This window comes from Rhodococcus sp. 27YEA6 (genome assembly GCF_044908235.1).
GTDB lineage: Bacteria > Actinomycetota > Actinomycetes > Mycobacteriales > Mycobacteriaceae > Rhodococcus_F > Rhodococcus_F qingshengii.
Genome location: NZ_JBIYCY010000008.1, coordinates 113,009 through 170,679, shown reverse-complemented (window position 1 = coordinate 170,679; position 57,671 = coordinate 113,009). Strand labels below are relative to the sequence as shown.

At 62.9% G+C, this 57,671-nt stretch carries 45 protein-coding genes, 1 tRNA gene and 1 pseudogene (2 of these 47 running past the window's edge); 26 read left to right on the top strand and 21 right to left on the bottom strand.

The genetic code is table 11. The features are described 5' to 3' along the window. From ABH939_RS21140 to ABH939_RS21130, 3 genes are all read right to left on the bottom strand, one after another. Positions 1-1,406: the 5' portion of a protein phosphatase 2C domain-containing protein gene (locus ABH939_RS21140; protein ID WP_404650082.1), read on the bottom strand. 19 nt of this gene lie to the left of the window's left edge; the window shows 1,406 of its 1,425 coding nt (coding positions 1-1,406); its start codon is at positions 1,404-1,406; its stop codon lies off the left edge, out of view. Beyond that, the gene (locus ABH939_RS21135; RefSeq protein ID WP_003943418.1) at positions 1,403-1,867 is read right to left on the bottom strand and encodes an FHA domain-containing protein; all 465 of its coding nucleotides are present in this window, start codon (positions 1,865-1,867) and stop codon (positions 1,403-1,405) included. The genes ABH939_RS21140 and ABH939_RS21135 overlap by 4 nt, the downstream gene beginning before the upstream one ends. A gap of 186 nt (positions 1,868-2,053) precedes the next feature. Beyond that, positions 2,054-3,472: a DUF3662 and FHA domain-containing protein gene (locus tag ABH939_RS21130; protein ID WP_020905627.1), complete on the bottom strand. Its 1,419-nt coding sequence runs from the start codon at positions 3,470-3,472 to the stop codon at positions 2,054-2,056. Between the two features lie 254 nt (positions 3,473-3,726). On the opposite strand from ABH939_RS21130, the gene ABH939_RS21125 reads away from it, so the two are divergent. Next, positions 3,727-3,812 (top strand) — tRNA-Leu (locus tag ABH939_RS21125). Between the two features lie 53 nt (positions 3,813-3,865). Here the strand turns inward: ABH939_RS21125 and ABH939_RS21120 are convergent. After that, the gene (locus ABH939_RS21120; protein ID WP_205907178.1) at positions 3,866-4,207 is read right to left on the bottom strand and encodes a hypothetical protein; all 342 of its coding nucleotides are present in this window, start codon (positions 4,205-4,207) and stop codon (positions 3,866-3,868) included. 362 nt (positions 4,208-4,569) lie between these two features. After that, the gene (locus ABH939_RS21115) at positions 4,570-5,046 is read right to left on the bottom strand and encodes a hypothetical protein (RefSeq protein WP_290283649.1); all 477 of its coding nucleotides are present in this window, start codon (positions 5,044-5,046) and stop codon (positions 4,570-4,572) included. Positions 5,047-5,985: 939 nt separating this feature from the next. Between ABH939_RS21115 and hsdR the strand changes: the two genes are divergently transcribed. The 5 genes and pseudogenes from hsdR to ABH939_RS21090 all read left to right on the top strand — a co-directional run bounded on the left by hsdR (position 5,986) and on the right by ABH939_RS21090 (position 13,105). After that, on the top strand, positions 5,986-8,349 hold the full coding sequence (gene hsdR, locus ABH939_RS21110) for an EcoAI/FtnUII family type I restriction enzme subunit R (protein WP_404650081.1): 2,364 nt from the start codon (positions 5,986-5,988) through the stop codon (positions 8,347-8,349). Positions 8,350-8,361: 12 nt separating this feature from the next. Then, the gene (locus ABH939_RS21105) at positions 8,362-9,810 is read left to right on the top strand and encodes an N-6 DNA methylase (RefSeq protein WP_404650080.1); all 1,449 of its coding nucleotides are present in this window, start codon (positions 8,362-8,364) and stop codon (positions 9,808-9,810) included. Continuing rightward, positions 9,807-11,570 (top strand): restriction endonuclease subunit S, encoded by a 1,764-nt coding sequence (locus ABH939_RS21100; RefSeq protein WP_404650078.1) that lies wholly within the window; start codon positions 9,807-9,809, stop codon positions 11,568-11,570. Before ABH939_RS21105 ends, ABH939_RS21100 begins: the two co-directional genes overlap by 4 nt. Before the next feature lie 600 nt (positions 11,571-12,170). After that, positions 12,171-12,779: pseudogene (locus ABH939_RS21095) on the top strand (DUF4192 family protein); the annotation flags it as partial. Positions 12,780-12,844: 65 nt separating this feature from the next. Then, positions 12,845-13,105: a hypothetical protein gene (locus ABH939_RS21090; protein ID WP_404650116.1), complete on the top strand. Its 261-nt coding sequence runs from the start codon at positions 12,845-12,847 to the stop codon at positions 13,103-13,105. Positions 13,106-13,353: 248 nt separating this feature from the next. On the opposite strand, the gene ABH939_RS21085 is transcribed toward ABH939_RS21090, so the two are convergent. Next, complete coding sequence (locus tag ABH939_RS21085; protein ID WP_404650077.1) at positions 13,354-14,793, bottom strand: phytoene desaturase family protein; 1,440 nt, start codon at positions 14,791-14,793, stop codon at positions 13,354-13,356. A gap of 556 nt (positions 14,794-15,349) precedes the next feature. Between ABH939_RS21085 and gltB the strand changes: the two genes are divergently transcribed. The 3 genes from gltB to ABH939_RS21070 all read left to right on the top strand — a co-directional run bounded on the left by gltB (position 15,350) and on the right by ABH939_RS21070 (position 22,473). Next, positions 15,350-19,948 carry a glutamate synthase large subunit gene (gltB, locus tag ABH939_RS21080; RefSeq protein ID WP_042453347.1) on the top strand — a complete coding sequence of 1,533 codons (4,599 nt, stop codon included), beginning with the start codon at positions 15,350-15,352 and terminating at the stop codon, positions 19,946-19,948. Then, positions 19,941-21,392: a glutamate synthase subunit beta gene (locus ABH939_RS21075; RefSeq protein ID WP_003943594.1), complete on the top strand. Its 1,452-nt coding sequence runs from the start codon at positions 19,941-19,943 to the stop codon at positions 21,390-21,392. Before gltB ends, ABH939_RS21075 begins: the two co-directional genes overlap by 8 nt. Positions 21,393-21,576: 184 nt before the next feature. After that, positions 21,577-22,473, top strand: coding sequence for a cutinase family protein (locus ABH939_RS21070; RefSeq protein WP_007735797.1), 897 nt, complete (start codon positions 21,577-21,579; stop codon positions 22,471-22,473). Here the strand turns inward: ABH939_RS21070 and ABH939_RS21065 are convergent, their stop codons facing one another. Next, positions 22,474-23,025 (bottom strand): DUF732 domain-containing protein, encoded by a 552-nt coding sequence (locus ABH939_RS21065; RefSeq protein WP_058227389.1) that lies wholly within the window; start codon positions 23,023-23,025, stop codon positions 22,474-22,476. Between the two features lie 213 nt (positions 23,026-23,238). Here ABH939_RS21065 and ABH939_RS21060 point away from each other — a divergent pair, with 213 nt between their 5' ends. Together ABH939_RS21060 and ABH939_RS21055 are read left to right on the top strand one after the other, a co-directional pair. Beyond that, positions 23,239-24,111 (top strand): hypothetical protein, encoded by an 873-nt coding sequence (locus tag ABH939_RS21060; RefSeq protein ID WP_003943530.1) that lies wholly within the window; start codon positions 23,239-23,241, stop codon positions 24,109-24,111. Between the two features lie 149 nt (positions 24,112-24,260). Continuing rightward, positions 24,261-24,986 carry a hypothetical protein gene (locus tag ABH939_RS21055; protein WP_404650076.1) on the top strand — a complete coding sequence of 242 codons (726 nt, stop codon included), beginning with the start codon at positions 24,261-24,263 and terminating at the stop codon, positions 24,984-24,986. A gap of 1 nt (position 24,987) precedes the next feature. Here the strand turns inward: ABH939_RS21055 and ABH939_RS21050 are convergent, their stop codons facing one another. Next, entirely contained in the window at positions 24,988-25,890 is a 903-nt protein-coding gene (locus tag ABH939_RS21050; protein WP_003943614.1) for an SDR family NAD(P)-dependent oxidoreductase, read from the bottom strand. A 71-nt stretch (positions 25,891-25,961) separates the two neighbouring features. Here ABH939_RS21050 and ABH939_RS21045 point away from each other — a divergent pair, with 71 nt between their 5' ends. Both ABH939_RS21045 and ABH939_RS21040 read left to right on the top strand, forming a co-directional pair. After that, positions 25,962-26,252, top strand: coding sequence for a putative quinol monooxygenase (locus ABH939_RS21045; protein WP_404650075.1), 291 nt, complete (start codon positions 25,962-25,964; stop codon positions 26,250-26,252). Positions 26,253-26,426: 174 nt separating this feature from the next. Then, complete coding sequence (locus ABH939_RS21040) at positions 26,427-28,046, top strand: ABC transporter substrate-binding protein (RefSeq protein ID WP_042453342.1); 1,620 nt, start codon at positions 26,427-26,429, stop codon at positions 28,044-28,046. Between the two features lie 73 nt (positions 28,047-28,119). On the opposite strand, the gene ABH939_RS21035 is transcribed toward ABH939_RS21040, so the two are convergent. Next, positions 28,120-30,432, bottom strand: coding sequence for a transketolase-like TK C-terminal-containing protein (locus tag ABH939_RS21035; RefSeq protein WP_404650074.1), 2,313 nt, complete (start codon positions 30,430-30,432; stop codon positions 28,120-28,122). 292 nt (positions 30,433-30,724) lie between these two features. Beyond that, positions 30,725-31,045: a UBP-type zinc finger domain-containing protein gene (locus ABH939_RS21030; protein ID WP_003943615.1), complete on the bottom strand. Its 321-nt coding sequence runs from the start codon at positions 31,043-31,045 to the stop codon at positions 30,725-30,727. Positions 31,046-31,071: 26 nt separating this feature from the next. On the opposite strand from ABH939_RS21030, the gene ABH939_RS21025 reads away from it, so the two are divergent. The 6 genes from ABH939_RS21025 to ABH939_RS21000 all read left to right on the top strand — a co-directional run bounded on the left by ABH939_RS21025 (position 31,072) and on the right by ABH939_RS21000 (position 38,723). After that, positions 31,072-32,667, top strand: a complete 1,596-nt coding sequence (locus ABH939_RS21025; RefSeq protein ID WP_030536674.1) for a Na+/H+ antiporter — start codon at positions 31,072-31,074, stop codon at positions 32,665-32,667. 182 nt (positions 32,668-32,849) lie between these two features. Beyond that, entirely contained in the window at positions 32,850-34,469 is a 1,620-nt protein-coding gene (locus ABH939_RS21020) for an ABC transporter substrate-binding protein (RefSeq protein WP_221742474.1), read from the top strand. A gap of 127 nt (positions 34,470-34,596) precedes the next feature. Beyond that, complete coding sequence (locus ABH939_RS21015) at positions 34,597-35,553, top strand: ABC transporter permease (RefSeq protein WP_003943571.1); 957 nt, start codon at positions 34,597-34,599, stop codon at positions 35,551-35,553. Further along, positions 35,546-36,640 (top strand): ABC transporter permease, encoded by a 1,095-nt coding sequence (locus ABH939_RS21010; protein WP_007735813.1) that lies wholly within the window; start codon positions 35,546-35,548, stop codon positions 36,638-36,640. Before ABH939_RS21015 ends, ABH939_RS21010 begins: the two co-directional genes overlap by 8 nt. Next, entirely contained in the window at positions 36,637-37,734 is a 1,098-nt protein-coding gene (locus ABH939_RS21005; RefSeq protein ID WP_003943600.1) for an ABC transporter ATP-binding protein, read from the top strand. Before ABH939_RS21010 ends, ABH939_RS21005 begins: the two co-directional genes overlap by 4 nt. Continuing rightward, positions 37,734-38,723, top strand: coding sequence for an ABC transporter ATP-binding protein (locus tag ABH939_RS21000; RefSeq protein WP_404650073.1), 990 nt, complete (start codon positions 37,734-37,736; stop codon positions 38,721-38,723). Before ABH939_RS21005 ends, ABH939_RS21000 begins: the two co-directional genes overlap by 1 nt. On the opposite strand, the gene ABH939_RS20995 is transcribed toward ABH939_RS21000, so the two are convergent. The 4 genes from ABH939_RS20995 to lysX all read right to left on the bottom strand — a co-directional run bounded on the left by ABH939_RS20995 (position 38,724) and on the right by lysX (position 45,077). Next, positions 38,724-39,323 carry a histidine phosphatase family protein gene (locus ABH939_RS20995; protein WP_003943544.1) on the bottom strand — a complete coding sequence of 200 codons (600 nt, stop codon included), beginning with the start codon at positions 39,321-39,323 and terminating at the stop codon, positions 38,724-38,726. It abuts the gene before it with no gap. A 5-nt stretch (positions 39,324-39,328) separates the two neighbouring features. Continuing rightward, positions 39,329-40,738 carry a diguanylate cyclase gene (locus tag ABH939_RS20990; RefSeq protein WP_003943555.1) on the bottom strand — a complete coding sequence of 470 codons (1,410 nt, stop codon included), beginning with the start codon at positions 40,736-40,738 and terminating at the stop codon, positions 39,329-39,331. Positions 40,739-40,816: 78 nt separating this feature from the next. Beyond that, positions 40,817-41,707 carry an alpha/beta fold hydrolase gene (locus tag ABH939_RS20985; RefSeq protein ID WP_007735816.1) on the bottom strand — a complete coding sequence of 297 codons (891 nt, stop codon included), beginning with the start codon at positions 41,705-41,707 and terminating at the stop codon, positions 40,817-40,819. A 13-nt stretch (positions 41,708-41,720) separates the two neighbouring features. Further along, complete coding sequence (gene lysX, locus ABH939_RS20980) at positions 41,721-45,077, bottom strand: bifunctional lysylphosphatidylglycerol synthetase/lysine--tRNA ligase LysX (protein ID WP_338926932.1); 3,357 nt, start codon at positions 45,075-45,077, stop codon at positions 41,721-41,723. 88 nt (positions 45,078-45,165) lie between these two features. Between lysX and ABH939_RS20975 the strand changes: the two genes are divergently transcribed. After that, the gene (locus ABH939_RS20975) at positions 45,166-45,393 is read left to right on the top strand and encodes an RNA-binding S4 domain-containing protein (protein WP_003943569.1); all 228 of its coding nucleotides are present in this window, start codon (positions 45,166-45,168) and stop codon (positions 45,391-45,393) included. 15 nt (positions 45,394-45,408) lie between these two features. On the opposite strand, the gene rraA is transcribed toward ABH939_RS20975, so the two are convergent. Both rraA and ABH939_RS20965 read right to left on the bottom strand, forming a co-directional pair. Beyond that, positions 45,409-45,885 (bottom strand): ribonuclease E activity regulator RraA, encoded by a 477-nt coding sequence (gene rraA, locus ABH939_RS20970; protein ID WP_003943552.1) that lies wholly within the window; start codon positions 45,883-45,885, stop codon positions 45,409-45,411. 30 nt (positions 45,886-45,915) lie between these two features. Continuing rightward, positions 45,916-46,539 carry a TetR/AcrR family transcriptional regulator gene (locus ABH939_RS20965; RefSeq protein WP_404650072.1) on the bottom strand — a complete coding sequence of 208 codons (624 nt, stop codon included), beginning with the start codon at positions 46,537-46,539 and terminating at the stop codon, positions 45,916-45,918. Between the two features lie 124 nt (positions 46,540-46,663). Here ABH939_RS20965 and ABH939_RS20960 point away from each other — a divergent pair, with 124 nt between their 5' ends. Genes ABH939_RS20960 through ABH939_RS20950 form a run of 3 tightly spaced genes read left to right on the top strand, consistent with a single transcriptional unit; the run spans position 46,664 to position 50,028 of the window. Further along, on the top strand, positions 46,664-47,872 hold the full coding sequence (locus ABH939_RS20960) for a phosphotransferase family protein (RefSeq protein WP_404650070.1): 1,209 nt from the start codon (positions 46,664-46,666) through the stop codon (positions 47,870-47,872). Then, positions 47,869-49,032: a hypothetical protein gene (locus tag ABH939_RS20955; RefSeq protein ID WP_404650068.1), complete on the top strand. Its 1,164-nt coding sequence runs from the start codon at positions 47,869-47,871 to the stop codon at positions 49,030-49,032. The genes ABH939_RS20960 and ABH939_RS20955 overlap by 4 nt, the downstream gene beginning before the upstream one ends. 51 nt (positions 49,033-49,083) lie before the next feature. After that, positions 49,084-50,028 (top strand): tyrosine-protein phosphatase, encoded by a 945-nt coding sequence (locus tag ABH939_RS20950; protein WP_054780978.1) that lies wholly within the window; start codon positions 49,084-49,086, stop codon positions 50,026-50,028. A 10-nt stretch (positions 50,029-50,038) separates the two neighbouring features. Here the strand turns inward: ABH939_RS20950 and ABH939_RS20945 are convergent, their stop codons facing one another. Further along, positions 50,039-50,614, bottom strand: coding sequence for a hypothetical protein (locus tag ABH939_RS20945; RefSeq protein WP_404650067.1), 576 nt, complete (start codon positions 50,612-50,614; stop codon positions 50,039-50,041). Between the two features lie 150 nt (positions 50,615-50,764). On the opposite strand from ABH939_RS20945, the gene ABH939_RS20940 reads away from it, so the two are divergent. Continuing rightward, entirely contained in the window at positions 50,765-51,223 is a 459-nt protein-coding gene (locus ABH939_RS20940; protein WP_042920782.1) for a GNAT family N-acetyltransferase, read from the top strand. A gap of 62 nt (positions 51,224-51,285) precedes the next feature. Here ABH939_RS20940 and ABH939_RS20935 read toward each other — a convergent pair whose 3' ends face one another. Beyond that, positions 51,286-52,182: an oxygenase MpaB family protein gene (locus ABH939_RS20935; protein ID WP_054780980.1), complete on the bottom strand. Its 897-nt coding sequence runs from the start codon at positions 52,180-52,182 to the stop codon at positions 51,286-51,288. 171 nt (positions 52,183-52,353) lie between these two features. Between ABH939_RS20935 and ABH939_RS20930 the strand changes: the two genes are divergently transcribed. After that, complete coding sequence (locus tag ABH939_RS20930) at positions 52,354-52,812, top strand: hypothetical protein (RefSeq protein ID WP_003943607.1); 459 nt, start codon at positions 52,354-52,356, stop codon at positions 52,810-52,812. Between the two features lie 152 nt (positions 52,813-52,964). Next, on the top strand, positions 52,965-53,348 hold the full coding sequence (locus ABH939_RS20925; protein ID WP_058227381.1) for a helix-turn-helix domain-containing protein: 384 nt from the start codon (positions 52,965-52,967) through the stop codon (positions 53,346-53,348). Here ABH939_RS20925 and ABH939_RS20920 read toward each other — a convergent pair. The 3 genes from ABH939_RS20920 to ABH939_RS20910 form a co-directional block, all read right to left on the bottom strand. Next, positions 53,294-54,742, bottom strand: a complete 1,449-nt coding sequence (locus tag ABH939_RS20920; protein WP_283568849.1) for a histidine-type phosphatase — start codon at positions 54,740-54,742, stop codon at positions 53,294-53,296. The two genes, ABH939_RS20925 and ABH939_RS20920, sit on opposite strands and share 55 nt — an antisense overlap. A 378-nt stretch (positions 54,743-55,120) precedes the next feature. Then, positions 55,121-56,770: a class I adenylate-forming enzyme family protein gene (locus tag ABH939_RS20915; protein ID WP_054780982.1), complete on the bottom strand. Its 1,650-nt coding sequence runs from the start codon at positions 56,768-56,770 to the stop codon at positions 55,121-55,123. Beyond that, positions 56,767-57,671, bottom strand: the 3' portion of a protein-coding gene (locus ABH939_RS20910; RefSeq protein ID WP_007735859.1) for a cyclase family protein. The gene runs 49 nt beyond the window's last position; only the last 905 of its 954 coding nucleotides appear in the window; the start codon falls outside the window, past its right edge; the stop codon is at positions 56,767-56,769. Before ABH939_RS20910 ends, ABH939_RS20915 begins: the two co-directional genes overlap by 4 nt.

Genomic DNA, 57,671 nt, shown 5'->3' with positions numbered 1-57,671 from the left:
GTCTGACCGGGAATGTCGGTCGGCGTCGGCGTAGTCGTGGGTGCCGCCGTCGTCGGCGCAGCAGGCTCCCCGGGCGGTGTGGGGGGCGGCGTGGTCTCCGGTGCCGGCGGGGGAGTGGGCGTGGCCGTCGTCGTCGGAATCGGCTCACAACGAGGCAGCAGATCGCCGCCGATGAGACGGATCATCTGGCTCTGCGCATCCTCACGCTTGCCGGACGGCAACCCGGCGCGCACCTGCTCCTGCGCCGACGGCTGCAGATCGGTGACCTCGAGGATGTTGCAGTTGCTGGGAATCGCGTCAGGGGAGACGAGAGTGAGGACGTCGTCGTCGCCGACGCAACCCACCAGATCCGCGTCTTGCAGCGAGTAACCGAGCACCGAACCGGGGATTCCGCGCAGCACCGTCACGCGGCCGTTGTCTTCGCCGACGTAGTAGTTGTTGCGGATGACGGCGCGGCCGATCACGGCGCCGACGCCGACCAGTGCGATCAGCACCACGGCGAGGACCACCCACCACAACCGGTTCCGCTTCTTCTTCGGTTCCGGTTCGGGTTGGGAGACAACTCGCTTGGGCGTCGCGCGCGGCGGACGCATGGCAGCGGCGCGGCCGGCAGCGGTGTTGGGGGGAGGGGCGTCCTCTTCCTCTTCCGTCGACGCGGCGCCCGCGACGATGGGATGCGACTGGCCGTAGTCGAGGTCGATGACATCGGCGACGACGACAGTGACATTGTCGGGACCGCCGCTGCGCAGCGCCAATTCGATGAGGCGATCGGCGCACTGCTCCTGCGAGCCCTCGCGCATCGTGTTCTCGATGGTCTCGTCGCTGACCACGTCGGAGAGGCCGTCGGAGCAGAGCAGGTAACGATCGCCGGCGCGGGCTTCGCGCACGGTGAGCGTCGGCTCGATCTCGTTGCCGGTCAACGCCCGCATGATCAGGGATCGCTGCGGGTGAGTGTGTGCCTGTTCGGCGGTGATCCGACCCTCGTCGACCAACGACTGCACGAAAGTGTCGTCGCGGGTGATCTGCGTCAGGTGGTCGTCACGCAGCAGGTAGGCGCGTGAGTCGCCGATGTGGACCAGGCCGAGCTTGCTGCCGGAGAAGAGGATCGCGGTGAGCGTGGTGCCCATGCCGTCGAGTTCGGGTTCTTCCTCGACATGATCGGCGATGGAATCGTTGCCCTCGCGGGTGGCTGCCTCGAGCTTGCCGAGCAGATCCTCGCCGGGCTCGTCGTCGTCGAGATGCGCCAGGGCGGCAATCATCAACTGCGACGCGACCTCACCGGCCGCGTGTCCGCCCATACCGTCGGCCAAGGCCAGCAGACGGGCACCGGCGTACACGGAATCTTCGTTGTTGGAGCGCACGAGACCGCGGTCGCTGCGCGCCGCGTAGCGGAGAACAAGGGTCACGGGCGTAGCTCGATTACCGTCTTGCCGACGCGAACCGGGGTGCCCAGCGGGACGCGCACCGCAGTCGTGACCTTGGCGCGGTCCAGATAGGTGCCATTGGTCGAACCGAGATCCTCGACGTACCAATCAGCGCCGCGCTGCGAGAGCCGTGCATGGCGCGTCGACGCGTAATCGTCGGTGAGAACGAGCGTCGAATCGTCGGCGCGGCCGATCATGACGGGCTGAGAACCGAGGGTGATGCGGGTGCCGGCGAGGGCGCCCTGCGTGACCACCAGGTACCGAGGCACCTTGGCCTTGCCCAGCGAGGGCAGGACCTTTCCGGCGCGGGTGTACCGCGGCGGAACCCTGACCCCGGAGCCGGCGTAGATGTCGGAGCGGAGAGTGCGGAGGACTGCCCAGACGAACAGCCACAGTAGGAGCAGGAAGCCCGCCCGTGTGAGTTGCAGAATCAGGCCCTGCACGGCTGTCCACCTCCTTCTATGGCTCGAGCCCCGCCGCAGCGGGGTTCGAGCATTGTCGACTGGCAGCATCATAGGGGGCTCTGGGCCCCGAAGATCACGATACTGACAGCCGCGTGACGGCGGCGCGCCGACGGACCGCCGAATGTTCGATTGTTATCGGAAAAATCCTGGCGTCCGTTTCTCAGCTCAGAGAATGCGAACCAGAATCTCCGAGTGACCTGCGCGAATGATGTCGCCGTCTGCCAGCTGCCAGTCCTGGACCGGTGCTCCGTTGACGGTGGTGCCGTTCGTGGATCCCAGATCGGACAGCATCGCGGTGCGGCCGTCCCAACGGATGTCGATGTGGCGACGTGAGACGCCGGTGTCCGGGAGGCGGAACTGAGCTTCCTGGCCGCGGCCGATGACATTGCTGCCGTCGCGAAGCTGGAAGTGGCGTCCGCTGCCGTCTTCGAGCTGCAGGGTTGCCGTCAGGCTCTGGGCCGTCGGTGCGTAACCGCCCTGCGGCTGGGCATAGCCCTGCTGCGGGTAGGCCTGCGTCTGCTCGAAGTTGCCGCCCTGCTCGTAGCCGGCCTGCTCGTACGGCTGCTGTGTGTACGCCTGCTGGTCGTAGCCGCCCTGCTGGTAGCTCTGCTGGTCGTAGCCCGGCTGATCGTAGGACTGGCCGTTGTAGGGCTGCTGGTAACCCTGCTGGTCGTAGCCGCCTTGCTGGTAGCCCTGCTGGTCGTACCCACCCTGGTACGCCTGCTGGCCGTAGCCCTGCTGGTCGTACGGCTGCTGCTGGTAACCCTGCTGGTCGTAACCGCCGCCCTGCTGGTCATAGCCCTGCTGGTCGTAACCGGCCTGCTCGTACGGCTGCTGCTGGTTCGGGTACGCCTGCTGGTCGTAGCCACCCTGCTGCTGGTTGTAGCCCTGCTGGTCGTCGCCCGTGCGGTAACCGTCGCCGCGGTCGTAACCGTTCTGGTAAGGCGCTTCCTGGCCCTGCGGAGCGGCGTAACCGCCGTCGTCGTGGGAGTACCCGTTCCGTGCCGGCTGCTGCGGTTCGGGCTGGCGACCCGCCGGTTCGCGGCTTGGTTCGTAGCCTGAGTTCTGCGTCATGGGGCCGGCTCCTGGTTGTGACGGGACTGGATTGGAAACAGGGGGAACAATCGGTGCGGGTCGCTGAGGCGGCCGTTGTGGAGGCCGCGACGAAACCTGCGGAACATGCGACGGCGGTGATGCCTGCTCGGCGTCACCATCCGGGTCGACGGTTCCGCGGGTGCGGAACTGACCGGTGTGGAGCGTAGGCGAAGGCTCGAAGGTGACCGAGATGTCGCCGTACGTCTGCCAACCCTGATCGCGGATGAAATCCTGCAGGTGTCGGCTGAAAGCTTTTGTCGTCAGTTCGCGATCTGCTGCCAGCTCTTCGTGATCGGAGTTGTTGATGGTGATCACGTAGTTGTTGGGGGCGAGAAGGATTCCGCCGCCGAGGTGCTCGACGCGGTCACGTGCCTCCTGCTGGAGCGCCGCCTCTACTTCCTGCGGCACAACACCACCACCGAAGACCCGCGCGAATGCGTCGCCGACAGCTCCTTGGAGCTTTCGTTCGAAACGCTGCACGATGCCCATCGGGCCCTCCTCTCGCCTCGCATCTACGACAGCAAAATGCTCGGCAAGTAGCGCCGGCACCGCCTTGTCGCGTGTCGTCCAAACTGCTGTACAGGTTCCACGGTACTGTCAAATGACGCTTCGGCAGTACCTGGCCGCTGTTTCAGCATGGTATCGGTTCTGGGCTTTCGGGTGCTCGGTGTTCATCGATTCGTGCCCTGAGCTGCACGAATAGAACTTTCAAAGTTTGTCGTGATAATGTTTCGGCGTTGCTCGGGCGAGTGGCGGAATGGCAGACGCGCTGGCTTCAGGTGCCAGTGTCCTTCGGGACGTGGGGGTTCAAGTCCCCCTTCGCCCACCACAAGACGAGGCTACAAACTCTAGCGAGTTTGTAGCCTCGTTTTTTGTTGTCGGCTATCTGGCCGCAGCCTCAATGAAGCTCAGAACGAAGTCCAGTGCGGTGCCCGCAAACGAGTCGTTGACGGGTTGAGTGGCCGCGGCGGGCGCAGTGATCTGCGGGTTCATCATCCCTGGCGGCAGTGTGCCGGGTGGGAGATTGATGATGGCGTTGATGTCGTAGATGGTGTTGTCGGGACCGTTGGTCACCGCGAAAGAGATACTGCCGAAGTCGGCGACCGGAGTGTCGGCCGATGCAGTACCAACTGCGCTGCCGAAGGTGATCGCGGCAGCGAGCGCGCCGACACCGAGGGCGGCGGTGGTCCGGGACAAGCGAGTAGGCGTTGCGGGTCCATTCACAGATGTGCTCCCTTTCGTGGTGACAGCATCCGTGCGCGGGATGCCAAGCAGCCAGGAGATTGCAACCACTATCGAGGAAGATAACGGACAATCACGTCATGGCGGGGCGGTTCGGCACCGGTTGCTTGGACAACGGATCTGAGTCGATTCTCAAGTCGAGCGAGGACTGCGCGCGAGTTTTCGCGTGAACGAAGGCCCTTTAATAGGTAGCCTAGATTTTTCGTGAATGAACCATCAGTTTTGGACACGGGGCCAGGAATATCTTCGTTCTGGTGGCCAGAATCTTCTCCCGTGTTTCAAATATGGTCGTTTATGAACCATCCGATAGAGAGTTCGGAAATGATTGCTGCGTCAAAATCGAGCTACAGGGAGTCAACGATGTCCTTGACTTTTTCTCCATCACTCGATGAGAGTCCTTCGTTGATCTGCACGAAGATCAACGCATTTTCCGAACCGTAGCGGTGTGGTCCGGCCAGAAAAGCGGCATCGGCATAGCTTTTTACTGTTTTGTGGTACAAGTCGGCATTGTCGAAGATCATGACGGTTCCGCCTTCGCCCGGCACCGAGGGGAGATCGAAATCGTAGGCACCGGTTGCTGCCACTGCGAGCCCCGTGGTGCTTCCTGGTACGCAGTTCTTGCCGATGCCGGCGTCTTCGATTTGTGAACACACACTTGCTGGCGTCGTAGCTCCAGAGGAGGCGGATGTAGCTTCAGCGGAGGTAGTCGTAATTTCATCGGAGGAAGCCGCAGCACCATCGGAGGAATCGGACGAACAACCCGATACGACGAGAAGCGCGGCAGTAGCAGAGACAGCGGCAAAGATCTTCAACGAGTTCATAGGTCTCTTCTTCAGATCGCCAATTATGGCGGTGTTAATGAGAACTTCACTTAAGCAGATAAGTCCGACAGGTTTCAGCCGACGCACCGAACAACGGGTGCGATCGAACGTTCGCGCGCAGATTTGAAAGACTCATCCCATCCGACGCCGAGTTCGGTGCATTTCTCTGGATCCTCCACAGCTGATACTCGAACGGGTCGACCTTCCCGTGAATCGGACCTTCGACAACATCCAAATAGTTCACCCGCACTTGCACATGGCAAGTGCGGCGTGCCCCGTAGGTCAGGGCCTTCCTCAGTCTGTGGACCGGCGGCCGATAACCGTCCCTTATGTCAGGTCGAAGGCCGTCCGGCCACCGGTCCGACACAATACGATCGATGATCGGCGAGAAATCCTCGAATTCAGCGACATCTACCACCAGTTCGCTGTCCGAACAGTTCGTGGTGATCGCGGGCGGTCACCTCGGACGGCCCGGATGCCGATCTGCGGAAATGATTGCGAGACTGGGCCGAAGCCAACCAGCAAAAGGGTTCCGACGGGCGTGGGCGGACCTGCGGGCGCTGGCTAGGTGATCAACAAGAAGAAGGTTCAGCGCCTCTGGCGTGAGGAGTCGGTGCCAGGGTCACCTCGATCACTGAGGCTCATGCGCCGAAAGTGTTGTGGGCTATTGACTTTCAGCTCGACTCCACGGCGGATGGGCGGAAGTTCAAGATTGTATCGATGGTCGGCGAACACACCCGACAATCGGAACGGTATCCGGGGCCGCCGACAACCTTTCGACGCAGCAGGCCAGGCTTCGCACCGGTTCATGCACTCTCGCCGCGGGCGAATCGCCCGGTGAATCCGACAATCAGGATCGGGTATCGAAAATTCCGGGCAGTCGCCCCGAATGTCGTCTGGTCCGCCTAATAGGATCACGACCATGATGGTGATGACGGCGTGAGCGAACTCGGCAAGAAGGCATTGAAGGAGACCGAGATCCGTACTCGGTACATCACGCCTGCCATCATGCGCGCGGGCTGGGACCCCGAGAAGAGTCAGATGCGCGAGGAATACACAATCGCGCCCGGCAAGATCGTGGTACGCGGCAAACTCCACGCGCGCGAGACCTCTAAGTCTGCCGACTACGTGCTGTTCCTCAAGCCGGGCTTGCCACTGGCTGTCGTCGAGGCCAAGGACAACAAACACAGCCTTGGTGCCGGCATGCAGCAGGCACACGGCTACGCAGAACGCCTGGACGTGCCATTCGTGTTCAGCTCGAACGGTGACGGCTTCCTGTTCCACGACCGAACCGTCACCTCCGGTGATATCGAGCGCGAGTTAACCCTCGACGAGTTTCCCTCGCCAGAGGAGTTGCATCGCAAGTGGCTCGCGTGGAAGGGCATCGAGCCTGACACCGCCGAGTCCCAGGTCATCGAGCAGGACTACTATTTCCAGGGCAAGGAGCTGCGCTACTACCAGCTCCAAGCGGTGAACCGGACGGTCGAGGCAGTAGCACATGGGCAGAAGCGAGCACTGCTCGTCATGGCCACCGGCACCGGCAAGACATTTACCGCCTTCCAGATCATCTGGCGACTTTGGAAGTCCAAGCGCGCTAAACGGGTGCTGTTTCTCGCGGATCGCAACATCCTGATCGACCAGACTCGGGTCAATGACTTCAAGCCGTTCGGCAACGCGATGACCAAGATCACCAACCGCACGGCCGACCCCGCCTTCGAGATCTTTCTCGCCATCTATCAGGCAATCACCGGCACTGAGGACACACAGAACATCTACAAACAGTTCTCGCCCGACTTCTTCGACCTCATCGTGGTCGATGAGTGTCACCGGGGAAGTGCCCGGGAAGACGCCCAGTGGCGCGAGGTGCTCGACTACTTCAACGGCGCCGTCCAGATCGGTCTCACTGCGACCCCGAAGGAGACCTCCGACACCTCGAACATCACCTACTTCGGCGAGCCGGTTTTCACCTACTCGCTCAAACAGGGCATCGACGACGGATACCTCGCGCCATACAAGGTCGTGCGCATCGACATCGACAAGGATGTCGCCGGCTGGCGCCCAGAGGATGGAAAGACGGACAAACACGGCCAGGTTATCGAAGACCGGATCTACAACCAGCGTGACTTCGACCGCCGCCTGGTCCTTGAGCAGCGCACCAATTTAATTGCGAAAAAGGTAACGCAGTACCTCGCGGAGTCTGGCGACCGGTACGCCAAGACCATCGTGTTTTGCCAGGACATCGACCACGCCGAGCGGATGCGCTCGGCGTTGGCGAATGAAAACAGTGACTTGGTAGCTAAGAACCGCAAGTACGTCATGCGCATCACGGGTGACGACACCGAAGGTAAGGCCGAGCTCGACAACTTTATCGACCCCGAATCGCGCTACCCGGTAATCGCGACGACCAGCGAGCTGATGTCTACAGGCATCGACGCTCAGACCTGCAAGGTCATTGTCCTGGATCAGTCGATCAGCTCGATGACCAAGTTCAAGCAGATCATCGGCCGCGGGACTCGCATCAACGAAGAGCACGGCAAGTTCTACTTCACGATTATGGACTTCCGCCGAGTTACGGAGTTGTTCGCTGACCCAGACTTCGATGGAGCGCCGGTAGTCATCTATACGCCGGGTCCGGACGATCCGGTCGACCCGCCGGATGGCCCCGACACTTTCGGCCCTGATAATCCCAATCCACCTGTGATCGACCCTCCGGTCGATCCGTCGGACCTCCCCGGACCGCGCACGAAGTACGTGGTCGGTGACGTGCCCGTCGTACTCGTGGCCGAGCGCGTTCAGTACATGGGTCCGGATGGAAAGCTCATCACCGAGAGACTCACCGACTACACCCGCAAACGGGTTCACGATGCCTACCCGACTCTCGACGCCTTTCTGACACGCTGGAGTCAGACCGAGAGCAAGCAGGCGGTTGTCGATGAGCTACGAAATCAGGGTGTGTTCTTCGAGGCACTCGCCGAGGAGGTCGGCAAGGACTTCAGCCTCTTCGACCTTGTCTGCCACGTCGCCTTCGACCAACCGCCACTGACCCGCCGCCAGCGTGCCGACAACGTACGCGCCACCGGCTACTGGGCCAAGTACTCCTCCAAGGCCCAAGCGACGCTCCAGGCGTTGCTCGATAAGTACGCTGACGAGGGCGTCGAGCCGGACCACAATGCGCGAATCCTCCAGATCCATCCGTTCATCGACATCGGCACCCCGATCGAGATCGTCGGCCAGTTCGGGGGCAAGCTTGAGTACGACTCCGCCGTCGAAGAGCTGGAGCAGCACCTCTATACGGCAGGGTAGTAAGGAATATTTGTGAGCAATATAAGCGGGATCGTGAAGTCGATCCAGGACATCATGCGCCAGGACGCCGGTGTCGACGGCGACGCACAGCGGATCGGTCAGCTCGCCTGGATGTTCTTCCTCAAGATCTTCGACGACCGCGAAGCCGAGACCGAACTCCTCAACCCCGACTACATGTCGCCCATCCCGACAAACCTTCGCTGGCGCACATGGGCGGCACCGAAGGAAGGCATCACCGGTGACACCCTGCTCACCTTCGTCAACAACGACCTGTTCCCGACGCTCAAGCAGTTCGCTGAGACGTCGACAACAGGCCGCGCGAGCATGGTCGGCAATGTCTTCCAGGATGCCTTCAACTACATGAAGAACGGCACCCTGATCCGGCAGGTTGTCAACAAGATCAACGAGATCGACTTCAACAGCTCCGAAGACCGGCACATGTTCGGCGACATCTACGAGCAGATCCTCAAGGACCTCCAGAACGCGGGAAACAGCGGCGAATACTATACGCCCCGTGCTGTCACCCAGTTCATGATCGACATCCTCGGACCGAAACTTGGTGAGACGGTACTCGACCCTGCCTGCGGCACCGGAGGCTTCCTCACCGGAGCGATCGAGCACGTCCGTGCGAACCACGTGAAGACACCCGACGACGAAGCGCGGCTTCAGCATTCGATCCGTGGAGTGGAGAAGAAGCAGCTGCCGCACCTGCTGTGCACGACGAACATGCTCCTGCATGGTATCGACGTGCCGACCAACATCGCCCACGACAACACGTTGAGCCGGCCGCTGCGTGACTACGGCAACGCAGACCGCGTCGATGTCATCCTGACCAACCCGCCGTTCGGCGGTACCGAGGAACCGGGCATCGAGAACAACTTCCCGCAGGCCTACCGCACCCGAGAGACAGCGGACCTGTTCCTCGTGCTCATCGAGCATCTACTCAAGGATGGTGGCCGCGCTGCCGTCGTCCTGCCTGACGGCACTCTGTTCGGTGACGGCGTTAAGGCACGTATCAAGGAGAAGCTGCTGACGGACTGCAACCTGCACACCGTGGTCCGGCTCCCGAAGGGGGTGTTCAACCCGTACACGAGCATCGCGACAAATCTCTTGTTCTTCACCAAGGGTCAGCCCACGACCGAGATTTGGTACTACGAGCACCAGTACCCGGCGGGCTACAAGAACTACTCCAAGACAAAGCCGATTCGCATCGAAGAGTTCGAAGCAGAGAAGGCGTGGTGGGGCAACCGTGTCGAGTCCGAGGTCGCGTGGAAAGTCTCGATCGACGAGATCAGGGGCAACTGGAACCTCGACATCGCCAACCCCAACAAAGTGGACGCCGAGCACCGTGACCCCGATGAATTGCTCAAGGAGTACGAGGAGCTCCTGGGCGAGATCGACGCAACCCGGACCAGTCTTCGCGACGCGTTGGTTGCCGCGATCGAAGATGGGCTGAAGTGAATAAGCAGACCTTCGTCGATTCGTTCGGTCACCTCGCCGATGCGCCGGGCGGTGTCGACAAGCTCCGACGGCTGATTCTCGACCTCGCGGTCCGGGGGAGTCTCACAGACCAAGAACCAGCCGATGAACCTGCTGCCGCACTGCTCAAGCGAATTACGGACGAGCGCGCGCGACTGGTTTCTGAGAAGCAAATCCGAGCCTCCAAGCGACCGGGTCCGGTCCCGGAAAACGAAGTACCCCACCAGCTTCCCTCGGGGTGGCTTTGGGTTTGGCTGACGGATGCGCTGATCAAGCTGACCGACGGTACGCACCATTCGCCACCGAATGGTCCGAGCGGTGATTTCGCGTACGTATCCGCTAAGAATGTCAAGGACGGCTACATGCGCCTTGACGCTCTCACGTACGTATCTACGAGTGACCATGCCGAGATCTGGGCGAGGTGCGACCCAATGCCGGGTGACGTCCTATTCGTAAAGGACGGAGCGACCACTGGAAACGCCGCGCTCGTCGAGTTGGAAGCGCCCTTCAGCATGCTGTCGAGCGTCGCCCAGTTACGCCCAGGATCCGGCTTATCGGACCGATATCTGCTGATTGCAATGAGGTCCCCTACCGTTCGGGACGAGCTCCGTCTCGGGATGAAGGGCTCTGCTATCACCAGAACGACACTTACGAAGCTCGGCAAGGTCCTACTTCCACTGCCGCCTGCGGCTGAGCAGCAGCGCATCGTCGACCGTGTCGACGAGCTCATGCGCCTGTGCGACGAGTTGGAAGAGCAGCAAGGCACTCGGGTCGTGGCTCGCTCGACGCTGACCGCCGCGTCCCTACACCGGGCCGCGGTAGCGGACTTCGCTGACGACCTGCGAGCGGCAACAGGGGCTTTCGCCGACAATATCGGCCTCCACCTTGCTCCGGGTGAAGGCGACCTCGCTGCTCTGAAGCGTGTACGCACGGCAATACTCGATCTTGCCGTTCGCGGACGGTTGACTCACCGAGACCCCGGCGATATGCCCGCTACGGAACTCCTCAAACGGATCGCAGTCGAACGAGACCAACTCGTCAAGGCAAAGGAGATCCGCAAGCCGAAGAAGTTCTCCCCAGCGGTGCCGAGTGAGGACATGGTCGCGCTTCCTGAGGGATGGACGTGGGCGCGGGCCAATGAGTTCTTCATCGCCAGTGACTCGGGCTGGAGTCCCCGGTGCCTCGTCGAACAGGCGGGTCCCGGTGAGTGGGGAGTACTCAAAACGAGCGCCGTTTCACGAGGGGTGTTCGACAACGTTGCAAATAAGAAGCTTCCACGGGCCCTTGAGCCTCGGCCGCAACTGGAGGTTCAACCGGGCGAGTTCGTGATGATTCGAGCGAGCGGTTCTAAGGGCCTAGTCGGTCGAGGGGCCATCGTGACCGAAACCGAGTCACACTTGATGCTCTCGGACAAGCATATTCGGTTGTCCTTCCTCTCTGAGGCATCGACCCGCTACTGGGCGATCTTGAACGACAGCACCGAGGTACAGCGCTACTACTCGGCCGAGTCCTCCGGAACCAGCACGATGAGCAACGTGACCCGGGATCGAATCGGAGCCTTGGCAGTTCCGGTTCCTCCACTAGGTGAGCAAGTGCGGATTGCGGAAACCGTGGATGCGCTCTTTGCTCTCTGCGACGAGATTGAGCAGCAGCTCTTGGTTGCAAAAACACTCAGCCGAGACCTAGGGTCTTCGGTCGTCGCCCACGCAACCTCCGCCGATGGGGGGAACTCAGCGGCGTGAAGTGACGGGGCAGCCTCTCCTCGCCAGAGCTTGCCAAGCCCAGGGGTGTGGTGTAACGAGGTCTGACGGGCTGTCTCATTTCCTTCTTATTTCCTTGGAATTGAAAGCTCAGCGCCGGCCAAGTCCGTGACCTGCTCGGCGATGCAGACCAGCGCCCGATACTGCGTCTTGTCGGCAGCGAGGACTGACGGCCGGGGCATCGCCTGCCCGGCGGCCGGCCACCTTCGGTGTCCCCCGAAATGAACTCCGCTGCGCTCCGTTCTGCGAAAAGCATTGATTTGTTTTCACTTCTGGCCTTCCGATTCTCGTCGGTGACCTGCGCGCAACCCCTGGCGGCGCAAGCGCCGGCCGATGGCTCCGAGAAATTTTCGCCCCTCGCACGCTCCCGTCAAAATTTTCTCGGCCCAGGGGTGGCGCTCCGGCCCCCTCATGCCGACGCGATTCTCCTTTGCCAGAAGGCGAAAAAATTGGCGGGGCACGAGGCCCGGTCACTGTCACAGCAAGGGGAGCGACATGCAGAACATCCGTTTGAGGACCGCCACCGACGTCTTGGCCGCAATCCCGGCGTTGCTCGGATTCGTCCCCGTCAATTCCGTCGTGATGATCGCTCTCACCGGATCACCGGCCACCCTCGCGTTCGTTGCGCGCACCGATGTCGTCGGTGCCGATGCGGCAGCCGACTACAGCACCGCACTCGCGCAAGCTGCAGCCGCGTCCGTTATCTGGGTTGTCGTCGGCGCCGGTCCGGTGGCCGCCGCCGGACTCGATCAGATCGAGGCGGCTCAGCGCGAGCTCGACAGCAGGGGAATCCGCAGCGTCCGCACCCTTGTCGCCGAGTCTCTCGAGGTCGGAGCGGAGTGGTTCGACACCAACGGCGAGGAGAGTGGCCGCACCGCCGACCCGATCCTGTCGGAGGTCAGCATGAACCGAATCATGAGCGGACGTCAGACGTCGAGCAGCCGCGCCGAGATCGAAGCCCGTTACCGCGAGGACACGGCCGCCGACATGGACGCCGCCCGCGCCGCCGCAGCCGAGCAGGGTGAGGACTTCGCACGAAACATGATCACGGAAATCGCCGCAGTCGTGCGCAATTTCGAGGTTCCCAGTCTCGATCTCGCCGCCCGCGCCGGATTGTGCGCGGCAGCGGACCCGCACCACCGCGACGCCATGATCGGAATCGTCACGATCAGCCCGCAAGCCGCAGCGGACGCCTTCGCCACCATCGCCGCGCACCTACGCGGAAACTACCGAGTCCAATCCTCACCCTTGCCGGGTTGGCCGCATACGTCGACGGCGACGGAGCCGCCGCCGGAATTGCGCTCGATGCCGCGAGCGCCTTCGGCGGCGACCCCAGCCTCACGACGTTGCTCAAGCTGCTCGACTCGTCCCGCACGGCCGGAATCAAGCCGGAGGCGATCGCCGAACTTGCCACCATCGGCGTCGAGGTGGCGAGGTCGATGGGAATCGACCTCCGCGCCGGGCTTCCCATGGTTGTCTTCAATCCCGATAACGAACGCGCCGCCGTCTACGCTTAGTGACGCAAGGTCTCTTGCTAGTCCTGTATTTGCGCCAGCGCTCTTGGGAGGAAGCAGCTTCTTCAGCTCAACCCAATGGGTTTCATCAAGGATCCCGTCCGCAGTCGCGCTGACAATGTCGTCCCAACCAGACGGGGTGAACCTAGGCTTTTGCGGACCGAGGTAGAAAGAGTAAGTCATCGAACAATGATGACGCACAGTTCAGATAACACCTACGTGTCCGAAATGTCGTCCCCATCGGGGACGCCTCAACGCCGAGACTTCAGTGCTGCCTGCGCAGCATTGAACCCACCCATCCCGTGGACCCCGCCGCCCGGCGGAGTTGCGGACGAGCAGAGGTAGACGCCCGGGTCGCCGGTGGCATAGGGGTCCAGTCCGAACCGGGGGCGCGCGATGATCTGCCGCGCAGTGTTCGCCCCCGCGGAGATGTCGCCGCCCACATAGTTGGGGTTGTACGCCTGCATCTGCGGCACATTGCGCACGTGGACGCCCACGACCCGGTCCCGGAACCCCGGCGCAAAGCGCTCGATCTGACGCGTGACCGCATCGGTGGCGTCACCCGGATAGCCATGCGGTACATGCGCATACGCCCACACGGGATGGATGTCTCCGACGGAACGGGAAGGGTCGGCCAAGAACTGCTGGCCCAACAGAATGAAGGGCTTGTCCGGCATCTGACCCCGAACGGTCTGGCGTTCGACAGCAGCAGTTTGCGAAATCGTCCCGGACAGATGCAGGGTGCCGGCCTTGCGGGCATGCGGATTCGTCCACGGCACGACGCTTCCGTCGGAGTCACCACGCACGGCGTAGTCGACCTTGTATGCGGCGGTGCCGTAGCGGAATTTGCGGTAGGCCCGGGCAATGCGGTCGGGCTGCCGACCGTCGAGCAGACGACCGGCAGCGTCGGGTGCGATGTCGAGCATGACGATGTCGTAACCGGCGATCTGGGAGTAGTTGGTGACCCAGTTCCCGGTTTCGATGGTGCCACCGAGGCTGCGCAGGATCGACGCGAGGGCGGCTGCAATTGAGCCCGAACCACCTTGCGCGACAGGCCAACCGTGAGCATGAGCGGCCGCAGTGAGCATCGAGCCGACAGCACTGGAGAGTGGAAGGGTCAGCGTCCCGAACATGTGCGCCGCGACGCCACCGAACAATGCCCGCGCCTGTGGGGTCTTGAACATCCGCGCGAAACCCGTCGCGGGAAGCAGAGCGCCCGTCCCGAAACGGGCGAGCATCAGCGGGTGCTTCGGGACGTGGACGATCGGCTGGAAGACGTCCTGCACCAACTCGTCGAAGTTCTCGGAGAGGTATCCGAAGACGTCGAGCCACCTCTTACCGTCGACACCCAGTCCCTCAGCGGTCCGGTTGATGTCGCGCCACAGAACCCCGGCGGTGCCGTCGTCGAGTGGATGGACCAGATCGATCTCGGGCCACAGCCACGTCAGGCCATGCTTGGCGAGCCCGAATTCGCGGTCGAGTTCCTTGAAGTAGGGAGAAGCCAAAGCGGTGGGATGGAAGGCGGAGCAATCGTCGTGGACGAGCCCGTCGACTATGTATTCGCTACTGCGGGTGCCACCGCCGATCTTGTCCGCACCCTCGATGACATGGACGTCGATTCCGGCGCGGGCGAGTTCGATCGCCGCCGCGAGACCGTTGGGGCCACTGCCCACCACTACTGCTGTTGTCATTTGCGCTTCGCCACCCGTCTTCTCAAGGGTGAGCCTACGGAAATTACAGCGATGGCATTCTGCGAGCAAATAATTCAGGCCTAGACCTTGGTTGATCGATCAACTTTTGTTACAGTTCGAGGCGCACTGGCCGCAGCTGATTCTTATCGCTGCGGCCAGTTGTTGCATTCATCGCCCATCGCGCCTGTTTCCTGCGGATTCGGTATCCTGTGAATCGGAACTTCTCTGCACAGACGCAGCTCCGAAATCTGTCGAGGGGCCTTCTGGCTCCCTGCATCGCCGCAGTTCAGAGCAATTATAGGGCTACCTTAGTTGCGCCCGTGCCGGGGTTCTGAATTATCGTTTTCGTTACACGGTTGACTCACAAAAGTTTCAACCGACCGAAGACTCACGTCGCCGGGTGCCAGAACGCACACCATCGCGTCTGCGCAGGGCGGCTACTTCGGTGGTACCGAACACATCGTCGTGTCGGTGCTTTGAAGGACTTGCATTGCAAGTTGATGGCCATCAGCGCTGCTGGTCGTCGGTGCATCTTTATGGCATACGAAGGCTGGGTATGAAGCAACTTCCAGGCCCCCAGGGCCTCTATCACCCGTCCAATGAGCACGACTCCTGTGGAGTCGCATTTGTTGTCGACATGCATGGTCGCCGCAGCAGGGACATCGTCGAAAAGGCGATCACCGCTCTGGTCAACCTCGAGCATCGCGGCGCTGCCGGATCAGAACCCAACACGGGTGACGGTGCGGGCATTCTGCTGCAGGTTCCCGACAAGTTCTTCCGAGCTGTCGTGGACTTCGCGCTGCCCGCCGAAGGCGCGTACGCAACCGGTATCGCATTCCTCCCGCAGGGCGATGCCGATGCACACGAGGCTGCTGCTGCAGTCGAGAAGATCGTCGTCGAAGAGGGCCTGAAGGTTCTCGGCTGGCGCGAGGTCGGAACCGACGACTCCTCGCTGGGCGCACTGGCGCGCGACGCGATGCCGACGTTCCGTCAGATCTTCATCGGCTCTGAAGGTGACAAGTACACCGGCATGGATCTCGAGCGTCGTGCATACGTGGTGCGTAAGCGCACCGAGCACGAACTCGGCTCCGAAGGTGCCGGCAAGGGTGGCCCGGGTAGCGAGACCGTGTACTTCCCCAGCCTGTCCGGCCAGACGTTCGTCTACAAGGGCATGCTCACCACCCCGCAGCTCAAGGGTTTCTACCTCGATCTGCAGGACGATCGTGTCGAGAGCGCACTGGGCCTGGTCCACTCGCGCTTCTCCACCAACACGTTCCCGTCGTGGCCGCTGGCGCACCCGTTCCGACGGGTCGCTCACAACGGTGAGATCAACACCGTCACCGGCAACGAGAACTGGATGCGCGCTCGCGAGTCCCTCATCGACAGCGACGTCTTCGGTGGCCGCGAGAACCTGGACAAGATCTTCCCGATCTGCACCCAGGGCGCCAGTGACACCGCTCGTTTCGACGAGGTGCTCGAGATGCTGCACCTCGCCGGCCGCAGCCTGCCGCACGCAGTTCTCATGATGATCCCGGAAGCCTGGGAGAAGCACGAGAGCATGGACCCCGCTCGTCGGGCGTTCTACGAGTACCACTCGGCTCTCATGGAGCCCTGGGACGGACCGGCGTCGGTGTGCTTCACCGACGGCACCGTCATCGGCGCCGTGCTGGACCGCAACGGTCTGCGTCCGTCGCGTCTGTGGATCACCGAAGACGGCCTCGTCGTCATGGCGTCGGAGGTCGGCGTTCTGCCGATCGATCCGTCCACCGTGGTCCGCAAGGTCCGCCTCCAGCCCGGCCGCATGTTCCTCGTGGACACCGCGCAGGGCCGGGTCATCAGCGACGAGGAACTGAAGAACGAACTCGCTGCCGAGCACCCGTACCAGCAGTGGATCGACGAAGGTCTGATCCACATGGACGACCTGCCGGACCGTCCGTACACGTACATGTCGCACGAGCGCGTCGTCCTGCGTCAGCAGCTCTTCGGTTTCACCAACGAAGAGGTCAACCTGCTGGTCAAGCCGATGGCTCTCTCCGGTGCCGAGGCTCTGGGTTCGATGGGTACCGACACTCCGATCGCCGTGCTCTCGTCACGTCCCCGGATGCTGTTCGACTACTTCTCGCAGCTCTTCGCTCAGGTCACCAACCCGCCTCTCGACGCGATCCGTGAAGAGGTTGTCACCAGTCTCGGCGCGACCATCGGCCCCGAGGGCGACCTGCTGCACCCGAATGCGGACTCCTGCAAGCAGATTGCGCTCCCGCAGCCGATCCTGCACAACGACGACCTGTCGAAGCTCGTTCACGTCAACGACGACGGCGAATTCCCGGGCTTCCGCAGTGTCGTTATCCGTGGCCTGTACCCCGTCAAGGAAGGCGGCGACGGTATCCGTCGTGCGCTCGAGGGCATCAAGTACCAGGTCTCGCAGGCAATCGAGGGTGGCGCACGCATCGTCGTGCTCTCGGACCGCGAGTCCACCGAGGACTACGCGCCGATTCCGTCGCTGCTCCTCACCTCGGCTGTGCACCACCACCTGGTTCGTGAGAAGTCGCGCACCAAGGTCGGCCTCATCGTCGAGGCCGGCGACGCCCGCGAGGTGCACCACATGGCGCTCCTCATCGGCTTCGGTGCCGCAGCGGTCAACCCGTACATGGCTTTCGAGACCATCGACGAGTTCCTGCAGAACGGCGAGCTCGAGGGTCTGACCCTCGAGAAAGGCATCGCGAACTACATCAAGGCAGCCGGCAAGGGTGTCCTGAAGGTGATGTCCAAGATGGGCATCTCGACGCTCGCGTCGTACACCGGTGCTCAGCTGTTCCAGGTCATCGGCCTCTCACAGGAGCTGACGGACGAGTACTTCACCGGTCTGCAGTCGCAGCTCGGTGGCATCGGCCTCGACCAGATCGCAGCCGACGTCCAGGCACGTCACGCCGTCGCATACCTCGATCGCCCCGAAGAGCGCGCTCACCGCGAGCTCGAGGTCGGCGGCGAGTACCAGTGGCGTCGTGAAGGCGAGTACCACCTGTTCAACCCGGACACGGTCTTCAAGCTCCAGCACGCAACTCGCACAGGTCAGTACGAGGTGTTCAAGGAGTACACGACCATGGTCAACGACCAGTCGGAGCGTCTTGCCGCTCTGCGTGGTCTGTTCGACTTCAACATCGGCAAGCGGCCGTCGATCTCGATCGACGAGGTCGAGCCGGCCAGCGAGATCGTCAAGCGTTTCTCGACGGGTGCGATGAGCTACGGCTCCATCTCCGCCGAGGCTCACGAGACTCTCGCCATCGCGATGAACCGTCTGGGCGCCCGCTCCAATTCCGGTGAGGGCGGCGAACATCCGTCGCGCTTCACGCCGGACGAGAACGGCGATCTGCGTCGCAGTGCCATCAAGCAGGTCGCGTCGGGACGCTTCGGTGTCACCTCGCACTACCTGAGCAACTGCACCGACATCCAGATCAAGATGGCGCAGGGAGCCAAGCCCGGTGAGGGCGGCCAGCTTCCGGCTCACAAGGTGTACCCGTGGGTGGCCGAGGTTCGGCACTCCACGCCTGGCGTCGGGCTGATTTCGCCGCCGCCGCACCACGACATCTACTCGATCGAGGATCTCGCTCAGCTGATCCACGACCTGAAGAACGCCAACCCGCAGGCCCGCATCCACGTGAAGCTGGTCTCCGAGGTCGGCGTCGGAACCGTCGCGGCCGGTGTCTCCAAGGCACATGCCGACGTCGTTCTGATCTCCGGTCACGACGGTGGCACCGGTGCCACCCCGCTGACCTCCGTCAAGCACGCGGGCGCACCGTGGGAACTCGGCCTCGCCGAGACCCAGCAGACGTTGCTGCTCAACGGTCTCCGAGACCGCATCGTCGTGCAGGTCGACGGCCAGCTCAAGACGGGTCGCGACGTCGTCGTCGCTGCCCTGCTCGGCGGCGAGGAGTTCGGTTTCGCCACCGCACCGCTGGTGGTCTCGGGCTGCATCATGATGCGCGTCTGCCACCTCGACACCTGCCCCGTCGGTGTCGCGACGCAGAACCCGTTGCTGCGTCAGCGTTTCAGTGGCAAGCCGGAATTCGTCGAGAACTTCTTCATGTTCATCGCCGAAGAGGTTCGCGAGCTTCTCGCGGAACTCGGCTTCCGCACGCTGCTCGAAGCCGTCGGCCAGGTCGACATGCTGGACACCACGCGCGCTCTCGATCACTGGAAGGGAAGCAAGGCAGGCAATCTCGATCTGTCGCCGATCCTCACCCAGGTCGAGTCCGCGTTCATGGACCAGGACGTCCACTGCACCGGCACGCAGGATCACGGTCTCGACAAGGCACTCGATCAGCAGTTGATCGTCTCGGCCCGCAACGCACTCGACAAGGGTGAGGCGGTCTCCTTCGAGTCCGCGATCACCAACGTCAACCGCACGGTCGGCACCATGCTCGGCCACGAGGTCACCAAGGCGTTCGGTGGAGAGGGCTTGCCCGAGGGCACCATCGACATCACGTTCACCGGTTCCGCCGGTAACAGCTTCGGTGCTTTCGTGCCCAGCGGTATGACCCTGCGCCTGCACGGCGACGCCAACGACTTCGTCGGCAAGGGTCTCTCGGGTGGACGCATCGTCGTACGCCCGCCGCTCGATGCAGCGGAAGGCTTTGTCGCCGAAGACAACATCATCGGTGGCAACGTCATCCTTTTCGGCGCCACCAGCGGCGAGGCTCTGCTTCGCGGTGTCGTCGGCGAACGCTTCGCAGTCCGTAACTCCGGCGCCACTGCCGTCGTCGAGGGTGTGGGCGATCATGGTTGCGAGTACATGACGGGTGGAAAGGTGGTCATCCTCGGAGCCACCGGACGTAACTTCGGCGCCGGCATGTCCGGTGGCGTCGCGTACATCTACAACCCCGACAAGGCATTCGAAAAGAACCTCAACACCGAACTGGTGGACCTCGAGGATCTTTCGGGCGACGACTTCACCTGGTTGAAGGGCGCCATCGAACGTCATCGCGACGAAACCGGCTCCGAGGTTGCAACGCGCATCCTCGCTGACTGGTCGCAGCAGGTGGGTCACTTCGCAAAGGTGATGCCCCGCGACTACAAGAAGGTTCTTTTGGCCATCGCGGCCGCAGAGAAGGATGGCAAGAACGTGGACGAGGCAGTTATGGAGGCAGCTCGTGGGTGATCCAAGCGGCTTCCTGAAGCACACGTCGCGCGAACTTCCGGTTCGCCGGCCGGTGCCGTTGCGCCTGCTCGACTGGAAAGAGGTCTACGAGGAGTTCCCGAAGGAAACCCTCAAGACCCAGGCCAGCCGTTGCATGGACTGCGGAATTCCTTTCTGCCACAACGGTTGCCCTCTCGGAAACTTGATTCCCGAGTGGAACGACCTGGTCTACAAGGACCACTGGCACGACGCCATCGAGCGTCTGCACGCGACCAACAACTTCCCGGAGTTCACCGGTCGACTGTGCCCCGCACCCTGTGAGGCGTCCTGTGTCCTGGGCATCAACCAGGATCCGGTCACCATCAAGCAGGTCGAGGTCGAGATCATCGACAAGGCCTTCGACGAAGGGTGGGTCAAGCCGGTTCGCGCCGCGCACGCCACCAACAAGAAGGTCGCAGTTGTCGGCAGTGGTCCGGCCGGTCTGGCTGCAGCGCAGCAGCTGACCCGCGCCGGTCACGCAGTGACGGTCTTCGAGCGGGCAGACCGCATCGGCGGCCTGCTGCGCTACGGCATCCCCGAGTTCAAGATGGAGAAGCGGCACATCGACCGCCGTCTCGAGCAGATGGAAGCCGAAGGCACCGTCTTCAAGACCAACGTCAATGTCGGCGTGGACATCACCGCGGACGAGCTGCGTGAGCAGTTCGACGCAGTGGTTCTGGCCGGCGGCGCCACGGCAGCTCGCGATCTTCCGATCCCGGGCCGCGAACTGGACGGCATCCACCAGGCGATGGAGTTCCTGCCGATCGCCAACCGCGTGCAGTTGGGTGACCTCGACGCTCCCACCATCACCGCTGAGGGCAAGAAGGTTGTCATCATCGGCGGCGGCGACACCGGAGCGGACTGCCTCGGCACCTCGCACCGTCAGGGTGCGGCCAGCGTCCACCAGTTCGAGATCATGCCGCGTCCGCCGGAGACTCGCGCCGAGCAGACTCCGTGGCCGACGTACCCGCTCATGTTCCGCGTGGCTTCGGCTCACGAGGAGGGCGGCGAGCGTCTGTTCTCCGTCAACACCGAGAACTTCGTCGGTGAAAACGGCAAGGTCACCGGACTCAAGGCTCACGAGGTCGAGATGAAGTCGGGTCGCTTCGAGAAGGTCGAGGGCTCGGACTTCGAGCTCGAAGCCGATCTCGTGCTCCTGGCCATGGGCTTCGTCGGTCCCGAGAAGCCGGGTCTGCTCACCGATCTCGGTGTCGACTTGAACGAGCGTGGCAACGTCGCCCGCACGTCGAAGTGGAACACCAACGTCGACGGCGTGTTCGTGGCCGGCGACATGGGCCGCGGCCAGTCCCTGATCGTCTGGGCCATCGCCGAGGGACGTTCCGCAGCAGCCGCTGTGGACACCTACCTCGAGGGTGTCACGGCCCTTCCGTCACCGATCCACCCGACAGCGGCTCCGCAGCGCTAGAGGCTCTCACAAAGCCGCACCCCACCGCATTCGGTGGGGTGCGGCTTTGTTTCTGCAAGCAATTCGCACGATCTGTAACAAACCTTCATCAATCGTGCATCGGACAGACACAACGCCCAGACAGTATGATTCCGGAGCACCGATAGTGGTGTATGGGTTGCTGAAGGTAAAACTGGGGAGTTTCATGCGTGCGAGGCGTCTCGTTGCGGTGTTGTCGGCACTTGCTGCGGCAGTAGTGGTACCGGTTGTCAGTGCTCCCGTGGCGTCGGCTGATCCCTGCCCCAGCCTGTACGTCGTGGCCATCCCGGGAACGTGGGAGCCCTCGGGCACCAGGCCCGGCGCCGGCATGCTCGCCCCGGTGACCAACGGGCTTCCGGGCTCCGTTCGCACCGATTACGTCACCTACTCGGCGACGGCCTTCCCGTGGGAGTCCAACGTCTACGCCAAGTCGAAGCAGCAGGCTGTCGACAATGCCCGCGGCATGATCGGCGCCATGGCCGCCTCGTGCGGTGACACTCGCTTCGCCATCGTCGGATACAGCCAGGGTGCCGACGCGGCAGGCGATCTCGCAGCAGAGATCGGAACCGGCATCGGCGTGGTCCCCCCGACTCGCGTCGAGGGCGTCGGCTTGCTGTCAGATCCCCGTCGTTCCGAGTCCGACGTCCTGATCGGCCCCGCTGTCGGCGGTAACGGTGCCAGCGGCCCTCGCATCGGTGGATTCGGTTGGCTGTCAGGCAAAACGGTGACGCTCTGCGCGGTCGGTGACCTGTACTGCTCGACGCCGAAGGACGATTTTGTGATGCGCCTGGCCGGATTCATGGCTCAGGCGTCCGATCCCACTCCGGCCAGTGCGCTCGCGCTGCGCGACGAAGCGGCCGTGATCGTCAACGATCTGATCACCGCAGGCGGGCTCCCCGCTCTGATGGCCCAGCTCGATCCGGGCGCGAATTCGCGTCGCATCGATCAGCTGGTCGACTTCTACGGCTCGCAGGTCCACACCGACTACACGCGTTACGTCGTTGACGGCGCAGGCAATTCGGCTACATCCTGGCTGCACGGCTGGTTGGCCGGCAAGGCCTGATCAGCAGTACGTCTGCTCCGCCGTGTCGACGTAGATCTCGGCAATGCGCTGCGAGGACATCGGCGTGATCTGTGAGTACACCTCGCCGACGGAGTTGAACTCCGCCAGCACTTCGGACCGAGGCATACCGTCAGCGAGAGCCTTGCAGGTGCCGTCGGCGTAGAGGATCTCGGCGGAATCCATTCCGGCGGGAGGGATCCCGGCCAGACGCAGCGCGGCGATGTACCGCTGTCCCTTCTCGCCGGCGTTCGCGACGATCTCTTCCGGTGAGCGTGCATCGATTGGTGCGTTCGCCGGTGGCGCTACCGGTAGTGATACCGCCGGTGGCGTCGATTCGACGACGCTCGGCGCGGCTTCCGGTGTTGTTGCGGCGAGCGGGCTGGTCGGCAGCTCGGAAAGCGTACTGGGGGCAGTCGAACTCGACGTCGCCGCGACCGACGTGCTGGTGGCAGCAGAAGTGGATTCCGATGCGTCGCTGTCGGATTGGCTGCTGCAGCCGCTGAGGAGTAGGCCCGCTGCCGCGACGCAGAGGACCAGTCTGTTCGTGTTCATCACCCGTGAGTGTTACACACCGTACCGCTTATTTTGTCCGTTTTAAGGAAACTCCCTTTTGCCCTGTTTTTAAGTCGAAGTCCTGTGATATACATCTGTTCAGTTGTTACTTGTGAGTAGGAGCACACCGCAAAGACCTTGTCGGCGGCGGTCGAAACACAAGCAATGACTGCGAGTTTCGTCCCCCATCACATAAACGGCAGGGAGAAATCAGTGCAGAAATCTCACAAGAACGGCAACAGACGTCTCGGCACGCGCGTGGCCGTCATTGCAGGTACCGCAGGTGCGGTCCTCGCGTTCGCGGCGCCGATGGCCTCGGCTCAGGATCCGGTCGACAATTCGATACCCGGTGCCGCAGTGTGTCCGGCTACTGCCGAATCCTGTGTGTCGGTTGTGGTTCAGAGCGGAACCTTCGACAACAACGGCTTCAACCTCCCGATCGGAAAAGGCGACATGATCATCGCCGCCGAGGCCGGCTCCGGTGAAGGTGAGTCCACCGTTCTTCTCCCGCGCGACGACGGACACCACGGTGTCTACTCCAAGCCGTTGACCGTTCCGGGTGGAGTCCTCGGAATCGACCTGCCGTTCGGCAATCTGTTCGGCCTCGCCGCAGTCACCGCCGAGGTGGAGGCGACCGCTGCCCCGACCCTCAACGGCATCATCACCGACATGGATCTGAGCATCCCGGTGCGGATGAAGATCAACAACGCGTTCCTCGGCGACAACTGCTACCTGGGCTCCGCGGCTGCGCCGGTGAATCTTCGTCTCGCGCCTGACCCGTCGGTGGTACCGACCTACACGGTGCTCCCGGACAATGCACTGAAGGTGAGCCCGGTCGGGAACCAGGCCACCGGCTTCGCGCTGCCCGCCGCCAGTGGTTGCGGACCGTTCGGAGTGCTGAACCCGATCGTCAACTGGCGAGCAAAGGTACCGGCCACGTCGGGAACCTCGCTCAGCACGATCTCCGACGCCTACCTGTACCCGGGCGGCCTCACCGGTAGCGATCCTCTCGACGATCTCGGTGGCGGAACAGGATCCAGCGGTTCCAGTGGCTCGAGCGGTTCGTCCGGAAGCTCCGGTTCCTGAAAACTCGGATGCCTTGAAGCAGCGGTGGTGGCGGAATGTCACCACCGCTGCGGCGTCCGACCTGTAATAACCTGTGCCTCAGGGTGGGCGAAGGCGGACTCCATCAGGAGCACCTGCGCGGCCACGAAATCACAGGGGAGTCCTCAAACATGTTTCGAGACAGCGTTCTTGCGAGTCCGGTCCTGCGCCGGGGTGTGACGGCACTGGCAGTTGCGGCTGCAGCCACCATGTTTGTCGGTACTGCAGCGACGGCGGAGCCGGCAGCAGTTGTCGGTGAGGTGTCCGCGGACTCCATCGCGGCAGCCCGCACTCAGGCCATCGGAACGACGGTCACCGTCGTGGGAACCGCGACTACGCCGTCGGGAGTGTTCGAATCCAGCTTCTACGACAAGGGCTTTGGTCTCCAGAGCGGCAATTCGGGCATCTACATCAGCGATCCGAACAACTCCGGGATTGCTCTCGGCGATCAGGTTCAGGTCACCGGAGTCCTCGCGGATCAAGAAGGCCTGCTCGTCGTCCGCCCGACTGCCGTCGAGGTAATCGGCACGACTACCCAGATCAGTCCGGCACGACTGCCCCTCAATGCAATCGGTGAAGGCAGCGAGGGTCGTCTCGTGACGGTGTCCGGAATCGTGAGCGGACCCGTCGTCGACGATCTGCCGTACGGCCACAAGATCCTGGTCTCGGGCGCCGAGGGAAACACCGTCATCTTCGTCAACACCCAGACCGGAATCGACGTCGACGCCATTGCAGTGGGACGCCCGATCACCGTCACCGGCTTCAGTGGCCAGTACGCCAGCACCTACGAGATTCTTCCCCGTTCGGAAGCCGATGTGCAGCAGGGCTTCACGGGCAGCCTGAGTTTCGGAAGCTGACCTAGATCTCGAACCGAGCTCCGACGCGCATCGACCCGGGAGACAACCGGCTGATCGTGCGTCCGAGCTTGGCTTCGACGGTCACGGGTACGACGGCCTTGTTCGTGCGAACCGCTTTCACGATGGCACTGGCGACTCGGTCAGGCGTGAAGTTGCGCTTGCGGTAGAAGTTGTCGACCTTGGTCTGGTTCTCGAGCTGCTCCTCGGCGGTGGTCCCGGCGAACTCGGTGGTCTTGAGGATGTTCGTGTGAACGAGGCCAGGGCAGATGGTGCTGACGCCGATGCCGTGTGGAAGCAGCTCTGCCCGTAGGCAATCCGAAAGCATGAATACCGCTGCTTTGCTGGTCGAATACGCAGTGAGCGCCTTCTGTGGTGTGTACGCGGCGGCCGAGGACAGGTTGACGACGTGCCCTCCTGTTCCCCGGTCGATCATCATCGGGGTGAATGCCCGGCAGCCGTAGACAACTCCCCAGAAGTTGATGTCCATGACGCGCTCGAACTGGCGCTGCTCGGTGTCGGCGAACGTTCCCGAGAACCCGATTCCGGCGTTGTTGACGACGATGTCCGGTACGCCGTGATGTGCCGCGACGGTCTCCGCGAACCGAATCACGGCCTGTTCGTCGGACACGTCCACCTGATAGGCGTGGGCACCGCCACCGAACACCGCTTCGGCGCCGCCGGCTTGCGAAGGGATGTTTACAAGTGCCGCAGTGTCCTGCGCGCTTTCGAGATTGATGTCGGAGACCACGACGATAGCTCCCTGGGCGGCGAAGGCGAGGGCCGTTTCACGCCCGATGCCGCTGCCCGCACCGGTGATCACCACCAGCGTGCCGGTGAGATCGCGCAGTCGACGCTGCAACTTCGTTCCGCGTCGCCAGCCGGTGACGTCCTTCAGTAGCCCCATTGGTTGCCCTTTTCGTGTGTACGTTTGTGGCGTGTGTCTCTAGCTGACTTCCCCTCTGCGAAAGGTATCCGATGAGCGAGCTTCGTGTAGTTGCAACCATCCCGGCCAAGTCCGGTTCCGAGGACGACGTCCGATCGGCTCTGACAACTCTCGCGGAGGCGAGTCGGTCCGAGGACGGCTGTGTGTCGTACGAGTTGTTCGAGTCAGCGGCTGCGCCCGGCACGTTCGTCACGATCGAAACTTGGCGCGGGCAGGAGGAGTTGGACGCTCACATGCAGTCCTCGCATCTACAGGCCGCCCTGGCCGCTGCCGGACCACTTCTCGACGGCGCTCCGGCGATTCATCCGTTGAAAGGCGCCTGAATCAGAATGAATTCCTGACCTTCGCTAAGGGTCCGACCTGCGAATGTCGCTCGAAAACTGACCAATCGTCGCGCTTCATTCCACTGAGCGAGACCTGCGACTAATACCTGTGCCTTAAGTCACAAACTGTCTCGACAATGCTTCACATCACAGTTTCTGACCTGGAGGTTTTGAATGAGTCGCAGTTCTCGGCGCGGTCACCGCAAGGTTGCCGCCGTCGCGCTGGCAGTCTCCGCCGGCCTGTTCGTCTCGTCGTGCGCTGACAGCGGGAACGGGGGTGGGAGCGGCGACGCACCGGACTCCGGTTCGGGATTGTCCATCGGCCCGGTCAACGAGCAGTCCGGCGAGGGCGATCCGGTCAAGGGCGGCACCCTCACGTTCAGCGGGTACTCCGCCGTCACCAATCTCGATCCGGCGAAGACTCAGATCGCCGGTTCGGTCGCCGGTTCGGAGTTGGGCGCGATCTACGACACGCTCCTGCGGTACGACCCGGCATCCAAGGAATTCGTTCCGAAGCTCGCAGAGTCGATGGAGCCGAGTTCCGACTTCAAGACGTGGACCCTCGAACTGCGTGACGGTGTGAAGTTCAGCGACGGGACGCCGGTGGATTCGGCGGCCGTCTCGGCGAGCCTCAATCGCTACGTCACCAACAAGGGACCGCAGTCGAGTCTGTACGCGTCGAAGGTCGCGTCGGTAGACACTCCGGATCCGTCGACGGTCGTCTTCAATCTCGTCGACCCGTGGACCGGTATCGAGTCACTGCTCTCGACGGGCCCCGGCATGATCGTCGCGCCGAGCGCCCAGCAAGGTGATCAGTTCACCCCGATCGGCGCGGGTGCCTTCACCCTCGAGAAGTTCGCTCCCAACGAGGAATTGATCCTCGACGCTCGGGAGGACTACTTCGACGGTGCCCCGAACGTGGACAAGCTGCGGTTGATCAGCATCGTCGGTTCGCAGTCCACCACCGAATCGCTCAAGAGCGGCGGCACGGACGTCGCGTACATGCGGTCGCTACCGAACGTGCTGGATCTGATCGACTCCGGCTACCCGGGCTTCGTCGACATTCCGTCGCTGTCGTACCTGTCGCTGGTGAACACGGCACCCGGTCGTCCCGGTGCCGACGTGCGCATCCGTCAGGCATTGGCGCTCGCAACCGATCCCGTCGCACTCGACAACCGACTCAACGAGGGCAAGGGTCTGCCCGGGCAGGTCATCTTCCAGGACACCTCTCGCTGGCACAACGACGTCGCTCCGATCGGCGTCGACACCGCCAAGGCGAAGCAGCTTCTCGACGAGGCCAAGGCTGACGGTTACGACGGCAAGATCACATACCTGACGCTGCAGGAGAATTCGGCGCAGGCGATGGCTCTCGCACTGCAGTCGATGGCCAACGCCGTCGGATTCGATTTCCAGATCGAGTACGTCAACTCGGTTGCCGACGTCGTCAAGCGTTTGTACGCCGACCGCGACTTCGACATGGCAACAGGTTCCGCCAGCCTCGCGGAAGCCGATCCTTTCGAGCGTCTGTACTCCAATCTCAAGTCGGGTGGACGGAACAACGCCACGAGCTTCTCCGACCCCGAGATGGATACGCTGCTCGATCAATTGGGTGTCGCGACGTCGACCGACTCGAAGATCGAGGTGCTCGCCAAGATCCAGGAGCGCGCCAACGAGGTTGTGCCGTGGCAGGTTTACGGCAACACCCCGTGGCTCGGTGTGTGGGGACAGAACGTCCACGGCATTCAGCAGAGCCTGGACGGAATCATGTTCTTCGACAAGGCCTGGAAGAACTAGACACCTGAATGACTGACTGGACCCGAGAAGCGTCCCTGCGGGGACGCTTCTCGGCATCAGAGAGTGTGATCGATCAAGAAGTGAGATCGAGGGCAGCGCGGACGATGCTGTCGGAGTCGAGGCCGTGGTACCGGTAGACGTCCTCGAGCGAACCGACCTGACCGAACCGGCTCACTCCGAGCGCAGCACCCGGAACGTTGTTGATTCCCGTCAGGAACGCGAGGGTGTGCGGGTGCCCGTCGAGAACGGTCACCATCGGCGCGGACCGGCTGCTCGGAAAGACCTGATCCAGGATCCACGACGGACCGTCCGCGAGACCGCGCCGAGACTGGAGTGCTTCGAAGAGCAAGCCGGGGCTGGTCACGCAGACGACGTCGGCGGAAATGCCCTGCTCGCTTAGTCTTTCGGCTGCGACCAGTGTTTCGGTGACGGTGGCACCCATGCCGACCAGGGTGACGGCCGGATCAGGGTTGTGCCGCAGTGTGTATGCCCCGGCCACCACCTGACGTCGACGGCGTTCTCGCGCAGCCGGATCGGTCGGTACCGCGGCCAGGGCCTGATCGACCGGACGGGTCGACAGGCGCAGATACGACGAGCTGCCGTCCGGGCGACCGAGGCGTCCGATGCTGTCGAGGAGCGTCCACTCCACGTCGACGGCGAATGCCGGTTCGAAACTGGTGCAACCCGGCTGTTCCAGTCCGATGGACGGGGTCTTGATCGACTGGTGCGCACCACCTTCGGCGGCCAAGGTGACGCCCGACGGAGTGCCGACCATGATCGACTGCCCTCCGGCGTAGATGCCGTACGACCACGGTTCGAGAGCCCGTTCGATGAAGGGGTCGTACATCACCCCGATGGGGAAGAGTGGCTGGCCCCAACGACTCCAGGTCGCACCGAGTTCGCCCATCAGTCCGACCAGGTTGGTCTCGGCGATACCGAGTTCCATGTGCTGACCGGTGGGCTTCTCACGCCAGTGCATGATCGTTTCGGCGTCGTCGGCAAACCAGTTGTGCCGCTCGTCGGGGGACCACACGCCGACCTTGTTCAGCCAGCCTGCGAGGTTGGTGGTGGAACTGACGTCCGGGCTCAGTGTGACAACACGTTTCGCGGCGTCCGGCGCTTCGCGGCTGAGGTCGAGTAGTACCCGGCCGAGAGCTGCCTGAGTGGTGGACGTGCCGGAGGGCGTACGGCCGATGTCTTTCGGAACTGCCGGGGGCACCAGATGCTCCACCTTCGGGCGAGCCAGGCGCCCAGCGGTTTCGGCGCAGATGCGGCCGGACGGGCTGTCGGTCTCGAACCGTTCCCAGGGCTTCGACGGGTCCATGCCGAGTTCCGACGCCAGGTGCTCGTACTGCTCGGCGGTGAGCAGCGACGAGTGGTTCTGCGGATGACCCTGCGTCGGCAGGCCCCGACCCTTGATGGTGTACGCGATGATCACGGTGGGACGGGTGTCGTCGATCTGTGCGTACGCCTCTCGCAGAGCGTCGAGGTCGTGGCCACCGAGATTGCGGATGGCCTCGAGCACCGTGGCGTCGTCGAGGTCGTTGATCAGCGCCGTGATCGCGTCGGCGTCCGCCGCGTCGCCGGGCAGTCTCAGACGTACCTCGTCGGCCGTGCATCGCAGCAGGCGCTGGTACTCCGGATTCGGCATGTCCAGGATTCGTTCGCGCAACGCGGTGCCGCCCGGCCGGGTGAACAGTGATTCCAGCAGCGCACCGAACTTCACGGTGATGACCTGCCAGCCGGCACCCGAGAACATGCGCTCCAGGCGGGTTGCCGCGATGTTCGGCACCACCCGGTCGAGTGATTGGCGGTTGAGGTCGACTATCCACACGATCTCACCCAGTTCGGCAACCGAATGATCGAGAACTGCTTCCCACACCGCGCCCTCGTCGAGTTCGGCGTCACCGACCAGGGAGTACTGACGCCCGGTTCCGGCGCCGCCGAGGGAGGCGTCTACGTATCGGCGAGCGATGGCGCCCCAGATGGGAGCCGTCGCGCCGATACCCACCGAACCGGTCGAATAATCCACCGGATCAGGATCTTTCGATCGACTCGGGTAGCTCTGCAGGCCCCCGAATTCGCGCAGAGTCGTCAGGTAGGACTCGTCGAGTTCGCCGAGCAGATAGTTGATGCCGTGGAGCACCGGCGCCGCATGCGGCTTGACGGAAACCCGGTCGCCGGAACGAAGTTGGCCGAACCACAGGGACGTCATGATCGAGACCATCGACGCGCACGAGGCCTGATGGCCGCCGACCTTGAGCCCACTGGGATTCGGACGGACACGGTTGGCGTGATGGATCATCGCGGTCGACAACCACAGAACGCGCTTCTCGATCTCCGCCAGTGACTCGGGAGCGTTCTGGTCGATGTTGGGGCTGTTCACGGCCGGTCCTGCCTTCAGTAGTGGACATCGATCACCGCACCGCCTGTACCCCAGATCGTGGGGCCGACGATGTGGTTGTGATGTTTGGCAGGACTTCCTGAGGCCGAACCGTTCGGTGCGGCAAAGTCCAGCCGCACCTGTCGATCTGTTGTGCAGATTCTGCGTCAAAGTCCATCATCGGCATACAGATTGAGCAATAGCTACCCGGTGGATTGAGCAATGTGCGCAACACCGAGGGCTGTGCGCCGTGACAGGTGGGCACTATGCGCAGTGCACCGCCAGTCGCGCGCGGTCAGTCCATCAGGTCGTGGACGTAGCACCAGCGCCAGGATTCGCCGGGCTCGTGTGAGCGCATGACCGGGTGCCCGGTTTCGCGGTAGTGGTTGGTGGCGTGCTGATGAGGGCTGGAATCGCAGCATCCGACGTGGCCGCAGGACAGGCACATGCGCAGGTGAGACCAGTTATCCTCGCCCAACTCGGCGCACTCCTGGCAGACGCCGGGCGTAAGCGCCGCAGGGTCCGTTTCGGGCGCATTGGTTAGTTCCTCGCAACCGGTGGGAGCGGGTGCGGGCTGCTGTGTGCGAGCTGCTGCTCGCTTCAGGATTTTCTTCATCGCCTTCCATACTGCATGCTGCCAGGGTGAACGGCATATTACTGGGGGTTGTAGTAGCGGCGTTGCTGGTGGCGGCGGTCGCGCGAAGGTTCGGGCTGTCTTCGCCGCTGATCCTCGTCCTGGTCGGTTTGATCGCCTGTCAGATACCGGGTGTTCCGGAATTGGAACTCGATCCCGACCTCGTCCTGTTCGTCGTGTTGCCTCCACTTCTGTACTCGGCAGCACTGGACAGTTCATACCTGGCTTTGCGCTCGAATCTGCGTCCGATCGGATTTCTCGCGGTGGGGCTTCCCCTGGCGACGACGGCTGCGGTGGGCTTTGTCGCCTACCTGATCGTGCCGGAGTTCTCGATAGCGGCTGCTCTGGTTCTCGGCGCCATCGTGGCGCCGCCGGACGCGGTGTCCGCGAGCGCAATCGGACGCAAGCTCGGCCTGCCGCGCCGAATCATGACCCTGCTGGGCGGGGAGAGCCTGCTCAACGACGCCACCGCTCTGACGGCGTACAAGGTCGCTCTCGCGGCTGCCGTCGGTACGGGTGCGACGCTGATCGGCGGCTTCGAGACTTTCCTCGTCGCGGCGGTCGGTGGAACGGTGATCGGCCTCGCGGTGGGGTTCGTCATCTCGAAGGTTCGCGGCAAGCTCCAGGATCCGGTGATGGAGAGCGGAATCGGATTGGTGGTGCCGTTCTTCACCTACCTCGCTGCGGAAGAGGTCCACGCGTCGGGCGTCATCGCGGTCGTCGTAGCCGGATTGTTCCTCGGCCAGCGCTCCACCCGCGCGAGTTATGCGACGCGTTTGCAGGACACGGCAGTGTGGAGGGCCGTCGACCTGATCCTGGAGTCGTTCGTCTTCCTGTTGATCGGTCTCCAATTGCCCAGTGTCGTCAACGGATTGCAGGGGTACAGCACTTCGATCGTCGTCTGGGCGTCGGTTGCGGTTCTCGTGACCGTCGTGGTGGTCCGAATCGCCTGGGTGTTCCCGTTCACGTACGTACCGCGCTGGCTGTCGCCGCGTATTCGAGCGAGGGAGCCGGAGATTTCGGCGCGGGCGGTGTTCGTCGTGTCGTGGGCCGGTATGCGAGGGGTCGTGTCGCTGGCAGCTGCCTTCGCCATTCCGCTGACGGTCAACAGTGGTGAGGACTTCCCGGGGCGGTCGCTGATCCTCTTCCTGACGTTTGTCGTCGTGGTCGGCACGCTGTTGCTGCACGGCCTGACGTTGCCGTGGGTGATCCGTGTCCTCGGCGTGCAGGGGGACGAAGAGCAGTCCGACGCACGCGCCGAGGCGGCAGCCCAGGACAAGGCTGCACGGGCCGCTGCGGCGCGGCTGGACGAATTGGTCGGAGCCGACGCCGACGACGTCCCTCAGGTCCGCAATCGTGCCGCGGACATCTTGCGAAGCTGGAACACCCACCGCGCGAACTCGGCGTGGGAGCGACTGGGACGCAGCGACGAGGATCTGGGGGAGAGCCCGTCGAACGCCTTCCGCTCGCTGCGCCTCGAGATGATCGATGCCGAGCGAGGCGTCTTCATCGCCGAACGCGATGCCGGCCGGATCGACGACGAGGTCCTCCGGAAGGTGCTTCGCGAGCTCGATCTCGAGGAAGCGACGCTCGACCGGGACTAGACCGGCTGGTCTGCTGTCCACGAAGGTAACCGCTGGCCAGGGTCGGTTTACCTGACTGTTGAGGCCTGCAACTTAACCGATTCCACTGAGCGAGACTCGATCCAATTTTCTGTGCCTCCCATCACAGACTGTTTCGTGTTCAACATCACGTCACGGTCTTACCCCGCCTTGGAGGCATTCGAATGAGTCGTAGTTCCCGCCGCGGAAGTCGCAGATTGGCTGCGGCTGCGCTGGCGATCACCGCAAGTATGTTCCTGGCGTCGTGCGCCGACAACGGCTCGAGCAATGGCGGCGGCGAATCCGCTGATTCCGGTTCCTCGCTGAAGATCGGCATGGTCAACGAGCAGGCTGATCCCGGCACTCCCACCAAGGGCGGCACGCTGACGTTCAGCGGTTACTCGGCGGTCACGACTCTCGATCCCGCGAAGGCTCAGGTTGCCGGCGCCACCGGTGGCAGCGAGCTCAGCGCCATCTACGACGTGCTCATGCGTTACGACCCCATCGGGCAGAAGTTCGAGCCCAAGCTCGCTCAGTCGCTCGAAGCGAGTTCGGACAGCAAGACCTGGACGCTGAAGCTCCGCGACAGTGTGAAGTTCAGCGATGGTACAGCTCTCGACTCGAAGGCCGTCGCCGACAGCATCAACCGCTACGTCACCAACAAGGGACCTCAGTCGAGCCTGTGGGCTTCCAAGGTTGCCTCGATCGACACCCCCGACGCGACGACCGTGGTCTTCAACCTCGTTGATCCGTGGACCGGCATCCAGTCGATGCTCGCCACCGGACCCGGCATGATCGTCGCCCCGAGCGCCCAGCAGGGTGACCAGTTCACCCCGATCGGCGCCGGCGCCTTCACCCTCGAGAAGTTCGCTCCCAACGAGGAACTGCTGTTGGCTGCTCGCCCCGACTACTACGACGGCGCACCGAACATCGACAAGCTCAAGCTGATCAGCATCGTCGGAGCTCAGCCCACCGCCGAAGCACTCAAGACGGGCGGCATCGACGCCGCGTACATGCGTACGCTCACCCCGATCCTGGATCTGATCGAGTCGGGTTACCCCGGCTTCGTCGACATCCCGTCGCTCGGTTACATCGCCAACGTGAACATGGCCCCGGGCCGCCCGGGCTCGGATGTCCGTGTCCGCCAGGCGATGGCGCTGGCCGTCGATCCGGAGACGCTCAACACCCGCGTCAACAACGGCAAGGGACTGCCCGGCCAGGAAATCTTCCAGGACACCTCGCGCTGGCACAACGACGTCGCACCGATCGGCGTCGATCCCGCCAAGGCGAAGGAACTGCTCGATCAGGCCAAGGCCGACGGCTACGACGGAAAGATCACCTTCCTCTCCATCCAGGAACCGTCCGCACAGGCAACGGCTCTGGCCATCCAGGCGATGCTCAACGCAGTCGGCTTCGACGCTCAGATCGAATACGTCACCGGTGCAGGTGATCTGGTCAAGCGGATGTACGCCGATCACGACTACGACATGAGCACCGCAGCACTGAGCCTCGCCGAGGCCGATCCCTACGAGCGTCTGTACACGGGCATCAAGTCCGGTGGCCGTAACAACGCGACCGGCTACTCCGACGCCGAAATGGATGCTCTCCTGGACAAGTTGGGCGTCGCAACCACCGACGAGGACAAGAAGGCAGTCCTGGCCCAGATCCAGGAACGCGCCAACGAGACCGTCCCGTGGCAGGTGTGGGGCAACGTCGCCGCACTCGACGTGTGGAACCAGAACGTTCACGGACTCGAGCAGAGCCTCGACGGAATCGTGCTCTTCGACGGAGCTTGGAAGTCCTAGAGAGCCTGAAGTTCACAGCCGGCCCCGCGCCCGTATTGCAGCGGATCGGGGCCGGCTGCGAACGAAGAAATGAAATCAGAGGAACTGCTGTGTATTGCGAGCTCGCTGTCCGAAGGAGACGAAATCGATGAACATCGGCGCAATAGGTAAGAAATTGGGCCAGCTCGTCATTGTGATCCTGATCGTCAGCTTCGGAACCTTCGTGCTGGCATCACTGATCCCCGGCGATCCCGCTGTCTCCGTTCTCGGTGAAGGCCGAACGCCTGCCGAGTACGAGGAAGTTCGGCAGCAGCTCGGACTCAACGATCCACTCCTGGTTCGCTATTGGGACTGGCTGACCAGCGCTCTCCAGGGCGACCTCGGCAACTCGCTCGTTCCCCCGCAGCAGGACGTCCTCACCGCGATCAGTTCCGCTCTCCCCGTCAGCGTTCAGTTGGCAGTGATGGGTCTGGTCATCGCACTCGTCGTCGCAGTTCCGCTCGCACTCTGGTCGGCGCACCACGAAGGCGGCGTCATCGACCGCGTCATCAGCGCCGCGACGTTCGGTGTTCTTTCCGTCCCGAGCTTCCTCGCCGGTCTGTTGCTGATCATGGTCACCGTCAACTGGCTCGGCTGGTTCCCGCGATCACAGTGGGTGCGCATCGGCGACAGCCTCTCCGGAAACCTCTCACACGCAATACTTCCCGCGATCACCATCAGCCTCCTCGAGATGGCGATGTTCACTCGCGTTCTCCGATCCGACCTGGTGACGACGCTCCGTGAGGATTACATCCTCGCGTCGAAGGCCAAGGGAATGCCCACGCTGCGAGTGCTTTTCAGTGACGCGCTCCGCCCGTCGTCGTTCTCGCTCATCACGATGATGGGTCTGGCTCTCGGCGGCATGATCGGCAGCACCGTGATCGTCGAGACGCTGTTCTCGCTGCCCGGAATGGGCACGCTCATCGTCCGCGCAGCGCAGCAGGGTGATTCGCCGATGCTGCTCGGCGCGGTGGTCGTGATCGCGGTCATCTACGTCCTCGTCAACAGTGCGATCGATGTTCTGTACACCTATCTTGACCCGAGGAGTCGTCGTGTCCATGTCTGAAGTGACGCCAGACGGAGCGGCCCCGTCGCCGGCCCCGTCCGAGGTGATGACATACCGGCAGCAGACAGTCCTGCTGGCTCCCGGTCCCGTCGAAACGCTGGAACAGCCCAAGAATCTGGTCCTGATCGGATCGATTCTCACAGTGGTCGGCGTTGCGCTGCTCGGCACCGCACTCTTCGGTTCAGCGATCATGATGACCGTCCGCATCGTGCTCGCGCTCGTTGCCCTGGTTTTCCTCTTCAAGGGTCTCGGCAAACTCGGTACGTCCAAGTGGGGCAGTCAGTTCGATCTCTCGTACTGGCTGGCGTGCATCTGGCTGGTCGCGCTGATCCTGGCCGCGATCTTCGCGCCGCTGCTGCCACTCGGTGAGTACAAGGACACGGTCAAGACCTTGGCCGAGCCGGGCTTCGCCTCGCCGAGCCTGCTCTCCGATCATCCGTTGGGTACCAACAACTTCGGTCTCGACCTGCTTGCCCGCGCCCTGTTCGGTGCTCGCGCCTCCTTGACTGTCGCCATCTGCGCCGTGCTGATCGGCATGATCATCGGTGGCACCATCGGCGTCATGGCCGGCTATTTCCGTGGCAAGGTCGACGCCGTGGTCGGAATCCTGACCAACTCGCTGCTGGCCATTCCTTCTCTGGTGCTGCTCATCGCACTGGCCGCGGTGCTCACGTCGAACCTGCGCAACATCACCCTCGCACTGTCGATTCTCTGCATTCCCAGCATGGTTCGAATCGCCAGGGCAAACACCATCGTCGTAGCCCAACGCGAGTTCGTGCTTGCCGCGAGAGCCATGGGCGCCACCAAATGGCGCGTCATCTGGCGCGAGCTGGTTCCCAACGTCCTCGTTCCCGTCGCCGCGCTCGGCCTGGTGGCCGTCTCCGGCCTGATCGTCGCGGAAGCATCACTGAGCTTCCTCGGACTCGGTATCGCACAACCTGATCCGACCTGGGGCAACATGATTGCGGAAGGTCAGGGCGGGATCGTGGAGAAGCATCCGTTCATCGTCCTGGTACCAGGCGTCTTCCTCTTCCTGACGGTGTTCTCCTTCAACCTCATCGGCGAGAAGTATCGGAGTAAGCTGTGACCACTTCAGCTCAGAACGGCGTTCCGCTGCTGCAGGCGGACAACATCAGAACCGTATTCGCCACTCCCCGTGGCCAGTTGCGAGCAGTCGACGGTGTCTCGATCCACGTCTCCGCCGGCGAAACTCTCGGCATCGTGGGTGAATCCGGTTCCGGCAAGTCGGTTCTCGGGCGCACTATCATGGGACTGCTCCAGAAGGGCCCGGCTCTCGACATCAGCGGGACGGTGACGTTTGCCGGCCGCGACATGTCGACGATGAAGAAGTCGGAGATGAAGCACTTCTGGGGACCCGAGATCGCCATGGTCTTCCAGGATCCGATGACCTCGCTCAATCCGTTCAAGCGCATCGGTACCCACATCACCGAATCCTTGAAGTTCCACCTGGGTCTGAAGAAGGACGCGGCCCGCGATCGCGCAGCGGAACTCCTGTCGATGGTGGGTATCCCCGAGCCCAAGCGTCGGCTCGACCAGTACCCCCACGAACTTTCGGGAGGTATGCGACAGCGCGTGGTCATCGCGATGGCGCTGGCTTGCGAGCCGAAACTGCTGATCGCCGACGAGCCGACCACCGCTCTCGACGTGACGGTGCAGAAGCAGATTCTCGATCTGCTCGCCTCACTGAATGACAAGCTCAACATGGCCGTCATCCTGATCAGCCACGACCTCGGTGTGGTCTCGGGGCGATCGGACCGTGTCGCCGTCATGTACGCCGGTTCCGTCGTGGAAACGTCGGCAACCGAAGAGTTGTTCACTCGTCCTCGCCACCCGTACACCGAAGCGCTGATGGCCGCGATTCCGCGACTCGAATCACCGACGCACACAGTGCTGCAGACAATTCCGGGTGGGCTCCCGGACATGACGAAGCCGATCACCGGTTGCCGCTTCGCCGCTCGCTGCCGATACGCCCAGGACGACTGCCTGACCGGCGACCCGGCCCTGGCTCCCGGCGGACCGGGGGACAACACAACCGAAAGCCACACGTTCGCGTGCCACTACCCGGTCGACACCCCCGAAGGCACAACGGCATTGGTCGCCAACGAGAAGGCCGGCACTACCGCAGCGGGCCTGACGCTCGCGGTGAAGGAGATGGTCTGATGACTGCATCAGTGGATACCAGGAAGTCCGAGACGGTGGACGCGGCCCTGACGGTCGAGGACTTGGTCGTCGAATTCAACGTCGGCAAGGGCCAGACCGTTCACGCCGTGTCCGGGATCAGCTTCACCGTCGCTCCGGGCGAAACCTTGGGCGTGGTCGGTGAATCCGGCTGTGGCAAGTCCACGGCGGGCCGGGCGATCATGCAGTTGCCCTCACCGACGTCGGGCTCGATCCGCCTCGGAGAGACGGAAATGACGGCACTGGGCGCGGAAGAATTGCGTCGCAGCCGCACTCAGTTGCAGATGATCTTTCAGGACCCGATCTCCTCGCTGAACCCACGACGCAAGGTCAAGGCTCTCATCACCGAGGGTCCGTCGATCTGGGGCGGAAAAGACAAGGCCGCCATCGAAGCTCGGGCGCGCGAGGTTCTTGCCGAGGTCGGGCTGGACCCGGACATGGTGTGGGACCGAACCCCACGCGAACTCTCGGGTGGTCAGTGCCAGCGCGTGTGCATCGCCCGCGCATTGATGCTCGACCCCAAGGTCCTGATCTGTGACGAGCCGGTCTCGAGTCTCGACGTCTCCGTGCAGGCGCAGATTCTGAACCTGCTCGAGGACGCGAAGAAGCGTCACGGGCTGTCGCTGCTGTTCATTGCGCACAACATGGCCGTCGTGAAGAACATCAGTGACCGCGTGATGATCATGTACTTGGGCCGCGTCTGCGAAATCGTTCCCGCAGAAGGCATGCAGAACCGCGCGCTGCACCCGTATACGCAGCTACTGCTGGCGTCGATTCCCGATCCCGACGCCACCGTCACTGCGGCGCAGAACGTCGAGCAGAAGGTCATCGAACTGCCCTCGCCGCTCAATCCGCCCAGTGGCTGCCGCTTCCGCACGCGGTGCCCGCTGGCTACTGATCTCTGCGCCGAGGTAGTTCCCGAGCTGCGTCTCGTCGAGGGCGGCCATCAGGTGGCGTGCCACAACGTGTGACTACACGCGAAGCATGTTGCGTACGTGACCGGTTTCGTTGATCGACCCGACCCTGCGGCTTCCGTTTCGCGACACGAGAATGCGCGTGACGGACACGTACTCGATCGGGAAGGTCAACGGGCGCTCCAGTCCGAGCAGTTCCTGCAGAACGATGTTGACGACGCCGCCGTGGCAGAAGATCGCCACGGTGGCGTCGTTGTCCGTTGCCGCGACTATCTCGTCGATCGCACCGAGGACTCGCGCACGAAAGGCGTCGCCGTCCACCGACTCGGGAAGCCAGCCGGCTTTGATGCGCGCATAGGTTTCCGGCGCCCGCTCCAGGACCTCGTGCATCGGGATGTAGTGCGGCTGCTCGTAGTCGTATTCCGCCAGACCCTCGCGCTGGGTGACCGGAAGGCCCAATATCTGCGCTACCGGGGCTGCGGTCTCGAGTGCGCGCTTTTGCGGGCTGCTGAAGAGTCCGGTGATCCGGTACGGCGCCAGTGCTGCGGGCAGCCGTAGTGCCTGGGCACGACCTTCGTCGGTCAGCGAGGGATCTGCGCGGCCTTCGGTGACCTCGGCCAGTTCGGGGAGCGCGTGTCGGATCAGGAGTAGTTGCACCTACGTCACCTTGCCATGTACAGATCGAACGCCACCACGAGGTTTCGGCCGTCGCGTTTTGCCTGGTACATCGCGTTGTCGGCGATATCGAGCAGAGTCTCCATGCCCGGCATCGCGCGATCGGCCCAGGCGACGCCGATACTGACCGTTCCCGCGAAACCGCGAATGGATCGCGCGTGGGCCTCTTGCGCCTCTCTGATGCGCTCCGCGAGCTGGATGGCTTCCTCGAAGGTGCAGTCGGCGGCGGCGACGGCAAATTCCTCACCACCCAGTCGGCCGGAGAGTCCCAGCCCTTCGGTAGCGGCGAGGAGGGTGTTTCCGAACTGTTCGAGGACGGAATCGCCGGTGAGGTGGCCGAGGTTGTCGTTGATCGATTTGAAGTGGTCGAGATCGAGCATCATGACGGCGATCGGTCGTTGCGCCGCGTGCTGGGCGTCGAGGAGTTCCTGCGATTGGGTCCAGAACGCGTGGCGACTCAGCGTTCCGGTGAGGGCGTCGCATTCGGCGATGCGTTGGAGTTCTCGCTCAGCGCGCCGCTGTGCGCCAGTGGCGACGGCTACGGCGATGGGGGAGAGTGCCATCAAGATGACGGAGATCCGGGTGGTCACCCCCTCACTGAGTAGGTGCACCGGATCTGCCAGTGCCAGACGTCCCTTACCCGCCATGACCAGTGCCCACGCGCTCCATCCGGCTGCCAGGAGCGAAGTGCTGAACAGTGAGACACGCATTGCGCACCACAGGAGCGCCGGCATCGGCAGCAGCAGCGCAAGGGCTCCCTGGACCTCCAGGGCGAGTGGCAGACAGGCCAGGAGAGCGGCCAGAGGTGCCAGGATCTGTGCGAGCCGCCTCAAGCGCAGACTCTGCCGCACGGACGGCCCGCAGGTTCTTCGAATGTGTTCGAGCGTCGGTGCCGACAGAACGATCGGCAGCACGATCAGATACGTACACAGGTCGGCGAAGAACCACCCCACCAATTCCGTTGCCGCACCGCTTCCTTCGTGGAGTTGAGTGCGTAGTGCGCTGGCGGACCCAGCCGTGAACGACGCCAGAACCGAGATGAGGAAGATTCTGGCCGTGTACTTCGTCTCGGAGATTCGCCGTGGAAAGCAGCCGAGCAAGTTCGCGGCGATCAATCCTGTCGTGACGCCGACCAGATTGATCGCATTCAGTTCGAAGGCCCTCTGCACGGGGCTTCCGGTCGCAAGATCCGCCGTCAGCAGCGCTGCGCCGCCGACAGCGAGTCCGATCGGCGCAAATGAGCGCGGGTTACGGAGGAGAATGCCCAGAAGGATTGCGTTGGCGGGCCAGAAGGTCGACAGAAAACCGGGCGGACGGGCGGCGATGCCCGCCAGGGCGACAACGAGGATCGCCACGAAAATCAGGCACGAGCGCACCCGACGTGTCGAACGGTCCATGGTCAGCCTGTCGTAGAAAGCAGAAGCTGTCCGAGACTAGCAATGATCCGGCTACTGTCCGAGTTGTAACTTTAAGTGTCATCCCCGACGGTTCGGCTGCGTGAGGCGTCGGATCAAGTTCGCCAACTCCTCGGGCTGATCGATCATGGCGTGGTGATGCGCCGGGCGCAGGACGTGAAAACTCCCACCGAGGTAGGTGGCGAGTTTCTGCTGCTTTGCCATCCAGGCGATGGACCAGGGAGTGGTGTGGCCAGTGTGTGCGGCGACGACGCTGAGGTCGATGTCGGGCAGTGGATGCTTGCTCGAGCGTCGTAAAGCGGTGAGCTCCAGCGCCATATCGGTGTACGCGACGTATTCGATCATCGCCGCTTCCAGATAATGAGGCTCGCGGTAGATCTTCCGGACCCATTCGAGAGTGGCTTCGGACGACCCGCTCGGCGGCACGGACTGGTTGAGGATCTTGCGCGTCGTCGTGCCGAGGAGTCGTTGGAGCCCGGTGGTGCTGAACGAAGCCGCGGCGGCTCGGGAGGCGATCAACAGCAGGTCGCGGGGGAAAAGACGCTTCGGCTCCTTCTCGGCACTGGAATCGAGGAGGAGCATCCCCGCAGCCCGATCGGGGAACAGGCGCGCGAAGCCTTCGACGTAGAAGCCGGCGATGGAGTGGCCGACGACGACGGCCGGACCACTCAGTCCCAGAGTGTCGAGCACGTCGCGGATCCGCTGAGCTTCGCCGCGGACGGTCGGAACTTCGGAAGTAGGCTCGCTGAGCCCGAAGCCCGGGCGATCGAAGCGGACGACGGTGTGGTCCGACTGAAGATGACGCGCGCAGTCATCCCAGTCGAACCAATTGCCCGCCAGCCCACCGCACAGGACGACGACGGGGCCGTCGCCCTCGGCAAGAACATGCAGTCGGCTCTCGCCGACCTGCAAGATCTCGCCCGGTGGTTTCACGTGGAACAATTCCGGCACGCGAGAATCCGGACTACTGACGCGGTTTCGCGAGGGGGAAGGCCAGTGTCTCGCGGATGCTGCCACCCGTGATCAGCATGACGATTCGGTCGACGCCCATCCCGAGACCACCCGTCGGCGGCATCGCGTGTTCGAGGGCTTGGAGGAAGTCTTCGTCCAATTCCATCGCTTCCGGGTCGCCGCCGGCCGCGAGCATCGACTGCTCGGTGAGCCGGTTGCGCTGATCCACAGGGTCGGTCAGCTCGCTGTATGCGGTTCCGAGTTCGACGCCCCACGCCACCAGGTCCCACTTCTCGGCGACGCCGGGGATGCTGCGGTGCGGCCGGGTGAGCGGCGACATCGAGGTGGGGAAGTTGGTGTAGAACGTCGGGAACTCCGTGTAGTCCTCGACCAGATGCTCGTACATTTCCTGCGCGATGGCGCCGGTATCCCAGCTGGACTGGTACGGGATCTCGTTGGCGTCGCACAACTTCTGCAGGTCTTCGAGACTTGTCTCGGGGGAGACGTCGACACCAAGTGTTTCGGCGACGGCGCCGTGCATCGTCTTCACCGGCCACTCACCGGAGATGTCGACCTCGACCAGTTCGCCGTCCGGGCCGGGACGCATGATGATCTCGCGACCGAATGCTGCGACGGCCGCCGCCTGGATCAGCTCGCGGCACATCCGCATCATGCCCTCGTAGTCGCTGTGGGCTTCGTAGGCCTCGAGGATCGTGAACTCGGGATTGTGTTTGAAGTCGACGCCCTCGTTGCGGAACACGCGGCCGATCTCGAACACCTTCTCCATACCGGCGACGCACAACCGCTTCAGGTACAGCTCGGGTGCGATGCGGAGATAGAGGTCGAGGTTGTACGCGTTGATGTGTGTCAGGAACGGAGCGGCATTCGCGCCGCCGTGCACCTGCTGCAGAATCGGGGTCTCGACTTCGAGGTATCCGCGACCACCGAGTGAATCGCGCAGCGACTTCACGACGGCGCTTCTAGCCTCGAGAAGTTCGCGGGCCTTCGGGTTGAGGGCGATGTCGAGGTACCGCTGGCGGACGCGGGTCTCGGGATCCGAGAGGCCCTTCCACTTGTCCGGCAGCGGGTGCAGGCACTTGCCGTTCATGCGCCACTCGACGGCGATGAGCGACAGCTCGCCCTTGCGGCTGCGCCCGATGGTTCCGCTGACTTCGATCAGGTCACCGAGATCGAACTCGGCAGCGAACTCCGCCAACTTCTCGCGGCCGACGTTGTCCTGATCGACCAGAACCTGGATGTCGCCGGACCAGTCGCGCACGTCCGTGAACACCACTCCGCCGTAGTCGCGGACCCGCAGGAGGCGTCCCGCGATTCGCACGCGGGTGCCCTCCGGTGACTTCGCTGCGGCGGCAATCGTGTGGGTCGGCGGATAGGCGACGGGGTAGGCGGCGATCCCTTCGTCGGCCAGTTGCGCAAGTTTGTTCATGCGCACCCGGACCTGCTCAGGTCGCCGCGGACCGTTGGTCGTGAACGTCGGCGCCGAGTCCGGCGGGCTGCCGTCGGCATGCAGTCCTTCGGACGTCACCAGAGCTGCCGGCACCGCCGCATGCGTACCGGTGTGCTTGACGACCTGGCTGGACTTGCGCCCGAAACTGGGCAGCACCACAAAGCCTTCGGCGATGGCCGACGCGAATCCGACGCGCGGCAGTTCGCGGTTGTCCTCGAAGCAGAGGAAGCGCGGCACCCAATCCGGCTGGTATTTCACGTTCGAGCGGTACAGCGCTTCGAGCTGCCACCAGCGGGAGAAGAAGACGAGCACCGAGCGCCAGATGCGGAGGATCGGGCCGGCGCCGATGCGCGAACCTTCCTCGAACACCGAGCGGAATACGGCGAAGTTGAGCGAGACTCGCACGACGCCGATCTCGTCCGAACGTGTGGCCAACTCCGAGACCATCAATTCGACGACACCGTTGGGCGCCGTCGGCTTACGGCGCATCAGGTCGAGCGAAACACCGTTCGGTCCCCACGGCACGAGCGAGAGCATGCCGACGACGCTTTCGTCCTCGGTGCCTTCACCCATGACGGCTTCGACGAGGAGGCAATCGCCGTCGAGGTGATCGCCCAGTCGGCCGAGCGCCATGGAGAAGCCGCGCTCGGTGTCGGTGTCGCGCCAGTCGTCGGCGCGGATGATGACGGCCGCCATGTCCTCGGGCGGGATGTCGCGATGGCGTCGCATCCGCACGGTGACGCCGTGACGCCTCACTCGGGTGACCGCCTGGCGCACCGGGCGCATGTCGCGTCCGTTGAGATTGAACTCGCGGGTGCGCAGGATCGCTTCGTCGCCGAGCTGCAGGACGCTCAGGCCCGCCTTCTTGTATGCCGTCGCCCCGGTTTCGCTGGCGCCCATGACGGCCGTCGCCCAGCCGTACTGCGATGCGAGCCCCTGCCACGCTTCGATGGCGTGCGGCCACGCTTCAGGATCACCGATGGGATCACCACTGGCGAGGCAGACGCCGATCTCGACGCGGTACGTGATCGCGGCCTTGCCGCTCGGCGCGAAGATGACCGCCTTGTCGCGGCGGGTGGCGAAGTAAGCGAGAGAGTCGTCGGCACCGAAGTTCTGGATCAACCCGCGGATCGCGGACTCGTCATTTCCGGTGAGGGCGTTGTTGGAGCGTTGCGCGCGGAAGAGCGTCATGACGGCGGCGAGGAGCGCGATGGCACCGAGGAGACCGAGGACCGTGTTGACGAAGACACGCGGGTGGCCGTCGAACACCTCGTTGTCGACCGAAGCTGCAGCGGTGACGCGGTTCAGGGCCCAGAGGAATCGCTGGTTCTGCGGTAGGTCACCTGGGAAGAGTTCGACAAGGCCCCAACCGATCACGGTCGCGACAGCCATGCCGCCGATCAGCACGCCGAGTGCTTTCCAGCCGGCGCCGCGCCGTACGCGTGTGTAGAACTCGGGCCTCGCCGCGATGAGGATTCCGATCACGACAAGCAGAACGACAACGGCCACGGCGTTGTTCGGGTTCTTGTCGACGATCGCGGAGGCGATGTTGGTGAGGGTGATCAGTGACAGGTAGATCGTCAGCAGCCACCAGGCGATGCGCTTGCGGCTCGCGAGGGCGGCGGCGAGCAGGGCGACGACGAGCGCCCACGACAGGCTCGTATCCGGTGCGTCGAAGTAGTAGCTGTCGATGTATTCGCGTGGGACGCGGAGGATGTGCCGCAGTACCGGCGAGATGCTCCACAGGAACACCAGTACGGAGAAGACTCCGAGGATCAGTCCCGAGATATGGGGAACCTGGCTGAACCGCCCTTTGCGGAATCGACGCGCCTGGCGCGGATTTTCGGGTGGCGATTCCACCAACTCTGCAGTGGTGTCCGATACCTCGGTCAATGGTGCCATCGAGCTTCCTCTCCTACCGGTCGATCAGATCCTCACGCTAAGTGTGGTCTGTCGTGTCCAGTTTTGTGGGAGGAGGAAGATGATTGACATGACCGACAACATTCCAGCAGTACCCATCCGCGACGAAATGATTCGGCTCGGTCAGTTTCTCAAGCTCGCGAACCTCATCGAATCGGGCGCGGAGGCCAAGGAAGTGATCGCCGACGGCATGGTTTCGGTCAACGGTGAGGTCGAAGATCGTCGGGGCCGCCAGCTTCGTGACGGCGATGTCGTCGAGATCGGCGGGATGGCCGCCAAAGTGGAAGCCCCCGCCTGATCCCGCGACTTCTGACTAGCTTTCGCGAACGACGACGCCGTCCTGGTCGCTGTAGACGATCTCGCCGGGGTTGAAGGTGACTCCGCCGATTTCGATCGGCACGTTCTTCTCGCCCGAACCGGTTTGCGTGCTCTTGCGCGGGTTGGTGCCCAAAGCCTTGACGCCGATGTCGAGGGTGCGCAGGATCGCGGAGTCGCGGACGGCTCCGTTGACGATGACACCGGCCCAACCGTTGTCGACGCCGCGGCCGGCAATGATGTCGCCGACCAGGGCGGTGTGGATGCTCGCGTCACCGTCGACGACGAGGACTCCGCCGTTGCCGGGTTCGCTGAGGGTCTGCTTCACGAGCAGGTTGTCCTGGAAGCACTTGATGGTGGTGATGGGGCCGGCAAAGACTTCACGTCCACCGAACTGGGTGAACTGCGTGTCGCAGCTACGAATGTCGGGTCCGATCTCGTCGGCAAGGTCAGCGGTCGCTACAGGCTCGGTCATGCCCCACAGGATAGTCGGCGGGGCTCGGGCCTAGTTGTCGTCGGGGAGTATGCCGTTCAGCACTATGTCGGCAAGAGAATCGGCAAACTGTCCCGGGTCCGAGACGTCGCGAACCGACATCGCAAAGATGGCCGCGCCAGCCATGATGTCGAGAAGAGCGTCGGCGTCGACGCCGCTTCGGATGTCGCCGCGCTCTCTCGCCGCCTCGAGTCGACGGTTCAGCTCGACGCGGACTCCGGCCAGTTGCCGCACCACGAGAACGTCGCGTAATTCCGCGTTTGTTCGCACTTCGCTCATCAATCCGGGAGCAGCGGCTCGCGTGGCGGGAGCTGCGAACAGAGCAACCGCGCCGTGCACCAGCGCGCGAATCTGATCCGTGATCGTGCCCTCGGTGCCGAGTTCGGTGTCGATGTCAGCGCCCTGTTCGACGTCGAGTACGGGATAGATCGCGTCGTTGACGATGTGTGCCTTCGACGGCCACCGACGGTAGATGGCTGGACGTCCTACTCCCGCACGCGTGGCTATGGCGTCGATGGACGTGCCCGCGTACCCCTTTTCTTCCAACAGTTGCCTGGTCGCGTCCAGTACTGCGTCGTCGATTGCAGGGTTTCGCTGCGGGCCCAGGCGGTGCTGAGTTTCGGAATCTTTGGACATTTTGGGCAAATCCCTTGCGGTATCGCTGTGATGGCCGTTACATTCTGTCACGGCTTTAGTCGATACATATTGTATCGACAATCGGCACGTGCGCATCGGCGCCACCGAACCACGAGGAGTGGTGATGAACCTTCGAACCGAAACAGAAACCTCCGGCGAAGATCCCGACTACGCCGAATTTGCCAGGCCCGGCGAATCCCGCAACGACCCGGCGGAGATGCGGCGCAGCCTCGAAGGCTGGCTCGCGACCGTGCTGTGGCGAGGCTCGAAACCTTCCGTGACTTCGGTCGAGGTACCGGCCGCGAACGGCATGTCCAACGAAACTGTGCTTTTCGATGCGACGTGGATCGAGGACGGGATTCGAGGCGAGCATCGCCTGGTCGCCCGTATCGCCCCGCGGGACAGTGCGGTACCGATCTTTCCGTCTTACAACCTGGACCAGCAGTTTCGGGTCATGAGCGCCGTCGCCGCTCACACGTCGGTGCCGATCCCGCGGGTGTACTGGTCCGAGAGCAACCCGGACGCGCTCGGCGGCGAGTTCTTCGTGATGGAACGGCGCGAGGGCGAAATCCCGCCAGACGTCATGCCGTACACGTTCGGCTCGTGGCTCTCGGAAGCTTCGGCCGACGACTGTTCTCGACTCCAGCAGTCATCGGTCCGGGTGCTCGCCGAGCTACACGCTATGGCCGATCCGCACCTCGCACTCCCCGAGTTGTGCCGCGATGGTGCCGAACCGACTGGGGCAGAAGCACTTCGCGCGCACCTCGAGGACCAGCGGCGCTATTACGAGTGGGCAACAGCCGACGGACCAGGATCTCCTTTGATCGAGCGCGGTTTCGACTGGATCGAAGCGAACCTTCCCGTCGATGCCGGTTCCGCAGTGCTCTGCTGGGGTGACTCGCGGATCGGAAATGTCATCTACCGCGACTTCGAGCCGGCGGCGGTCCTCGACTGGGAGATGGCCACACTGGGGCCGCGTGAGCTGGACCTCGGCTGGATGATCTTCCAGCACAGGTTCTTCGAGGATCTCGCTGCCATGGCAGGACTCCCCGGAATGCCGGACTTCCTTCGTCGCGAGGACGTGGCAGATGCCTACCGCTCGCTGTCCGGCCACCAGGTTGCGGATCTAGATTTCTACATCCTTTACGCCGCGCTGCGGCACGCGGTGATCATGTTCCGAGTCCAAAGTCGCGCAGTGGCTTTCGGTCAGGCCGAATTCCCCGACAACCCGGACGAGATGATCCTGCACCACAAGACACTCGAAGCCATGCTCGACGGCACCTACTGGGAGTCGCTCGCAACATCCCCGCTCACAACAGGAGATGCACGATGACACTGTCCCCGCTCGACGACTACCCGGTACATCAGATCGCCGAGACCATCCGCCACGTGGGCACCTCGGATCGAAACTTCTACGACCGCTACTACTTCAACTGCCATGCCGGCGTCGACGGCGACACCGAGCCGCTGTTTCTCATCATCGGTCTCGGTCAGTACCCCAATCTTGGTGTATGCGACGGCTTTGCGGTTCTTCGGCGCGGCGAAGACCATATTGTCTTCCGGGCATCCCGAGCCTTGGGTGACGATCGTATGGACCTGTCAGTAGGCCCACTGCGAATCGAAATCATCGAGGGTCTGCACCGCCTACGTGTGGTGTTGGACCCGAGTCCCGAAGCGCCGGACCTGAGCTTCGACCTCACCTTCGAGTCCGACGGCCCCGCCAATCTCGAGGCCAGACATTTCCATCGCCAGCTCGAACGAGTCACCTTCGACACGCAACGATTCGTGCAGACCGGAATATGGTCCGGATCCTTGACCGTCGACGGCGACGTCATCCCGGTCACCCCGGAGACGTGGCGGGGTAATCGCGATCGGTCCTGGGGTGTGCGACCGGTCGGCGAAGCGGAACCGCCTGGACGCAAGGCAGATCCGGCGATAGCCGGCAGTCAGAACTTCTTCTGGATTTACTCGATCATGCAATTCGGCGACTTCACCATCGTCACGATCGTCCAAGAAGATCAGCAGGGACGTCGAATCCTCGAAGATGCGACTCGCGTCTGGGCAGACCGCTCGCGCGAGCCGGAGTGGTTGGGTCGACCGGACCACCAGCTCACCTTCATTTCCGGTACTCGCGAGGTGAAGAGCGGAACTCTGTACTTCCGGCGCCCCGGTGCACCAGGCGAATCCGACCACATCCTGGAGATCACCTGCGAACCGATACTGCCCAACTACATCGGTGTCGGCACGGGCTACGGACTCGAGCAGGATTGGCGCCACGGGATGTGGCAGGGCGAACTGGTGGTTCAAGGCCTGCGGGAAAAGGTTTCGGACATCGAACCGTGGAAGAAGATGCTGTGCCCGGTCGACAACTTGGCTCGGTTCACCCTCGTCGAGGACGGCGTAACCCGCACCGGGACAGGCCTGTTCGAGGTAGCAGTCATCGGACCTCACCAGCGATACGGATTTACCGGCATCGGTGATGTCGCTCCGTAACTCCAGATCACCACACCACAAATCCCAAACTGCAGAGAGAGGCACTGCCACATGTCCACACGCACACGAATGTTGTTCGCTCGCACTGCAAAGGCCGCCGCATTAGTCGTTACAGGTGGTCTGATGTTTGCTGCTCCCGCCACGGCAATCCCGCTTGACCTGGGCTCTCTCAACACAGGCTCGCTTGGAGCGGTCGATCTCGGCTCGCTCGATCCTGTCCTCGCGCCGACACCGAATTTGGCCTCCGTGGCCAACTTTCGCGACGTTGCCGGCAACGACGGTAGGGGATACGCCACCGTCGACGGCTCACACCTCAAGCGCGGCGTCATCTACCGGTCCAATGCGCTGACCGCTACCACCGACGCAGACAAGACGACACTCACCGGCCTCGGACTTGCCGACGCCTATGACCTGCGCGGCGCAACCGAGATCTCCAACCCGTTCATCGGTGGCGCGGACAAACTCCCGGACGGTGTGACGTACACGAACATCCCCATCGAGTTCAAGGATCTCACCCAGCTCGCGACGACGATCAAGTCGCCGGAGGAGGCCAAGCAGTTCTTGGTCGACACCAACCGCAGTTTTGTCACCGATCCCGTTCGCCGTGCCGGCTTCAAGCAGGTCCTCTCGGACATCGCTGCGAGTGACGGGGTGCAGTTGTTCCATTGCACCTCAGGCAAGGACCGCACGGGTTGGACCGCGATGTTGCTGCAGTCCATCGCCGGTGTCCCCGCCCAGACGATCATGGACGACTATCTGTTGAGCAACACCTACCTTCAGGCGACCAACGAGAAGATCCTTGCGCAGATCTCTCAGGCCCTGAGCCCGCAGGTGGCGACCAATCTCGAGCCGGCCCTCGGTGTCGACGCTTCGTACCTGGAAGCTGGACTCGCGCAGGTAGCCAGCGATTACGGAACCGTCGACGGTTATCTCACCGAAGGTCTCGGACTCACTCCGGACACGATCGCGCTTCTGAAGGCCAAGCTGGTCGGCTAGTTTCTCGCTGCTAAAACGCTTGAACGAACGAGTACCAGTCGCCGTCGAACTCCTGGTATCCGATCTCGCCGTCGCGGCGGGGCTTGCCGAGATATGGTGCGCCGTCAGGTAAGTACGCCAATCCGATCGAATCGATTAGACCACCCTCGATGTGGAAGCGGCACCCGTTGCCGACGGGCCAGACCTGCAGGACCCGGTAGACGCCAATTGTTTGGTTGTCCATCGACTTCTGGCAATCCGCGGCCACTGCTTCGAGCGAATCTTTCGACAATGCAAACGCAGCACGCGAAGGGACGGACAAGGTCACGAGCGCACCGGTGACGAGCACGATCACCGGCGCGATCGTGCTCAAACGCAGAGTTTTGTACTTCATCCAACCAATCAGGCTGAGTATCAACCACACTCCACCCAATCCGAGTAATACCGAGGCGGCGAGCGCAAAGAATGGAAAGTACACAACCGGCGGCATGAAGGACCACACGATGACGCCGCATGTGAGAGCGACAAGCACTGCGATGACAACTGCCATCACCTTCCACCAGGATGCCGGACCTCCGCGCTTAGTTATCGGATCACCGTCAGTCATCGGACAACCCTTGCACAAGGCAGTAATTGTGGGGTGGCAACGAATGGAATTGTTGCCACTGGTTTACGTCGAGGCCGTCGTGCGTTGATCCGAGAGTTGGTCACTTTCAGTGCCGGCTATCTCTCTGATGCCGGAGGGTATGGTCGGATTGTGAACCAGGATCTGATCATTCGCCGCTACGTATCCTCGGATGAGGATGTGGTCGTCGACTTGTGGTCGCGCGCTGCCCGTGAAGCCCACCCGTTCCTTGCGGGTGAGGGAACGGGCGAACGGGAGCAGAAGATGCGAGAGGTTTATCTGATTCAGGCCGACAATTGGGTCGCTGAGCACAACTCCGCTGTCGTTGGACTGTTGGGAATGATCGGCTCCGAAATCGGGGGACTGTTCGTCGCGCCGGCGTCACAAGGGTTGGGCGTCGGGCGGGCGTTGGTCGAACACGCCACAACCATGCACGGCGAGGTGACACTCGAGGTCTACACCCTCAACGATCGCGCCCGCAGGTTCTATGCGCTGATGGAGTTCGAAGAAGAGGGGCGTCGACACGACGCCGAGACGAACCATGAATTGATCACCCTTCGTCGCACTGGTCGCGACTCCTCCCTCATCTAGGCATGAGAAACGCGAATCAGCCCGGGTGCCAGGAGTTCCACCACTCCACGATGGGAACCTGCTTACGCTTGGGCCTGCTGGTCTGCCTGCAGGTGCTTGACCGGGCATCCCGTGGGGAAGGTGCCGAGGTCTTCGACCTTGTAACCGCTCGGGTAGCTGCGGATGTTGGGCAGTTCGCGGGCGAATTTCCGCTTCGTACGCACGGGGAAGAACCGCAGCAGGCGCGCGCGGACCTTCAGCGCACCGCGTGAGACGACGCGCATCGCAGTGCTCGGGTGCCTGTAGTGGAAGGCGTCGAGTAGGTGATCGTCCATGAGAGCGAAGGCGAATCCCTTGACCAGAGCCTTCGGTGCCAGGTTGTTGGGCGGGAAGGTGCACATCAGGTCGAGGGTGGAATCAGCGACGGCTCGGGCACCGGGATCGAATGAAAAGTGTTCGCGCTCATAGTCGTCGAGAAGTTTGACGAAGCCCTCGTAGGTGTCAGGAGTGTCTTTGATGTTCATGTACCGACCCAGGTGGCGGTAATAATTCGTCGACCCGACGATCTCGTTGTCGGTCATCTTCCGCCAGCCGTACTCGTCGAGCCATCTGACCGGCGTGACGACGAAGGTGGCCAGGACATAGAGCATGTCGTCGTTGGAGATGTCGTACGAGCCGTGCATCTGATTCATTCGACGCACGCTCTTGCGGCCTTCGGTGCTGCTGAGGCCGTGCTCGAGGATGGCGTCGAGGATCAGGCTGGTGTCGTCGTAGCGCTTCTGAACCTTGTCGGTGAACTCGCCTGTGGAGAAGAGGAGCTTGCCGATCGAGGGGACAGCGTATGTGCGGAACAGTGCGAAGCTGAGCGCCTGATTGATGTCCCAGGGAAACTCTTGCGCCGCGAGAATGCGCGACATCTCTTCGTAATCGGTTTCGGGATCGAGTTGATCCGTGCGACTGCGGAGGTCGTAGCGCTTCATCTGAACACTCCCTGGGACTGGTCTGCGCGCGGCAGAGATAGGTGTGAGCTGCACCACCGACTGTAGTTCTGACAACACGCGTTGTCTAGGGGGTGTGAATAGTCGTCTTTCCTTCGTTTCGGGCGTTGTACCAGGGGTATCCGGAAAGTGTTGTCGACCCGAGGAGCAGCTATGAGCGTCACACGCACGGCCGGGGTTTTTGCGGCCATCGGACTACCGATTGCCGCGAGCGTCATGTTCGCCGGAGTCGCCTCGGCTGATCCGCCCCACCCTTTCGGCGGCGCCGCCGTCACTATCGGGTGCCCGAATCAGGGGTCACTGGCCTCGTTGACCGGGCTCACCGGCCAGTCCGGACCAGAGTCCAATCCGCCCATCGCCAAGGGTGATATTCGCTTCGATTCGTTCCCGGCCGCTGCACCCATCCCGGCGGCGGGTCAGGTGACTGTTGCTTGGGTCAACACCGACACGGGCAAGTCCGGAATCGTCGACCTGGTCGGTACCTATCCGTACCTGTCCGCGACGGTGAACACCGGCGTCGGCAATGTCGTTGCGACGGCGTTCGGTTCGATCAACTGGGGCAGTAGCCCCATCTGCCAGTCGAATCCGACGATCGGCAGGTTCATAGCCTGATCTTGAGCCTGATCGTCACAGCCTGAACGGGCACAGGGTTGGCGGTATCGCGTGATTATCTGTCATCTCGGAGATACCGCCGGGTCCGTCCCATCCCATATTCTGAAACATGTTAGGTGAAAGCATATTTCAGGGATGGAAAAGGTGGCGACGTGAACGGGTCGAGCGCGCGTCAGTTGATGAGCCAGATGCTCGTCGAAAAACGAAACAGTCTTGCGCCCGAAAAGGTCGGCATGCGCTGCGAGGGTGCTCGCCGAATGCACGGCCTCAGTCGGCGCGATGTCGCGCAGATTGCCGACATCAGTTTCAATCACTATCAGCGGCTGGAACAGGGTACGTCCGTTGGTGTTTCGGCTCCGGTCATCGTGAGGATCTGCGACGCCTTGTTGATGGAAGACGACGAGAAGGCGCGCATGCTGGCATTGCACCAGGTATGGGCGCGCCCTCGTCGACCGCTGGCTGGATCCCGAGTTGCCGGATCTCAGGCTGCCGGTGAAATCTCCGGCAGGCAGCGGGCCAGTTCGTCCGGCGTGTAGAAGAAACTTCCGGCGCTCACCGGAGCGCACGGGGCAGCAAAGGCCGTCTCGCGCTCGTTGTAGAGCATTCGGACCAGACGCTTACCCTCCGGTCCGGCGTACACGTCCCACTGCACGTTGGCAGCCATCGGGCTGACCTGCGATCCGCGCCAGGGGTTGTTCGCATAGGTGTAGAGGTCGCCCTCCGCCTGCGAGACGGTGCTTCCCGGCAGTTTCAAGAGTGCCGCGAAGGGGATGATCGTTTCTGCGTGTGCAAACCGGAAATCCGCTCCCGGGACGGCGTCGTCGCCGGTGTGTTTCTGCAGGCCGCGCAGGAACTCGTCGCGCAGGACGGTTGCCATCCGGTAGGTGACGTCTTCACCGGTGAAGCCCGGGCCCTTGGCGTAGAAGTCCTCGGCATCGTTCGTGTATGCGAGCCACTGCGCGTCAGCAGGTTCGATGAACCGCTCGAAATTCCACTTGCCTTCTTCGGCCATGCCCGGAGTGATGATGTACGTGTTGTACAGCATGTACGCGGCGTCGACTTCGTTGTCGATCGTGCTGGAACCCTTGCCGCGGTCGACGAGTGAGAACTCGCCCGCGCTCAGGCGGTTGACGAAGTCCTCCGAGTAGAGCCTGAGCATCATGTGCCGCGAGACCTCGCGGGTGCGGGGAAGATCGGCGATCTGGTCGTCGACGGCTTTCAGTCGAGGATCGGACTCTTCGTAGTCCTTGTAGTCGGCGTTTGCATCCGAGTCGTGGAAGTAGAGAAGGTCGGCATCCGTGGTCACCGGTGCAACATCGCCGGCGACGGCTGGAAACGCACCGGTCAGCCCTTGCGCGAAGTTCTCGGCGCTGTCCACGGCACGGTCCACACCCGACGAGGTCAAGGTGATGGTGCCCTGCTGCGCTGCGATGGCGTCGAACAGTTGGGGGAGGCGTTCAGTGACCCGCGCGCCGAGCTGTCTGTGTTCGGTAATCCCGAGTCCGCTGAGGTTGCCGTACCCCAGCTTCTTGTTGGCGGCCATGAGATCACGAAGGGCCGGGCCGAATTCCTTGCCGACGGGAGTCAATGCGTTCTCGGCTTCGGCGATTTCCCACAGCTGCAGGCTCAGGTCGTCGTACTTCAGGCTCGACAGTGCTCTGGAACCATGGCGCGCAACACTTTCCGTGTACACGGGGGAGTATCCCGTCGGCGGCGCCTGATAGTCGGCGATGCGCTGGCCGGGAGTGTAGGGCGTCTTGGACGTGAAGCCGCCGTCGCTGACGGTTGGTATCTCTGTCGAACCGGAGCTCGAACCGGCGTCGAGCGAACCGAACGGTGACGCCGTGGCGATGGACTGGACGCTGCTGGTGACAAGCACTAGTCCGACAGCGCCGGCAGCGGCCAGCACGCCGAAGCGTGAGCTTCGCATGGTGAGTTGATCCTCTCCGTCGGTGCCGAGGTGACACGACGGAAGGAAAGTTAGAACAGCTAAGCGTCCGAATTGCACCTATTTGCCCATGTGCAGATGGACGCGGGGTTAAAAGTTTCGGATTCGCAGAGCTCAGGAGGGTTTGGCGGCAATCCCGATCGACACGGAGAGCGACAAAGCGATGAGGGTCATGGCCAGCCACTGGTAGCTCTTGGGCGTGGGCTGCTTCTTACGTCCGAACTTGCTCACTGATGTCTCCCGTTTGTCCGTGGGTACTCAGCACATATTACTGTTCCATTACCCCAATGGCGCGGTCGACCGGAAACTGTGCGCGATCAGACAGCAGGCGGACCGCGAAGTCCGCCCGCTGCCCCGCGATCAAGAGATCGTGCGCAGTTCCCGTCGCAGTATCTTGCCGGTGACGGTCTTGGGCAGTTCCTCCACCAGCACCACGGAGCGTGGGTACTTGTACGCCGCCATCCGCTGCTTGCAGTGATCGATCAGATCTTCCGGGGTGACGGACGCCCCCGCGACGAGGCTGACAAACGCCTTCACCGTCTCACCGCGGTATTCGTCGGCGATCCCGACGACTGCCGCCTCACGGACTGCGGGGTGCTCGGCAAGAACGTCCTCGACCTCGCGTGGCCACACCTTGTAGCCGGACGCGATGATCATGTCCTTCTTACGGTCGACGACGTAGAACCAGCCGGCTTCGTCCATGAAACCGACGTCGCCGGTGTGGAACCACCCGTCGCGAATGGCCGACGCACTCTCCTCCGGCTTGTTCCAGTAACCGCGCACCACCTGTGGACCTCGGACGACCAGTTCGCCGATCTCTCCGATCGGCAGGACCGCACCGCCCTCGTCTTCGATGCGGACCACGGTGTTGGGTACGGGAACGCCGACAGACAGTGCTCCGGATGTGGGGTCGACCGGCGTATCCGCACCAACGGGAACGGCATGGGTCGGCGACGTGGTCTCGGTCAGCCCGTAGATGTTGTGCAGCGCAGCACCGGTCATGGCGCGGACGGCCTCGGCGGCAGTCGGCGAGATGGGTGCGCCGCCGGAATACAGCAACCGCATGGAGGAGAAGTCTTCCGGCGCGCAACCCGGAGTGTTGAGCAGTGCCGTAAAAGCAGTGATGGCGCCGACTGTGAATGTCGGTTGGTGCTCACGAATCGCGTCGAGCATCACCTCGGGCTGGAAGCGATAGGCAAGCACCAGCGGCATTCTCGCCAGGACGGACACCGCGATGTGACCGATCAACCCCGTGATGTGGAAGAGCGGTGCAACTCCGAGAACCGTGTCTTTCGGGGTGAGCCCCAACCAGTCCCGGTACACCTGGGCGTTGAAGGTCATATTCGCGTGAGAGGTCATCGCTCCCTTCGGCGGACCGGTGGTTCCCGACGTATACGTCAGTACCGCAATGTCTTCCGGTGCAGCGTCAGTGGTGATCGGATCGCCGAGACGATGTTCGTCGATCAGCGTCGCGAGATCGTCGGTACCGAGATCCTTCTTAACAATTCCGTCGAAAATCCTCGGATCGTTGCGACTTTGGTACTCGAGTTCCGAGGTGGTGATAACTCGCCTGACCGGCGAGTCGGAGACGACATTGCGGCCGACGGACTCGTAGAGCCCCTCGAGAGCGATCAGAACCGCTGCTCCGGAATCTTCGAGTTGGTATCCCAGTTCTCGTTCACGGCTCATGGGATTGATCGAGACTGCGACGCCGCCGGCTTTCCAGATTCCGGCGAGCGCAAGCACGAACTGCGGAACGTTCTGGAGGAACAGAGCGACGCGGTCACCCTTCACCAGTCCACCGGCTCGGAGTGCTCGGGCCAGGGCGTCACTCTGCTGATCCAGTTCGGCGAAACTGAGTTGACCGTCGAAGTACTTCACAGCCGTGGCGTCCGGATCAGAGCGGACCGCCGCTGCCAACATTTCGAGCATCGTGGGGTGCTCTACGTCGATGTCGGGGGGAACGTCGTTGCGGTACAACGCCAACCAAGGGCGATCTTCGTATGTCATTTGATGGCAACCGGATTCACGGGAGAGCCGCTGGCCTTGGCAACCTTGAGTGGCGCGGCGACGTACAGGAACGTGTACTGGCCGTCGGCCGCGCAGTCCGCGGCCAACTTCTCCAGATCGCAGATCTCGGTGAACACCACTCCGAGGTTGCGCATCAATGCGTTGTGGAGGACCAGTGCCACACCGTTTTCGGGGTCGGTGGTGACCTCGTTGGCAATGGTGTCGGTGACAAGGTTGGGGATCTCCATGTCCTGGAACCACTGGACGAGTTCGGGGCTGTAGATCAGGCCGGGCTCGCAGAAGCCCTCGTAGAAGGCTTCGCCCTGGTCGAAGAACAGCTTGAGGAAGTTGGTGCGGATGACGAGGATGTCACGCTTCTCGATGGTGACCCCCTGCGCTTCGGCACAGGCCAAAAGATCATGGTGCGTGAAGGTTTCGGCCTTGTCGAGGTTTTCCTTGCCGCGGAACTTTGCCATGTCGAGAAGTACTGCGCGTCCGACGACGCCGCGGTCGGCAATCGGTTCGACGCTGGCCTTCTCCAGGCCGCCGACAGTGGTATCAGCCGAGTATCCGTTCCACAGGGCGCCGTCGTACCAGACATGGCCGAGTGCGTCGTACTGCGTCGAGCCCTGCAGGAACGCGTCGATCTTGTCGTCCGCGTAATGCAGGCCGCCGGGGAAGTTGGGTGCGTCGTCGCCGTCCCAGCTGCTCTCGTCGAAGATCTGTGTGCGCTCGGCAGGGCTGCGTCCCGGCCACACCGGATCACCCTTGGGGTCGCCGATGAGCCGTTGAAGCGTGAACACGGAACCCTGCTTGATGGTTCCGACGCCACGAAGCACCTGTCCGGCGTCGAGGTAGTTCAGTGAACCGACCTCGTCGGACTCTCCCCACTTGCCCCAGT

Coding starts and splice junctions, on each gene's coding strand:
- ABH939_RS21130 (WP_020905627.1), bottom strand. CDS start 3,472: ATGGGCATCGTGCAGCGTTTCGAACGAAAGCTCCAAGGAGCTGTCGGC.
- ABH939_RS21115 (WP_290283649.1), bottom strand. CDS start 5,046: ATGAACTCGTTGAAGATCTTTGCCGCTGTCTCTGCTACTGCCGCGCTT.
- ABH939_RS21085 (WP_404650077.1), bottom strand. CDS start 14,793: ATGACAACAGCAGTAGTGGTGGGCAGTGGCCCCAACGGTCTCGCGGCG.
- gltB (WP_042453347.1), top strand. CDS start 15,350: ATGAAGCAACTTCCAGGCCCCCAGGGCCTCTATCACCCGTCCAATGAG.
- ABH939_RS21070 (WP_007735797.1), top strand. CDS start 21,577: ATGCGTGCGAGGCGTCTCGTTGCGGTGTTGTCGGCACTTGCTGCGGCA.
- ABH939_RS21065 (WP_058227389.1), bottom strand. CDS start 23,025: ATGAACACGAACAGACTGGTCCTCTGCGTCGCGGCAGCGGGCCTACTC.
- ABH939_RS21055 (WP_404650076.1), top strand. CDS start 24,261: ATGTTTCGAGACAGCGTTCTTGCGAGTCCGGTCCTGCGCCGGGGTGTG.
- ABH939_RS21050 (WP_003943614.1), bottom strand. CDS start 25,890: ATGGGGCTACTGAAGGACGTCACCGGCTGGCGACGCGGAACGAAGTTG.
- ABH939_RS21045 (WP_404650075.1), top strand. CDS start 25,962: ATGAGCGAGCTTCGTGTAGTTGCAACCATCCCGGCCAAGTCCGGTTCC.
- ABH939_RS21040 (WP_042453342.1), top strand. CDS start 26,427: ATGAGTCGCAGTTCTCGGCGCGGTCACCGCAAGGTTGCCGCCGTCGCG.
- ABH939_RS21030 (WP_003943615.1), bottom strand. CDS start 31,045: ATGAAGAAAATCCTGAAGCGAGCAGCAGCTCGCACACAGCAGCCCGCA.
- ABH939_RS21020 (WP_221742474.1), top strand. CDS start 32,850: ATGAGTCGTAGTTCCCGCCGCGGAAGTCGCAGATTGGCTGCGGCTGCG.
- ABH939_RS21015 (WP_003943571.1), top strand. CDS start 34,597: ATGAACATCGGCGCAATAGGTAAGAAATTGGGCCAGCTCGTCATTGTG.
- ABH939_RS21010 (WP_007735813.1), top strand. CDS start 35,546: ATGTCTGAAGTGACGCCAGACGGAGCGGCCCCGTCGCCGGCCCCGTCC.
- ABH939_RS21000 (WP_404650073.1), top strand. CDS start 37,734: ATGACTGCATCAGTGGATACCAGGAAGTCCGAGACGGTGGACGCGGCC.
- ABH939_RS20990 (WP_003943555.1), bottom strand. CDS start 40,738: ATGGACCGTTCGACACGTCGGGTGCGCTCGTGCCTGATTTTCGTGGCG.
- lysX (WP_338926932.1), bottom strand. CDS start 45,077: ATGGCACCATTGACCGAGGTATCGGACACCACTGCAGAGTTGGTGGAA.
- ABH939_RS20975 (WP_003943569.1), top strand. CDS start 45,166: ATGACCGACAACATTCCAGCAGTACCCATCCGCGACGAAATGATTCGG.
- rraA (WP_003943552.1), bottom strand. CDS start 45,885: ATGACCGAGCCTGTAGCGACCGCTGACCTTGCCGACGAGATCGGACCC.
- ABH939_RS20965 (WP_404650072.1), bottom strand. CDS start 46,539: ATGTCCAAAGATTCCGAAACTCAGCACCGCCTGGGCCCGCAGCGAAAC.
- ABH939_RS20960 (WP_404650070.1), top strand. CDS start 46,664: ATGAACCTTCGAACCGAAACAGAAACCTCCGGCGAAGATCCCGACTAC.
- ABH939_RS20955 (WP_404650068.1), top strand. CDS start 47,869: ATGACACTGTCCCCGCTCGACGACTACCCGGTACATCAGATCGCCGAG.
- ABH939_RS20950 (WP_054780978.1), top strand. CDS start 49,084: ATGTCCACACGCACACGAATGTTGTTCGCTCGCACTGCAAAGGCCGCC.
- ABH939_RS20945 (WP_404650067.1), bottom strand. CDS start 50,614: ATGACTGACGGTGATCCGATAACTAAGCGCGGAGGTCCGGCATCCTGG.
- ABH939_RS20935 (WP_054780980.1), bottom strand. CDS start 52,182: ATGAAGCGCTACGACCTCCGCAGTCGCACGGATCAACTCGATCCCGAA.
- ABH939_RS20930 (WP_003943607.1), top strand. CDS start 52,354: ATGAGCGTCACACGCACGGCCGGGGTTTTTGCGGCCATCGGACTACCG.
- ABH939_RS20920 (WP_283568849.1), bottom strand. CDS start 54,742: ATGCGAAGCTCACGCTTCGGCGTGCTGGCCGCTGCCGGCGCTGTCGGA.
- ABH939_RS20915 (WP_054780982.1), bottom strand. CDS start 56,770: ATGACATACGAAGATCGCCCTTGGTTGGCGTTGTACCGCAACGACGTT.